Annotated in this window: 51 protein-coding genes and 1 tRNA gene (1 of these 52 cut by a window edge); 10 read left to right on the top strand and 42 right to left on the bottom strand. The window is 72.4% G+C overall.

Going from position 1 to position 57,472, the window contains the following annotated elements; all coding sequences use genetic code 11:
- The 6 genes from ACZ6W9_RS32770 to ACZ6W9_RS32745 form a co-directional block, all read right to left on the bottom strand.
- Positions 1–1,392 carry the 5' portion of an MFS transporter gene (locus ACZ6W9_RS32770; RefSeq protein WP_470121231.1) on the bottom strand. It extends 39 nt beyond the left edge of the window, so 1,392 of the gene's 1,431 nt are visible here — the first part of the coding sequence; its start codon is at positions 1,390–1,392; its stop codon lies beyond the left edge, outside the window.
- Between the two features lie 103 nt (positions 1,393–1,495).
- Positions 1,496–2,356 carry an alanyl-tRNA editing protein gene (locus ACZ6W9_RS32765; RefSeq protein ID WP_470121229.1) on the bottom strand — a complete coding sequence of 287 codons (861 nt, stop codon included), beginning with the start codon at positions 2,354–2,356 and terminating at the stop codon, positions 1,496–1,498.
- 62 nt (positions 2,357–2,418) lie between these two features.
- A complete protein-coding gene (locus ACZ6W9_RS32760) occupies positions 2,419–3,648 on the bottom strand; it encodes a CynX/NimT family MFS transporter (protein WP_389968994.1) in 1,230 nt (409 codons plus the stop codon).
- Positions 3,649–3,890: 242 nt separating this feature from the next.
- Entirely contained in the window at positions 3,891–4,568 is a 678-nt protein-coding gene (locus ACZ6W9_RS32755) for an SRPBCC family protein (RefSeq protein ID WP_362937540.1), read from the bottom strand.
- A gap of 60 nt (positions 4,569–4,628) precedes the next feature.
- Entirely contained in the window at positions 4,629–4,994 is a 366-nt protein-coding gene (locus tag ACZ6W9_RS32750) for a hypothetical protein (protein WP_389969115.1), read from the bottom strand.
- 122 nt (positions 4,995–5,116) lie between these two features.
- Positions 5,117–5,479 carry a hypothetical protein gene (locus ACZ6W9_RS32745; RefSeq protein WP_470121226.1) on the bottom strand — a complete coding sequence of 121 codons (363 nt, stop codon included), beginning with the start codon at positions 5,477–5,479 and terminating at the stop codon, positions 5,117–5,119.
- 86 nt (positions 5,480–5,565) lie between these two features.
- On the opposite strand from ACZ6W9_RS32745, the gene ACZ6W9_RS32740 reads away from it, so the two are divergent.
- Positions 5,566–6,069 carry a 2-thiouracil desulfurase family protein gene (locus tag ACZ6W9_RS32740; RefSeq protein WP_389968990.1) on the top strand — a complete coding sequence of 168 codons (504 nt, stop codon included), beginning with the start codon at positions 5,566–5,568 and terminating at the stop codon, positions 6,067–6,069.
- Positions 6,070–6,145: 76 nt separating this feature from the next.
- Positions 6,146–6,943 (top strand): TVP38/TMEM64 family protein, encoded by a 798-nt coding sequence (locus ACZ6W9_RS32735; protein ID WP_389968988.1) that lies wholly within the window; start codon positions 6,146–6,148, stop codon positions 6,941–6,943.
- Positions 6,944–7,038: 95 nt separating this feature from the next.
- On the opposite strand, the gene tnpA is transcribed toward ACZ6W9_RS32735, so the two are convergent.
- The gene (gene tnpA / locus ACZ6W9_RS32730; protein WP_389968986.1) at positions 7,039–7,467 is read right to left on the bottom strand and encodes an IS200/IS605 family transposase; all 429 of its coding nucleotides are present in this window, start codon (positions 7,465–7,467) and stop codon (positions 7,039–7,041) included.
- 7 nt (positions 7,468–7,474) lie between these two features.
- Between tnpA and ACZ6W9_RS32725 the strand changes: the two genes are divergently transcribed.
- Both ACZ6W9_RS32725 and ACZ6W9_RS32720 read left to right on the top strand, forming a co-directional pair.
- A complete protein-coding gene (locus tag ACZ6W9_RS32725; protein WP_470121223.1) occupies positions 7,475–8,635 on the top strand; it encodes an RNA-guided endonuclease InsQ/TnpB family protein in 1,161 nt (386 codons plus the stop codon).
- Between the two features lie 108 nt (positions 8,636–8,743).
- Positions 8,744–9,382, top strand: coding sequence for a maleylpyruvate isomerase N-terminal domain-containing protein (locus ACZ6W9_RS32720; RefSeq protein WP_389968982.1), 639 nt, complete (start codon positions 8,744–8,746; stop codon positions 9,380–9,382).
- 71 nt (positions 9,383–9,453) lie between these two features.
- Here ACZ6W9_RS32720 and ACZ6W9_RS32715 read toward each other — a convergent pair whose 3' ends face one another.
- From ACZ6W9_RS32715 to ACZ6W9_RS32685, 7 genes are all read right to left on the bottom strand, one after another.
- Positions 9,454–10,929, bottom strand: a complete 1,476-nt coding sequence (locus ACZ6W9_RS32715; protein WP_470121221.1) for a hypothetical protein — start codon at positions 10,927–10,929, stop codon at positions 9,454–9,456.
- The gene (locus tag ACZ6W9_RS32710; RefSeq protein ID WP_389968979.1) at positions 10,926–11,597 is read right to left on the bottom strand and encodes an ABC transporter ATP-binding protein; all 672 of its coding nucleotides are present in this window, start codon (positions 11,595–11,597) and stop codon (positions 10,926–10,928) included. The genes ACZ6W9_RS32715 and ACZ6W9_RS32710 overlap by 4 nt, the downstream gene beginning before the upstream one ends.
- Before the next feature lie 53 nt (positions 11,598–11,650).
- On the bottom strand, positions 11,651–12,223 hold the full coding sequence (locus ACZ6W9_RS32705) for a peroxiredoxin family protein (protein ID WP_389968977.1): 573 nt from the start codon (positions 12,221–12,223) through the stop codon (positions 11,651–11,653).
- Positions 12,220–12,789: a MauE/DoxX family redox-associated membrane protein gene (locus ACZ6W9_RS32700; RefSeq protein WP_389968976.1), complete on the bottom strand. Its 570-nt coding sequence runs from the start codon at positions 12,787–12,789 to the stop codon at positions 12,220–12,222. The genes ACZ6W9_RS32705 and ACZ6W9_RS32700 overlap by 4 nt, the downstream gene beginning before the upstream one ends.
- Positions 12,783–13,667, bottom strand: coding sequence for an SDH family Clp fold serine proteinase (locus ACZ6W9_RS32695; RefSeq protein WP_389968974.1), 885 nt, complete (start codon positions 13,665–13,667; stop codon positions 12,783–12,785). Before ACZ6W9_RS32695 ends, ACZ6W9_RS32700 begins: the two co-directional genes overlap by 7 nt.
- An 11-nt stretch (positions 13,668–13,678) precedes the next feature.
- Positions 13,679–14,695 (bottom strand): MvdC/MvdD family ATP grasp protein, encoded by a 1,017-nt coding sequence (locus ACZ6W9_RS32690; protein WP_389968972.1) that lies wholly within the window; start codon positions 14,693–14,695, stop codon positions 13,679–13,681.
- Between the two features lie 92 nt (positions 14,696–14,787).
- Positions 14,788–14,997, bottom strand: a complete 210-nt coding sequence (locus ACZ6W9_RS32685) for a hypothetical protein (protein WP_389968970.1) — start codon at positions 14,995–14,997, stop codon at positions 14,788–14,790.
- Between the two features lie 149 nt (positions 14,998–15,146).
- On the opposite strand from ACZ6W9_RS32685, the gene ACZ6W9_RS32680 reads away from it, so the two are divergent.
- A complete protein-coding gene (locus ACZ6W9_RS32680) occupies positions 15,147–17,999 on the top strand; it encodes a helix-turn-helix transcriptional regulator (protein WP_389968968.1) in 2,853 nt (950 codons plus the stop codon).
- 114 nt (positions 18,000–18,113) lie between these two features.
- On the top strand, positions 18,114–18,533 hold the full coding sequence (locus ACZ6W9_RS32675; protein ID WP_389968966.1) for a response regulator transcription factor: 420 nt from the start codon (positions 18,114–18,116) through the stop codon (positions 18,531–18,533).
- A gap of 127 nt (positions 18,534–18,660) precedes the next feature.
- Here the strand turns inward: ACZ6W9_RS32675 and ACZ6W9_RS32670 are convergent.
- The 5 genes from ACZ6W9_RS32670 to ACZ6W9_RS32650 all read right to left on the bottom strand — a co-directional run bounded on the left by ACZ6W9_RS32670 (position 18,661) and on the right by ACZ6W9_RS32650 (position 24,862).
- Positions 18,661–18,733 (bottom strand) — tRNA-Ala (locus ACZ6W9_RS32670).
- 218 nt (positions 18,734–18,951) lie between these two features.
- On the bottom strand, positions 18,952–19,584 hold the full coding sequence (locus tag ACZ6W9_RS32665) for a histidine phosphatase family protein (RefSeq protein WP_389968964.1): 633 nt from the start codon (positions 19,582–19,584) through the stop codon (positions 18,952–18,954).
- Positions 19,581–19,988, bottom strand: a complete 408-nt coding sequence (gene rsfS, locus ACZ6W9_RS32660; protein WP_362937521.1) for a ribosome silencing factor — start codon at positions 19,986–19,988, stop codon at positions 19,581–19,583. The genes ACZ6W9_RS32665 and rsfS overlap by 4 nt, the downstream gene beginning before the upstream one ends.
- A 288-nt stretch (positions 19,989–20,276) precedes the next feature.
- Positions 20,277–24,536, bottom strand: coding sequence for a trypsin-like peptidase domain-containing protein (locus tag ACZ6W9_RS32655; RefSeq protein ID WP_470121281.1), 4,260 nt, complete (start codon positions 24,534–24,536; stop codon positions 20,277–20,279).
- Positions 24,537–24,568: 32 nt separating this feature from the next.
- Positions 24,569–24,862 (bottom strand): trypco2 family protein, encoded by a 294-nt coding sequence (locus ACZ6W9_RS32650; protein ID WP_362937518.1) that lies wholly within the window; start codon positions 24,860–24,862, stop codon positions 24,569–24,571.
- Between the two features lie 77 nt (positions 24,863–24,939).
- Here ACZ6W9_RS32650 and ACZ6W9_RS32645 point away from each other — a divergent pair, with 77 nt between their 5' ends.
- Positions 24,940–26,712, top strand: a complete 1,773-nt coding sequence (locus ACZ6W9_RS32645) for a hypothetical protein (RefSeq protein ID WP_470121217.1) — start codon at positions 24,940–24,942, stop codon at positions 26,710–26,712.
- A 10-nt stretch (positions 26,713–26,722) separates the two neighbouring features.
- Here the strand turns inward: ACZ6W9_RS32645 and nadD are convergent, their stop codons facing one another.
- The gene (nadD, locus tag ACZ6W9_RS32640) at positions 26,723–27,343 is read right to left on the bottom strand and encodes a nicotinate-nucleotide adenylyltransferase (protein WP_362937512.1); all 621 of its coding nucleotides are present in this window, start codon (positions 27,341–27,343) and stop codon (positions 26,723–26,725) included.
- A 73-nt stretch (positions 27,344–27,416) separates the two neighbouring features.
- Between nadD and ACZ6W9_RS32635 the strand changes: the two genes are divergently transcribed.
- Complete coding sequence (locus ACZ6W9_RS32635; RefSeq protein WP_389968960.1) at positions 27,417–28,442, top strand: M48 family metallopeptidase; 1,026 nt, start codon at positions 27,417–27,419, stop codon at positions 28,440–28,442.
- A gap of 182 nt (positions 28,443–28,624) precedes the next feature.
- Here the strand turns inward: ACZ6W9_RS32635 and ACZ6W9_RS32630 are convergent, their stop codons facing one another.
- Together ACZ6W9_RS32630 and ACZ6W9_RS32625 are read right to left on the bottom strand one after the other, a co-directional pair.
- Positions 28,625–29,065 carry a YybH family protein gene (locus ACZ6W9_RS32630; RefSeq protein ID WP_389968958.1) on the bottom strand — a complete coding sequence of 147 codons (441 nt, stop codon included), beginning with the start codon at positions 29,063–29,065 and terminating at the stop codon, positions 28,625–28,627.
- A 145-nt stretch (positions 29,066–29,210) separates the two neighbouring features.
- Complete coding sequence (locus ACZ6W9_RS32625) at positions 29,211–30,113, bottom strand: LysR family transcriptional regulator (protein WP_389968956.1); 903 nt, start codon at positions 30,111–30,113, stop codon at positions 29,211–29,213.
- A gap of 108 nt (positions 30,114–30,221) precedes the next feature.
- Here ACZ6W9_RS32625 and ACZ6W9_RS32620 point away from each other — a divergent pair, with 108 nt between their 5' ends.
- On the top strand, positions 30,222–30,629 hold the full coding sequence (locus tag ACZ6W9_RS32620; RefSeq protein WP_470121214.1) for a hypothetical protein: 408 nt from the start codon (positions 30,222–30,224) through the stop codon (positions 30,627–30,629).
- Positions 30,622–32,226, top strand: a complete 1,605-nt coding sequence (locus ACZ6W9_RS32615) for a multicopper oxidase family protein (protein WP_389968952.1) — start codon at positions 30,622–30,624, stop codon at positions 32,224–32,226. The genes ACZ6W9_RS32620 and ACZ6W9_RS32615 overlap by 8 nt, the downstream gene beginning before the upstream one ends.
- A 29-nt stretch (positions 32,227–32,255) precedes the next feature.
- Here the strand turns inward: ACZ6W9_RS32615 and ACZ6W9_RS32610 are convergent, their stop codons facing one another.
- From ACZ6W9_RS32610 to ACZ6W9_RS32515, 20 genes are all read right to left on the bottom strand, one after another.
- Entirely contained in the window at positions 32,256–34,001 is a 1,746-nt protein-coding gene (locus ACZ6W9_RS32610) for a serine/threonine-protein kinase (RefSeq protein WP_389968950.1), read from the bottom strand.
- Between the two features lie 154 nt (positions 34,002–34,155).
- Positions 34,156–34,812 carry a DoxX family protein gene (locus tag ACZ6W9_RS32605; RefSeq protein ID WP_389968949.1) on the bottom strand — a complete coding sequence of 219 codons (657 nt, stop codon included), beginning with the start codon at positions 34,810–34,812 and terminating at the stop codon, positions 34,156–34,158.
- A 260-nt stretch (positions 34,813–35,072) separates the two neighbouring features.
- A complete protein-coding gene (locus tag ACZ6W9_RS32600) occupies positions 35,073–36,362 on the bottom strand; it encodes a glutamate-5-semialdehyde dehydrogenase (RefSeq protein WP_389968947.1) in 1,290 nt (429 codons plus the stop codon).
- 24 nt (positions 36,363–36,386) lie between these two features.
- On the bottom strand, positions 36,387–37,511 hold the full coding sequence (gene proB, locus ACZ6W9_RS32595; RefSeq protein ID WP_362937485.1) for a glutamate 5-kinase: 1,125 nt from the start codon (positions 37,509–37,511) through the stop codon (positions 36,387–36,389).
- 87 nt (positions 37,512–37,598) lie between these two features.
- A complete protein-coding gene (obgE, locus tag ACZ6W9_RS32590) occupies positions 37,599–38,951 on the bottom strand; it encodes a GTPase ObgE (protein ID WP_470121210.1) in 1,353 nt (450 codons plus the stop codon).
- Between the two features lie 103 nt (positions 38,952–39,054).
- Positions 39,055–39,312: a 50S ribosomal protein L27 gene (rpmA, locus tag ACZ6W9_RS32585; RefSeq protein ID WP_012893687.1), complete on the bottom strand. Its 258-nt coding sequence runs from the start codon at positions 39,310–39,312 to the stop codon at positions 39,055–39,057.
- Between the two features lie 19 nt (positions 39,313–39,331).
- Positions 39,332–39,634: a 50S ribosomal protein L21 gene (gene rplU / locus ACZ6W9_RS32580; RefSeq protein WP_470121208.1), complete on the bottom strand. Its 303-nt coding sequence runs from the start codon at positions 39,632–39,634 to the stop codon at positions 39,332–39,334.
- A 268-nt stretch (positions 39,635–39,902) separates the two neighbouring features.
- Positions 39,903–42,896: an Rne/Rng family ribonuclease gene (locus tag ACZ6W9_RS32575; RefSeq protein ID WP_470121206.1), complete on the bottom strand. Its 2,994-nt coding sequence runs from the start codon at positions 42,894–42,896 to the stop codon at positions 39,903–39,905.
- Positions 42,897–42,993: 97 nt separating this feature from the next.
- The gene (locus ACZ6W9_RS32570) at positions 42,994–43,782 is read right to left on the bottom strand and encodes a TIGR03936 family radical SAM-associated protein (RefSeq protein WP_389969111.1); all 789 of its coding nucleotides are present in this window, start codon (positions 43,780–43,782) and stop codon (positions 42,994–42,996) included.
- Positions 43,783–43,881: 99 nt separating this feature from the next.
- Positions 43,882–45,792, bottom strand: coding sequence for a TIGR03960 family B12-binding radical SAM protein (locus ACZ6W9_RS32565; RefSeq protein ID WP_389968940.1), 1,911 nt, complete (start codon positions 45,790–45,792; stop codon positions 43,882–43,884).
- Positions 45,793–45,809: 17 nt separating this feature from the next.
- Positions 45,810–46,703, bottom strand: a complete 894-nt coding sequence (locus ACZ6W9_RS32560) for a phosphotransferase family protein (RefSeq protein ID WP_470121204.1) — start codon at positions 46,701–46,703, stop codon at positions 45,810–45,812.
- Between the two features lie 111 nt (positions 46,704–46,814).
- Positions 46,815–47,978, bottom strand: a complete 1,164-nt coding sequence (rodA, locus tag ACZ6W9_RS32555; protein ID WP_389968936.1) for a rod shape-determining protein RodA — start codon at positions 47,976–47,978, stop codon at positions 46,815–46,817.
- A 106-nt stretch (positions 47,979–48,084) separates the two neighbouring features.
- Positions 48,085–50,148 (bottom strand): penicillin-binding protein 2, encoded by a 2,064-nt coding sequence (gene mrdA / locus ACZ6W9_RS32550; RefSeq protein WP_389968934.1) that lies wholly within the window; start codon positions 50,146–50,148, stop codon positions 48,085–48,087.
- A 175-nt stretch (positions 50,149–50,323) separates the two neighbouring features.
- Positions 50,324–50,851 carry a rod shape-determining protein MreD gene (gene mreD, locus ACZ6W9_RS32545; protein WP_362937457.1) on the bottom strand — a complete coding sequence of 176 codons (528 nt, stop codon included), beginning with the start codon at positions 50,849–50,851 and terminating at the stop codon, positions 50,324–50,326.
- Between the two features lie 3 nt (positions 50,852–50,854).
- Positions 50,855–51,904 (bottom strand): rod shape-determining protein MreC, encoded by a 1,050-nt coding sequence (gene mreC / locus ACZ6W9_RS32540; RefSeq protein ID WP_389968932.1) that lies wholly within the window; start codon positions 51,902–51,904, stop codon positions 50,855–50,857.
- Positions 51,904–52,935 carry a rod shape-determining protein gene (locus ACZ6W9_RS32535; protein WP_362937451.1) on the bottom strand — a complete coding sequence of 344 codons (1,032 nt, stop codon included), beginning with the start codon at positions 52,933–52,935 and terminating at the stop codon, positions 51,904–51,906. Before ACZ6W9_RS32535 ends, mreC begins: the two co-directional genes overlap by 1 nt.
- Before the next feature lie 197 nt (positions 52,936–53,132).
- Entirely contained in the window at positions 53,133–53,543 is a 411-nt protein-coding gene (gene ndk / locus ACZ6W9_RS32530) for a nucleoside-diphosphate kinase (protein ID WP_189245669.1), read from the bottom strand.
- Positions 53,544–53,768: 225 nt separating this feature from the next.
- Positions 53,769–55,592, bottom strand: coding sequence for a hypothetical protein (locus ACZ6W9_RS32525; protein WP_470121200.1), 1,824 nt, complete (start codon positions 55,590–55,592; stop codon positions 53,769–53,771).
- A gap of 11 nt (positions 55,593–55,603) precedes the next feature.
- A complete protein-coding gene (locus ACZ6W9_RS32520; protein ID WP_470121198.1) occupies positions 55,604–55,972 on the bottom strand; it encodes a DUF4233 domain-containing protein in 369 nt (122 codons plus the stop codon).
- Positions 55,969–57,261, bottom strand: a complete 1,293-nt coding sequence (locus ACZ6W9_RS32515; protein ID WP_470121279.1) for a bifunctional folylpolyglutamate synthase/dihydrofolate synthase — start codon at positions 57,259–57,261, stop codon at positions 55,969–55,971. The genes ACZ6W9_RS32520 and ACZ6W9_RS32515 overlap by 4 nt, the downstream gene beginning before the upstream one ends.
- Positions 57,262–57,472 lie beyond the last annotated feature (211 nt).

Raw genomic sequence — 57,472 nt, 5'->3', positions numbered from 1 at the left:
GACGAGGGCGACCGCCGCGGAGATCACGGTGCCCACCGTGATGACGGCGAAGCACAGGACGTAGGCGTCCCGGGACGGCACTGCGGTCCCGGCGATGGTGACCGAGGTCAGGATCGCCGCCGTGACCGCCCCGGAGACGCTGCCGCCGATCGCGCGGACCAGGGAGTTGATGCCGCTGGCGATGCCGCTCTCGCTCATCGGGACGTGCTGTACGGCCAGCGTCCCCAGCGCCGCGTAGGCGATCCCGAAACCCAGGCCCTGTAGCGCGTTGGAGCAGACCAGGTCGAGCACGGAGGAGTTGGAGAGGGTGAACCAGCCGAATCCGGCCGCGGTGAAGGCCGCGCCGAGGGCCAGGCAGTGGGCCGCCCCGAGCCGCGCGGACAGGCGGCCGGCCATGAAGGAGGCGCCGAGCATGGTCACCGTACTGGGCAGGGCGTAGACGCCGACGTCGAGGACCGACCCGCCGAAGCCGTACCCGGCCGCGGGCGGCGTCTGGACGAAGCTGGAGACCAGCGTGAAGAAACCGAACATCGCGAAGCCCAGCAGCAGCGAGGCGAGGTTGGCCTGCAGGGAGTGGCGCCCGGCGAGCAGGTGGAGCCGTACCATCGGCGCCCGTACCCGGAGCTGGCTGAAGACCCACACCGCGCACAGCGCCGCGGCGCCCGCGAACAGGCCGAGGACCGGCCCCGAGGCCCACCCCCAGTCGTTGCCCTTGGAGATGCCCAGGAGCAGGCAGACGAGCCAGCAGGACAGCAGGACCGCGCCGATGACGTCGGGGCGGCCTCCGGCCCTGGCCCCGCCGTCGCGGGCGGTCAGCGCGATGAGCGCGATCGCGGCCGCCGCCAGGGCCGCGGTGATCCAGAAGACCGGGTGATGGCTGGTGGTGCGGTCGGCGATGACCCCGGTGACGATCATCCCCATGTTGCCGCCGACACCCATGGTGGCGCTGACCACGCCGATGGCCGTCATCACCCGGGTCCGCGGGAAGCTGTCCCTGATCATGCCGATGGCCAGCGGGATCACCGCCGCCGACGCGCCCTGCAGGGCGCGGCCGGCGATCAGCGCCGCGAGGGTTCCGGACAGGGCGCAGACGACCGACCCCAGGACGAGCAGGCCGACGGCGAAGAGGATCATCCGCTTCTTGCCGTACATGTCCCCCATACGGGACAGCAAGGGCGTGGCGACCGCGCCGGCCAGCAGCGAGGCGGTGAAGACCCAGGTGACCTCGGCGACCGGCACCCCGAAGGAGACCATCAGGCGGGGCAGCAGCGGGATCACCACGGTCTGCTGGACGGAGACCACCATTCCGGCGATCGACAGGGCGAGCAGGGTCGGCCACAGCCGTCCGCTCCGCCGTTCGGCGCCCGGCTCGACGACGACTGTTCCCGCCACGGTCCCCCCGTTTCCCGGCCCTTCGCAAAGGAATGGTAGATCGTAGCCGGGAGGCGCCCAACGGGTTTTCGTGCGATACCGGAAAACCGTGACAGAAGCCGTGTCAGCCCGTGACGGTGTGCATGGTCAGCTCGGCGCCGTCCTCCGACAGCTCCAGGGTGACGCCGGCCGAGCCGAGCTCGGAGGTGCGCGACAGGTGCGTGCCCCCGCAGGGGATGGAGACCTCCGCGCCGGGCAGGCCGCAGTGCCAGGTCCGGCGGGCGGTCAGCTCGGGGCCGGGGCTGTCGATCCGGACCGGGGCGTCCGCCGCGACCCACTCCTTGAGCAGGGCGTCCACCCGCTGGGCGATCTCCGGCAGCTCCGCGGCCAGCCCCTCGGCCGAGAACCCCCTGCGGCGCAGCGACTTGCCCAGGCGGTAGACGTCCACGCTGCCGCCCGGCACGATCCGCGAGGACGTGATGGCCGCCTGGTCGAAGTCGGGGTGGCCCAGCCCGTCGGCGGGGACCTCCTTGCGCCACCGTCCGGCCAGCGCCGCGTTGAGCGCGAGCGCGGCGAGATGGCAGGCGGTGTGCCCGGCCGACAGGGCCCGGCGGATCTCGGCGTCCACCGCCAGCTCGACCTCGGCGTCCGTCACCGGGTCGTCGGTCACGTGGACGACCAGCCAGCTCCAGCCGGGCGTGCCGCGGCGCACCGGGATGTCCGGGCCGAGGTGGACGGTCTCCTCGCCGTCCATCACGGCCCCGGTCACGCAGTCGGCGACGGGCAGACCGCCGATCGTGCCGGTGTCCGCGGGCTGGTCGGGCCAGGTGTGGTCGAGGGGGTGGAACGGGGTCTCGGCCACGACCGTGCCGTGGCGCCCGTCCACCGGGAAGGTCGCCACGACCGTCGAGCGCCCCCTGACCTCGCCCCGCGGGAAGCTGACCGATGTCGATCCGCCGATGTCCATCCCCACATCATGCAGCATGCCGGTACGGCCCGCGCCGCCCCCGTCGGGGCGCGGGCCGTACCGGCGCGCACGGAGGAAGGTCAGCGGGACAGGACCCGCTCGTCCTCCAGGTAGCGGTCGCGGCCCGCGTACCAGCCGGCCGCCAGCTGCACCAGGACCACCGCGACCAGCAGCAGGTAGCTGGTCGTCCAGCCGCCGGTGGCCTCGTGCATCACACCGACCAGCAGCGGCCCGGCGCCCGCGATGAGATATCCGGCGCTCTGCCCGAAGCCGGACAGCGCGGCGGTGGCCTCGGGGGTGCGGGTGCGCAGCGCGAGCATGGTCAGCGCCAGCGGGAAGGACCCCATGCCGATGGCGATGAGCACGGTGGACAGCCAGGCCAGGGCGGGCGGGGCGAGCCAGAGGGTGAGGAAGCCGGCCAGGTAGAAGACCACGAAGGCCGCCACCACGGGCCGCTGGTCGGCGAACCTGGTGGCCACCGCGGGCACGGCCATCGAGACCGGGATGCTGATCGCGGTGAAGACGCCCAGCAGCAGCCCGGCCTGCCCGGTGGTGTAGCCGCCGTCGATGAGGATCTTCGCCAGGAACCCGAACATGATGTAGGCCACCATGCTCTGGGTGCCGAAGTACGCGGCGACGGCCCAGGCGAGCCTGCTGCGCACCAGGGCCCGGGCGCCGAACGTCGTGCTGCCCGCGTGCCGCTCCGGCTCACTGCGCAACAGCGCAAGCCACGGAATGACGGCGACGGCGGCCAGCGCCGCCCACACTCCCAGCGCCACGTGCCAGTTGCCGTCGGCGGCCCGCTCGATCGGCACCGTCGCGGCGGCGGCGAGCATCGTGCCGACCGCGAGCGCTGTGGTGTAGACGGTTGTCATGGTCCCGGCCCTGCCGGGGAAGTGACGCTTGATCAGGGTGGGGATGAGCACGTTGCCCACCGCGCCGCCCGACAGCGCCAGGGCGCTGCTGACCAGGAAGATCCCCGCCGAGCCCACCACCGCGCGGACCAGCAGGCCCGTGCCGAGCACGACCAGGGCGGCCAGCAGCAGCCGGTGCTCGCCGACCCTCCTCGCCAGCGCCGGCGTCACCGCGCCGACCGTGGCGAAGATCAGTACGGGGAGGGTGGTGAGGAGGCCGATCCCGGCCCCGGACATGCCGAGTCCGGAGGAGATCTGGTCGAGAACCGGCCCCACGCTGGTGACGGCGGTGCGCAGGTTCAGGGCGGCGAGGACGATCCCCGCCACGAGCAACCAGGCCAAAGATCCTGACGATCCACCGGTGCGGCTGCGCGTCTCCTGGGTGAGCACGCTCATACGGTTCCAGACCTCCGTCAGTTGAGTCGTCGAATCGTAGGATGATTGGCAGACTCAACTGTAACAGGGGCCAAACGGCGATTTGTTCCTGACCCGGGAAACCCGTGACAATGTGAGAACCGGGCCACCGCGTCCCTTACAGGGCGTGGCCCGGTTCTCCCCTCCTCCGGCGTCTCCGGCGTGGGACGGCGGAGGCCCGCCGTCCCACGCTCCGGGAGATCGGCCTTTCCGCTCCGGCCGCGTCAGATGACCGGACCGGGGGCGGGCGGCGGCTCCTCACCGAGCCGGCGGCCGGCCGGCGGCACCGGGCCGCCACCGGGCGGGGGAAGCGAAGGGCTCGGCGGGAAGTTCTGGCCGCCGACGGTGCCCGGCGGAACCGGCTCACCGAAGCCGCCGCCGACGTCGGTCACCCCGCCGGTGCCGGTCACGCCGCCGGGAACGCCGCCGACGCCCGCCTCCCTGTCCTGCGGGCCCGGCACGTCACCGCGCCAGGAACCGGTCTCGCCGCCGCGCGCCTCGATGAACGTCTTGAAGCGCTCCAGGTCGCCGCGGACGCGCGTGCGGACGATCTGCAGCCAGTCGCCCACCTTCTCGACGAGGCCCTCCGGGTCGTACTCCATCTGGAGCGTGACCTTGGTGGTCTCGGGACCCAGGTGGTGGAAGGTCACCACACCGGCCTGGTGGGGGCGGTCCAGCGACTTCCAGGCCACCCGCTCGTCGGGGTGCTGCTCGGTGATGTCCGCTTCGAACTCGCGGCGGACCCCGGCGATCTCGACGACCCACGCCGTACGGGTGTCCGTCAGCTGCTTGACCGACTCGACGCCTTCCATGAACTCGGGAAAGCTCTCGAACTGGGTCCACTGGTTGTAGGCCGTACGGATCGGCACGTTCACGTCGATCGACTGTTCGATCGTGCTCACAGTCCTGCCTCCCTTTTTCGTGTACGGGGTGCAGACCTGCCCGATGCGGTACCGGTCTAACTAGCGGCGTCTCAAAAGCCAGTAAAGCCCCACGAACGGCAGGACCAGCGGGATGAACACGTAGCCGCTGCCGTAGCCGGACCAGACCGTGGCGCTCGGGAACGCCGCCGGGTCCGCCATGCTGAGCGTCCCCACCACGAGCACCCCGGCCAGCTCCACGCAGCACGCGGCCAGCGCCAGCCTGCGGTCCCCCCTGGCCAGCGCGATCGTGAGCACCAGGTAGACGGCGGCGGCGAAGGCCGACAGCGTGTAGGCCACCGGCGCCTCGGAGAACCGCGTCGCGATCTGCACGGCGGCGCGCGCGCCCGCGGCCAGTGTGAACAGCCCGTACACCGCGACCAGGGCGCGCCCCGGCCCGCTGCCGATCGCCGGCTCGCCCCCGCCGGTTCCGGCGCGGCGGCCGCCGCGCCGTTCCTCGCCTCGGTCGTGCCCGTCTCCCCCGGCCACCGGCTCCTCCCCCTCCGCCGCGCCGCCGGCCGCCGTGCCGCTCACGCCGCGCCCTGCCAGAGCTGCAACAGCCGGCTGACCATGACGCAGACGGCGAAGCCGCCCACCGCGACCACGACCGCCCCCCAGCGCGAGCGTTCGGCGAGCCCGAGGAACGCCGCCGCGGGCGGGATGACCAGGACCCCGATGAGATAGCCGACGAAGGTGGCCGTCTCCCCGATCTCCTGACCGCCCGCCAGCGCGGCGATCGCGAGCCCCGCCTGGACGAGCAGGGCGGTCTCCAGCACCGCCAGCGCGCCGAGCAGCACGGTCCCCATCGCGCGGCCCCGGGCGGCGGTGACGGCGCCCGCCACGACGATCAGCAGCGACAGCGCGATCAGCGCCGCCGCGAACGGGCCGATCACCGGATCATCACAGGGCCTGCGGACATGGTCATCAGCGTACTGCCCGCCCACCCCGCCCCCCGCGTCGGCGGCCTAGGCTTGGGCGGGTGGAGAGAATCCTGGTCAGCGCCTGCCTGATGGGGCGCCGGGTCCGCTACGACGGCGCCGCCAAGACGAGCGGTGACGCGCTGCTGGCCGCCTGGCGGAAGGAGGGGCGGCTCATCGCCTTCTGTCCCGAGGTGTCGGGCGGCCTGCCCGTTCCGCGGCCCGCCGCCGAGATCGAGGGCGGCGCCGGGGGCGAGGCCGTGCTGGACGGCCGCGCCCGGGTGCTGACCGCCGCCGGAGCCGACGTCACCGGGGCGTTCCTGGCGGGCGCGCACGCGGCGCTGGAGGCCGCCCGCACGTCCGGCGTCAGGCTGGCGATCCTGAAGGAGGCGAGCCCCTCCTGCGGCAGCCTCGTCGTCCACGACGGCGCCTTCGGCGGCGGGCGCGTGCCCGGCGACGGCGTCACCACCGCGCTGCTGCTGCGGCACGGCATCGCGGTCTACGGCGAGGACCGCATCGCCGAGGCGGGACTGCGGCTGCGCGAGCTGGAGCGGCCGCGCCCCTGACCTCACCCCGGAGGGCACGCCTCGCCGGACGGCATACGGTGGGGGCCGTTCCCGAAACCATCCGCAGGAAGCCGCCGTGACCGCCTCCCGTGCCACCTCCGACGCCGCCGACGCCACTGACGCCACTGCGGCCCGGCCGCCGGCCGCCGCCTCGCAGGCGTCCTCCGGCCCGGAGGCCCCTCCCGCCCCCGCCCGGGGTGCCGCCCGCCTCGTGCTGTCGCCGTGGGCGCGTCTGGCGCTGCTCGTCCTGCTCCTCGGAGCGGCCGCCGGGGCGGTGCTGCTCTGGGAGCCCCAGTGGTCGCTCGCCTCCGGCGCGGGCGGCCTCGCGTCCGGGATCTGGGCGGGGCCGGCCTTCGTGGCGGTCTACGCGCTGGGCACGTTCGCCTTCGTTCCCAAACCGGCGCTGAGCGCCGCCGCCGGCGCCCTGTTCGGCATCGCCTACGGCCTGCCCCTCGCCGTGGCGGGCACCACCGCGGGCGCGGTGACCGCCTTCGCCGCCGCCCGGCTGCTCGGCCGGGACGCCCTGCGGCCGCTGCTGCGGGGCCGGGTCCTGACCGCGCTCGACCGGCGGCTCACCCGTCACGGATTCGGCGGCGTGCTGGCGCTGCGCCTGCTGCCGGGGGTGCCGTTCGCCGCGGTCAACCTCGGCGCCGCCCTCTCCGGGGTGCGGCCGTGGCCGTTCGCCGCCGCGACGCTGCTGGGCACGGTGCCGGGCAACGCCGTCTACGTGATCGCCGGGGCGTCGGCCACCGCGCCCGCCTCCCCCGTGATGTGGATCGCCGGCGCCGGGTGCGCCGTCCTGCTGGGCGGCGTCCCCCTGTGGCGGGCCGTACGGCGCCGCGCCGCGCGTTCCGCTCCGCCCGAGCCCTCGTGATCCGGGCCGGACGGCTTCAGCCTCATCTAGCGAGGAACCCCGGGCGTTTACCCCCGGGAGGAATCGCTTCCCTGACCCGGGCTTGCGTCCGGACGTCAGTCCGGACGCTTCTGGTTCTCTATGTACTCTTTGATGATCGACAGGGGAGCTCCCCCGCAGGAGGCGGCGAAGTAGGACGGCGACCAGAAATGGCCGCCCCACAGATACTCGCGGATGTGGGCCGGGTACTCCTTGCGCAGCAACCGGGCCGAGACGCCCTTGAGACTGTTGACCAGGGTGGACAGCGCGACCTTGGGCGGGTAGTGGACCAGGAGATGGACATGGTCATGCTCACCGTTGAACTCCACCAGCGACGCGCCGAAGCCGTCGCACACCTCGATCATGATGTCCCGGCAGCGGAGCAGGATCTCGTCGGTGAACACCTTCCCCCGGTACCTGGGCGTGAAGACCAAATGGGCATGCAGGCTATAGACCACACTACGGCCTCGCCGGATATCCGGGTTCGGTTCCCATCGCGGTGACATAGACCAAATGATAGTGTGTTCGACCATGAGACTGGTGGTGCAGGTGAAGCTCCTGCCGACGCCCGAGCAGGCGGCGGCACTGGAGGCCACGCTGCGCGCCGCCAACCAGGCCGCCGATCTCGTTTCGCGCATCGCCTTCCAGCAACGCTGTTTCCGTAATTTCGACCTGCGCAAGCACACCTACGAGCAGGTAAAGGCCACCTTCGGGCTGGCCGCGCAGGCCGCCCAGCATGTGATCAAGAAGGTCTGCGACGCCTACCGCACCCTGCATGCCAACCTGGCCGCCGGAAACCTGGGCAAACGAGGATCGGCGCGGCGAATCAAAGCTGAAAGCACACCGATCTCCTTCCGGCCCGGCGCGGCACATCCCTACGACGACCGGTGCCTGTCCTGGCAGCACGGGGACCGGACAGTGTCGATCTGGACGACCGCCGGACGGCTGCGCAACATCACCTTCACCGGCTCAGCCCCGCAGCTGGCGCTGCTGGCCGAACACCGCAAAGGCGAATCCGACCTGGTGCGGCGGGACGGCATGTGGTTCCTGCACGCCACCGTCGAGGTATCGGACGCCCCGATCAACGCGCCGGACGGGTTCTGCGGGGTGGACCTGGGCATCGCCAACATCGCCACCACCAGCGACGGCATCCGGCACAGCGGCAAGCACCTGAACGCGGTCCGCCACCGCAACCGTGAGCTGCGCCGCCGTCTGCAGGCCAAGGCCACCAAGTCGGCCAAGCGGCTGCTGAAACGACGCCGCCGCAAGGAGGCCCGCTTCGCCGTAGACGTCAACCACCGCATCGCCAAGCAGATCGTGACCGAGGCAGAACGCACCGGGCAAGGGATCGCCCTGGAAGACCTCCAAGGCATCCGCGACCGGGTACGGCTTCGCAAGCCCCAGCGGGTCACGCTGCACTCATGGAGCTTCCACCAGCTGGGAGCCTTCATCGCCTACAAGGCGGCCCGGGCCGGGATGGCCGTCATCCATGTGGACCCGTGCTACACCTCCCAGCAATGCTCGCACTGCGGACACGTGGACTCCCGCAACCGGCCCGACCAGGAAACCTTCATCTGTACGTCGTGCGGCTTCGCTGAGCACGCCGACGTCAACGCGGCCCGCAACATCGCCTCACGCGGTGAGGCGGGCTGGGCAGTCCGTCACGCTGCCTGACGCGGACCGGACCGTCGACGCCATCGACGGCGAGGAGCTGCAAGCTCGGTCGTTTACAGCCGAGAAGCTGACAATGACGGGTGGAGTTTCACTGGAAGGAGTAGGTGAATGACCGGCACCAGAGCCGATTTCCTGTCCACCGCCCGCTCGGCCGCCGATCTGCTGCGCGGCCCGGAGGTCGCCGCCGCCTGGAGCCGGCCGAGTGCGTTGCCGGAGTTCGGTGTGGCCGGTCTCGCGGGACACCTGGCCTACCAGATCCTGGCCATCCCGCCGCTTCTGACCGGGCCGGTGCCGCAGGAGGAGACCATCGCCCTGCTGGAGCACTACACCCGGGTGGACTGGATCGGCGCGAGCCTCGACGACGACATCAACGTCCGCATCCGGCGAGGCGGCCGGGAGGTCTCGGCCGAAGGACACGCGGCGCTGGTGGCGCGCGTGGACGCGGCCCTCGCAGAACTGGACGGCGCCCTCGCCTCGGCGGAGAACCGGCCGGTGCGCATCTCGTTGTGGGGACCGTGGTCACTGACGCTCGACGACATGCTCATCACCCGGATGATGGAGCTCGCCGTCCACTCCGACGACCTGGCGGTCAGCGTGGGCGTCGCGACACCCGCGCTTCCGCCCGGCGCCGCCGACACGGTGATCGGCCTGCTGGCCCGCCTGGCCGTGCGCCGTCACGGCCCGACCGGCGTCCTGCGGGCGCTCAGCCGTGCCGAACGCGCCCCGGCCACCATCACCGCCTTCTGAGAGACCGGGACCTCCGTACCGGCGGCCCACGTCACATGGAGACGGCTCCTCGTCGCCGCCCTCCACGCCGATCAGCGCGAGCCTCGCCATCCGGCGGGCGAGGTGACGAGCCGGGCCGCACCCGAGCAGGTCACCACGGCCGCCAGTGACAGGCTCGCCACCGCGGCGATCGGCGCGTGCGAGGCCAGCAGGGTCGCACACGGCACCCAGCCGAGCGCGCACGATCCCAGCGCGAGCACGAACCTGGCGGCCATCGGTTCGGCGAGCGCCCCGGCCAGCTCGCCCGCGCCCGCGATGAGCACGGCCGTGACCGGAGCCAGCAGCACACCGGCCCACCACAGGTCCACCGCGAGCACGGGCGAGAGGATCTGCGGCAGCCACAGCACCTCCAGCGTCGCCGCCGTGCGCGCTGTGGGAAGGACGTTGGCCCAGATCAGGACTCGCTTCATCCGCATCCCCGTCACGGGCACGAAGTCGTGGTCGCGCTCCACGGCCAGGCCTCCGACGAGGTGCTCGCCCAGCAGGTGCGGTACGGCGAGGAGCAACGGCACCCAGGCGTACGCGGGGACCGTCACCAGCAGCCCCACCGTCGCCACGAGCAGCACCGCGGGCATCACGAGATGATCGGCCAGCACCCGCCGCTCCTGCGCCAGCGCCCGGTAGAGAACCGCCCGCTCTGCGGCGAACACCGGCCGGTGCCCCAGCGAGGCCACCCCGGGACGGAACCGCTCGGCTCCCAGTTCCTGGCCGCTGCCGGAACGGCTCAGGACCTCCCGCGCTCCCGCGGCCTCCCAAGCCGCCGCGGCGGCGGGCTCCTGGTACCCGTCGGCGACGGCCACCAGCAGAGCCGCGACGCACACCAGCGCCACCAGGGCGGCCGTCAGCGGCGGGGCCGACCCCGGCGCCGGTTCGAACATCGAACCCATCAGCCCCTGCACGAGCGGCGCGAGCCGCACCCACGCCGCCGCGGGCAGATCGGAGGCGTAGGACGAGAGCATCGCCACCCCCCAGACCGCTCCGGTGACACGCGTGGCCCTGAGGGCCGCGGCAGGCCCCAGCGCGAGCAGATGGCGCCCACACGTGACCAGCCTGAGCAGCAGGAGCAGCACGGCGCAGGCCGCGGCCGGCCGCCAGGCCGGTGCCGGGTCGAGCCCCGCGGCCCAGCGCGACAGCGCCCCGGTCGTCAGGACCATCAGCGAGAAGCGCGCCGGCCCGGCCAGCAGGTGCCGGGCCAGCACGGCACGACCGCCTCCGGGAGCGGTCAGCAGCCACGAGACGTCGCCGACCGACAGCCGTAGCGGAGAGCGGCGCGTGGCGGTCAGCAACAGCAGAGGCAGGATCAGCGGCGCGGCGGAGACCATCCGGACGGCCATGCCGTCCTGGCCTCGCGGCGCGAACGCGGGCAGCCTGAGCTGGAGCAGGGCGACCGCGGCCGCTGCCGCCGTCAGCAGCAGCATCCGCCACGGGCGTAGTCCGCGTACCCGCCGGGACCAACCGGCGAAGGAGACGTAACCGGTGGCGCGGCCCGCGGCCGCGAACGCCTTCATCGGGTCTCCGACGTCAGCGCCAGATAGACCTCTTCGAGCCCGGTCCGGCTGGGCAGCCCGGCCTGGCGCGCGAGGCTGGAGAGGTCCCCGCCGGCTTTGACCCGTCCGCGCTCGAGCACGATCACCTGATCGGCGATGCGCTGCGCGTCATGCAGGATGTGGGTGGTCACAACGACGGCCGCCCCTTCCGCCGCGAGATCACCGAGGATGGTGCGCAACCGCGCGGCGCTGTGAGGGTCCAGGCCGTTGAACGGCTCGTCGAGCAGCAGCACCTCGGCCCCGTGCAGCAGCGCCATGACGAGGGCGAGCCGGCGCCGCAGGCCTTGCGAGAGCTCGTGCGGCAGTGCGTCGAGGCGGTCGGTGAGCTCGAAGCGCTCCAGCAGCCGGCGGGCGCGCGGCTCCCACGCGGGCAGCCGGTAGGCCAACGCGATGAAGGTGACGTGTTCCCAGACGGAAACACCCGGGTACAGATCGGGTTGTTCCGGCATGTAGGAGAGAGCCTGCTGGGCTCGGGCGCCGCCGGGTGGATGGCCGGCGACCAGCATGGCACCCTCGTCGAGCCGTACGAGGCCGGCAGCCGCCCGGAACAGCGTGGACTTTCCCGCGCCGTTGTGCCCCAGCAGCGCGGTGATCTGCCCGTGTCCGCACCGGAAGGTCGCGCCGTCCACGGCGGTCCGCTCCGCGAACCGTTTGACGGCTCCTTCGCATTCCCACGCCGCTCTCATCGCGCGCCCACCGTGTTCGACTGCCAGCCACGCACGAGTTTCTGCCAGCCTTCCGAGCCGAGCGGCCCGCTGCTGCGGACCACGCCTGACTCCACATGGCAGTACAGAGGAGTGGCCTGACGCGGGTTGTACCGTTCACGCAGCGGGTGATCCGCAGCGGCCAGTACGGTTCTGGCGGGTATGGCATGTTCGGCGACCAGCCGCTCCGCCTCGGCGCGGCTGCCGGACTCCTCGTCGAGAACGACCATCACCAGCTCGCTGCCCGCGGATTCGGCCAGCCGCCACAGCACCCTCATGTGCGGCAGATGCTCACGGCAGCTCGGGCAATGAGTGGAGACGAAGACGAGGGTGAGGGCGCGCTCGGCGTAGTCCTGGGTGTCCACCACCGCGCCGTCGAGCGTGAGTGCGGAGAAGGGTGGCGCGGACGCCCCTTCCGGCAGCGTGAGGTCGGCCGGCTGATGGCGGAAGGGATCGAGCGCGTACCGGAGCTTGGCCGCCATGCGCAGGGTCAGCGTCACCGAGCCCAGCAGGGCGGCCCAGGTGAGGGCGAACATCGCCGTCGTGGTCATGACATGCTCTCCTTCGCGGTGGCCGGCCGCCGCCCCGGACGCAGGATCAGGCTCACATCCGGCAGGCGCAGCCAGACGGTGACGGACAGCGCGGCCATGACTGTGACGAGCGCGAGCGCGTCGGCCTGGAGTACGCCCTGGCGCGGCGCCGACGCCTGCAGGAGCAGCGCGGCGCACGCGCAGGTGATCAGTCCGGCGTTGCGGATGAGGTCGAGCGCCGAGATGGGCTGCGTACCACGGCCGAAACAGTTGCAGGAGATCCGCCGCCCCCTCAGCAGCGCCCGTGTGAGCTGGGCGGAGAACACCAGGAGGAGCACTGCGGCGAGCAGCAGGCCCCAGCGCAGCGCGGCGCCGCCGGCCCCCGTCATGAAGGCGGCGGCGCCCTCGGCCGCCACCACCGCGACCGCCGCCGGACGGGCCGCGCGAGCGGGCAAGCCGGACAGGTCGCCGGTCGCCTTCACGAAGGCGGGCAGGTCACGCAGTTTAGCCACGACCGCCAGCACGAAGACCGACGTCAGACTCAGGCGCAAGAACATCAGCGCGTGCTCGGACAGGGGCGTCAGCATGTGCGTTCACCTCCGGTGGGGTCGAACTCCCAGTACGGGCGGGGCGGCTGGTCGGGTGTGGGCGTGGTGAGGAGCCGGCTGGCGCGAAAACCCCTGGCGTCGGCCACCAGGCTGAGCAGGCCGCCGTTCTCGTCGCTGCGCCCGTACCACTCGCGCAGCGGCTCGGTGCAGCGCCACATCAGCTCCTCCTCGTTCCGGCTCGGCGCCGTCACCTTCAACCCCAGCCGTATGGCCTCGGCGCGGGTGATGGCGTGGCCGTGACTGTCGTAGCCCGAGACCAGCTCCTCCACGATGCGGGCGCGTTCCTCCGCGTCCAGGCCGGGCCTCTGGCAGGCGATGAGCTCGCGTGCGGCCCTGCGGATGTTGCGGTCCGCGCGGTAGAAGGTGGACAGCGTCGTGGGGAACAGGCGCTGGCTGACGGCCGAGAACACCTGGAGCCGGTCGGCCCGCTCGTCCAGGCCGAACCACTCTCCGGCCATCCGGGGCAGGAGCCTGATGTCCTCCGCGGAGATGCGGCCGGGTCCCGAGACCTGCTCTCCCAGGGCGGAGATGTGCGGGTCGATCGGTCCCAGCTGCGCCATCGGGCCCAGCACGAGCTCGTCGGCGGCCAGGCACAGCAGGGTGCCGGCGGATTCGGCGTGGTCGGGAACGAGCACGGCCAGCCGGTCGGCGTGCTCGCGCAGCAGCAGGGCGATGCGCCGGGTGGCGTCCACGTCGCCGCCGCTGGTGAGCAGGACGAGATCCAGGCGCTCGGCGCGGTCGCGGCTTCGCAGGCACTCGTACAGGATGTAGGCGTGCGTGGCGTCCAGCCGGTCGGCCAGCAGGGCGACGGCCCGGCCTCCGCGCAGGCTCTCCAGCTCGGCCAGCGCGGCGGTCACCGCCTCCCCTCTCACGACGGGCCGCCCGCGTTGATCAGGCAGCCGGCCAGCGCGTCTGTCATGCGCAGCTCGGGCACGCGTTCCTCGACGTAGAAGAACTGGCCCACAGGGTTGTTCTCCAGGAAGACGTAGCGTCCGTCCGGAGTCAGGATGAGGTCCAGCGCACCGAATGTCAGGCCGTAGCTGTGCACGAACTCCAGGCAGAGCGCGGCCGTCTCGTCGGGCAGCCGGGCCGCGCGGTAGGGGACGTCCACGTCGAAACGCCGCACGTCCACCGCCGTCTCCGGCCGCTCCTGCGAATGGATCTCGGCGGCGAAGACCTCGTCTCCGATGACGGTCACCCGCAGCTCCCTGTCCTTGTCGACGTACTCCTGAAACAGGCAGGGGGCCAGGCGGACGGCCTCCAACGCCGCCAGCTCGGCCTCTCCGAGCAGGGTCGTCGGCATCTCCAGGGACGGTGGCGGACCGGTCACCGCTTCCGCGTCCGTCTCGACGGAGACGAGCGCGGAGGGCCCGGCCATGCTCTTGAAGATCGTTCTCCCGCCGCACTCGGCGTGGAAGGCGCGCACCGCCTCCGGATCGGTGGTGATGAGCGTGCGCGGCACCTCGAAGCCCATGGCGGCGGCCCGTCTCAGCTGCTCGGGTTTCCAGCTCGCCGCCCTGACATCGCCTGGGCGGCTCATCCAGTAGCAGTCGAGCGAGGCCAGCAGTCCGCCCATGGTCTGTTCCAGCTCCGCGACGGCGAAGGCGCGCTCCAGCGGGCTCAGCTCGGCCGACACGCCGTAGGGGTGCGGTCGGCGCAGCCATACCGACCGCACGCGCTCCAGGTCGACGGCCCGGCCGGCGCTCAACCGGAAACCGCCCGTCCAGTTCCGGTCGCCCAGTTCGGTGCTGATCGCTGCCGCGTCGGGCAGGTGGTCGGAATTCAGCCGCACGGGCTCATGCCCCCGGCCGATCAACTTCTTGATGACGACGTCGGCGTGCGAATCCATGGTGTTGGTGAAGATCAGTATTTGCGTGCTCTGCATCTGTGGCCCCGCTCGGTGGGGATGGACGGGAACGGAGATCTCCGGAGCGCCGGGAGGGCTGCTCCGGAGATCTCCGAGGGGGTCGGCGGGGGTCAGCAGCCGATGGGGCCGGTGTCCCAGAGCTGCCGGTTGTAGGTGACGCAGGCGCCCAGCGCGCAGACCTTGAACTTGGTGCAGTAGCCCGCGGAGGCGGCGTCGCCGCCGACCCACACCTGCTGGTCGGTGTCGTACGCGCCGACCAGCTCGGTGGTCGTCTCTGCGGGGGCCGTGCGGGCGATTCCCAGACCGAACGGAGCCTTCATGGCTTTTTCCTTTCGTTGGTGATGTCTCTAGGGTCTCGGCGGGGCCACTTTCCCGACAGTCACGAAAAGACAGGACAACTCGGATGGTCAGGCCTCTTCGCTCGGCACTATCGTGAAGATCCTTGATCTCGCGCTGGTGGAGGTCGGACGTGGAGAGTCGTGCCAGGCGTCTCGTAGGCAGGCAAGGCGAACTCTCGGTGCTCGATGACGTACTGGCGGCAGCGCTCGCCGGGCGATTCCAGGTCCTGACGCTGACCGGCGAGCCGGGGATCGGCAAGTCACGGCTGCTGGACACGGTGGCGTCCGGCGCCGAGCAGCGGGGCATGTGCGTGGCAAGGGGATTGGCCTCGGAGTTCGAGTGCGACCTGCCACTGGCCCTGATCGTCGATGCCCTCGACGAACGGCTGGAGAGCCTGCGCGAAGAGCTGGGCGACCGCGTCGGCCAGGCGGCGATCCCCGTTCTGGCCTCCGTCTTCCCCGTTCTGGCCGGGGAGCCGGCCGTCGACGTACCAGGCGGCTTGAATGCGTTCACCCGCAACCGCCTCTACCGAGCGGTCCGGGGCGTGCTGGAGGAACTGGCGTCCCCCGGTGGCCTGGCCCTGGTGCTGGACGATGTGCACTGGGCCGACGACGCCTCGGCGGAACTGCTCGGTTACCTGGTGCGCCACCCGCCCGGCGGCGGCGTGCTGATGGCGATGGCCTACCGCCCCACGCAAACCTCTCCTTCCCTTGCCAAACTGGTACAGACCAGTGCCGAGCATCACCATCGGCTTGCCGTGGGCCCACTGAGCAGCGCCGAGGTGGCGGAGTTCCTCGGCGAGACGATCAGCCGCGCCCGGCTGCGGGCTCTGCACGAGGCCAGCAGTGGAAACCCGTTCTACTTGGAGGTCCTGGCCCGTCTGGGGCGGCAGGCCATGGCCGAGACCATCCCGGCCGAGCTGCCCGCCGACCTGCGCGCCGCGCTCAGGCTCGAACTCGACGCGCTGCCGTCCGACGCGCTGCTGGTGGCCTACGGCGCGGCGGTGGCGGGCGAGGAGTTCGAGCCCGCGCTGCTGGAAGCGGCCACGGCGCTGCCAGAGGAAACGGTCACCGAGGGCATAGACCTGCTGGCCGCCCGTGACGTCATCCGCCCGGCCAAGTCGGCCGGCCGCTTCCGCTTCCGCCATCCGCTGATCAGGAACGCCGTCTACGGCTCCGCCGGAGCGGGCTGGCGGGTCCGCGCGCACGCTCGCATCGCCGCCTACCTGGTCACGGTGGGCGCGCCCGCGTCGCTGCGCGCCCACCATCTGGTGCAGTCGGCCCGGCCGGGCGACCGCGGTGCGATCGAAACGCTGAAACAGGCCGCTCGGTCGGTCGAGGAGCACGCCCCGACCACGGCGGCGCGCTGGCTTCAGGCGGTGCTGCGCCTCGTTCCGGAGGACGAACCGGATCGGATCGAGATCCTCACGGAGCTGGCCAGGCTGCAGGCGGTCAGCGGTCAGCTCCACGAGGGCTGGAGCACGGCCCAGGAGGCGCTGCACCTGCTGCCCCGCACCGACCACGCGCGGCGGGCGGCGGTGGTCCGGCACTCGGCCATGCTCGACCGGATGCTGGGCCGGCCGACGAAGGGACGGGACCTGCTGACGGCGGAGCTCAACCGTATGCCCCACCCCCTGCTGCGTGCCGCGGTGCCGTTGCGGCTACGGCTGGTCGGGGACAACCTCATGCGAGGCGACGTGCGAACGGCCCAGCACTACCTCGACCTCATACCGGAGATCTCCACTCAGGAAGCGCCGGGCATGGCCATGGCCGTGGCCGCGCTGCGGCCCATGACGGCCTACGCGGCCGGGCGGCTGAACGAAGCGCTCCTGCATGCCGAGGCGGCCGAGCGCCTGGCGGACAAGACCTCGGACGAGCACCTGGCCGAATGGATCGACGCCTTCGCCTGGTTCTGCTGGTCGCAGACGCTGCTGGGCCGCCAGAAGGAGGCGCGGGCCCGGTTCTCGCACGCCGTCGCCGTGGCCAGGACGATGGGCCAGCACTACATCCTGCCGAACCTTCTGGCAGGACAGGCTCGGGCGCTCTGGCAGCTCGGTGAGCTGTCGGCGGCGGAGATGGCGGCCGACGAGGCGACCGAGATCGGAAGATCGCTGTCTTCGGTGCAGTTGCTGGCCTTCGGGCTGACCGAACTCTGTCTGGTGGCCTCATGGTCGGGGCGGCACGAGGAGGCTCTGCGACACGGCGAGGAGGTCATGCGGCTGTGCGAGAGCGAGACGGAGTCGTGGGCGGCCACCGCCCGCTACGCCGGTGCGCGGGCGCTGATCAACGCCGGGGAGGTGGATCGGGGTGCGCAGGTGCTGGCACAGGTGTGTGCGCCCCCGGCCAGGAGCGTGCTCGCCAGGAGCACCCTTCTGACCGGTTACGAGGCCATGGCCTTCGCTGAGATGACCCGGCGCCGGGGAGAGCAGGCCACGCTGTGGGCCGAGCGCGCCACCCGGCTTTCCCGGGGCGGCCCACCTCCCGCCCTGGCCACCGCCCAGCTGTGCCGCGCTCACGCGCTGCGGCTCGGCGAGCCCGCCGCCTCGGCCGAGCAGGCGGCGCGCGCGGCCGAGGGGTTCGCCCGTGCCGAGCATTGGATCGAGGCCGGACGCGCATGGCTGTGCGCGGGCACCGCCTTCACCGCCGCCGGTAGGCACGGCCCCGCCCATGCGGCGCTGCACCGGGCAGCCGAGATCTTCGTCCGCTGTGGATCCAGGCATCTGCTGGCCGAGTCCGTCCGGGAACAGCGTGGAAGCGGCGCGCACGCGTCATCGCCCTCGGGCGGCGGGACACGGCCCTTCGGGCTTTCACGCCGTGAGATGGAGGTCGCCGAGCTGGCGGGAGAGGGATGCAGCAACAAGCAGATCGCCCAGCGGCTCTCGATCAGCATCCACACCGTGGAGTCCCATCTGTCACACATCTTCACCAAACTCGGAGTCGCCTCCCGCATCGGGATGAAGAACGCCCTCGACGGCTGGATGTGACCACCACGACGATCCCTGATGCGGCCGGTCGCGGAAATCATGGTTTTCTGCGATGTTCCGCACCGTCCCCGTGCCACATGCTGGTCAGGTCCCTCACCGAGCTGGAGCGCCGACATGACCATGATCTCTGTCGTCCCGAAATCGCCGATCCTCCACCACGGGCTCCTGAGCGTCCTCCACGAGGAGGGCATCGACATCGCCACGGTCACGCCCGTCCTGGTCCTGGTGACCCACGGGGAGCATGGCGGCCTCGCCGAAAGGGTCGCGGAGGCGATCCTCCGTCATGAGCCGGAAGACGATCCCCGGCCCGCCCTCCATCCTGACCTGTCGGCCAGGGAGAACGAGGTGCTCCAGCGGATCGCCGATGGTCTGACCCAGCAGCAGATCGCTCAGAGCATGGGCATCAGCAGGCACACCGTCGACACCTATCTACGCAGGGTGCGAGCCAAGCTGGGACTGGGCAACAAGGCCGAGCTCACCCGAACGGCCCTGCTCGGCTCTCCACTCCCGAAGGCGTCCCCGACCCTCGGGTAGGGGCTTGGGGCGATGGAACGGCCGACGGCGACCTGATCAGCCGGGAAACGGCGAGATCCCGCCCGATCGAACCGATCGGACGGGATCTCGTCAGCACTTCCGGGCCGTTTCGGGAACCGCCCTTCGGTGGAGCTATGGGGATTCGAACCCCAGACCTCCTCCATGCCATGGAGGCGCGCTACCAGCTGCGCCATAGCCCCTGGTCACCGCTCCGAGTGCTCTCGTCGCGGCGCTTGGGAAGCATATAGGGATCCGGCACGATCGCCTAATCGCCGCGGTACGGCCCGCACCCGGCGCGGCCGGGCGCGGATCCGGGCGGCGAGACGATCACGCCGATGACGGCGGGGCCGCGGGTCCGTACGGCACCGGCACCGGCCGACGCCGGCGGGGCCGCGGGTGGCCGCGGGCCCGCGCGACGTCAGGACTGCGTCGCCTCGGGACTGTCGTCGCTCTGCACCGGCTCGGGGAGGGTGCCGGCGTTGTGCTCCGTCAGGCGCCAGCCCTTGCGGCCCTCCTCCAGGACCGACCACGAACAGTTGCCCAGACCGCCCAGGGCCGGCCACAACTCCTCCGGCAGGCCCATGAGCCGGGCGATGCCCAGGCGGATCGCCGCCCCGTGGGAGGCGACCACCAGCAGCCCGTCCGGCGCCAGGCGATCCGCCCAGCGGCGGATCGCCGCCGACACCCGCTCGGCGACGTGGGTGACGGGCTCGCCGCCGGGCGCCTCCCAGTCGGCGAACTCCCGGGGCCAGCCGGCGGCGATCTCCGCGCGGGTCAGCCCCTCCCACTCGCCGCCGCCCCTCTCGCGGAGGTCCTTGTCCACCGCCACCTCGAGACGGGTGAGGCGGCCGAGCGCCGAGGCGGTGTCGTACGCCCGCCGCAGGTCGGACGAGACGATCAGGGTGGGCCTGAGGGCGGCGAGCAGTGACGCGGCGCGGGCCGCCTGCGCCAGGCCCGTCTCGTCCAGCGGGATGTCCGTGTGCCCCTGGAAGCGCTTCTCGACGTTCCAGAGGGTCTGGCCGTGCCTCAGGCAGACGACACGGCGGCTCACTCAGATACCGCCCGGCGGGCGCGCTGGGCCGCGACCTGGGCCACGCTGTCCGGCAGGGAGATGGAGGGACAGTCCTTCCACAGGCGCTCGAGCGCGTAGAAGGTGCGGTCCTCCTCGTGCTGGACGTGCACGACGATGTCGATGTAGTCGAGGAGGACCCAGCGGCCCTCACGCTCGCCCTCCCTGCGGACGGGCTTGGCGTCGGCCTGGAGCCGCAGCCTCTCCTCGATCTCGTCGACGATGGCGCGGACCTGGCGGTCGTTGGAGGCGGAGCACAGCAGGAACGCGTCGGTGATGACGAGCTGGTCGCTCACGTCGTAGGCGAGGATGTCGTCGGCCAGCTTGTCCGCGGCGGCCTCTGCGGCGATCCTGATGAGCTGGACGGATCTGTCGGTTGCGGTCACGTGTCGGTCAGTCCTCCTGTAGTCGGCACCGTCGGCTTCCAAGGGTGCCCCATCAGAGTGGTTCCCGGAAACCACCGGAGCGCGGCGCCTAACGGTGTTACCACCCCATTACAACGCCTGTCGTGTGCCACCCGATTCCACACCGTGGACTCCCGCCGCCCGCCGGGCGGGCGTCCGCGGGAGAGCCGCGGTGGGTGACCCGCGGGCCGTGGGGAGACCGTGGAACCCTCCGGCGTCGCGGGACACCCGCCGGGGGCGTGCCGGCGGGTGGCCGTACCTGCGAAAACGTCAGCCGGGGCGGGGGTGGAGGAACTCCCCGGCGATGGCCGGGAGCGCCCGCGGCTCCGCCTCGTGCAGCGCGCTCAGGGCGGCCGTCCAGGCCGGTCCGCTCAGCACGCGCGCCAGCAGCCGCCGGGCCCTGGGCGGCTCGACGGTCCTCGCCAGGGCCATCAGGATCTGCGCCCGCCGATCCTCGTCCTCGATCCTGGCGGCCAGCTCCTCGATCCTGTCCGCCAGGCCACGCGCGGCTGACGGCCCCGCGCCGTCCGTGATGGCCCGCAGCGCCTCCACGAAGGCCATGAGCTGCCGGTCCGGATGGGTGATGCGGGCGGGGAACTGGAACTCCAGCCGCCTGACGATCTCCGCGATCATCGCCCCGCCGTCCCCGCCGGCCCTGCGCTTCCCGCCGGCCCCGCGCTTCCCGCCGTCCCCGCGCTTCCCGCCGGCCCTGCGCTTGCCGCCCTCTCCGCTCTTCCCGCCGGCCCCGCCGCCCGGATCCGCCCTGATCAGGACCGTGAACGCGTGAGCCAGGTGGTCGGCCGTGGGGATCTCCTTCGCGGCGACCTCGAAGGCGGCGGCCACGTCACCGCGCTCGGAGAGCGCCCGCACCACGGCGACGTACGCGTGTGCCCTGGAGGACGGCGCCACGATCTTCCGGACCATGGACAGGGCCTTTCGCACCTCCCCCCGGGAGACGAGCGCGGCCGCCACGTCGGCCAGCGCGGCCTCCCGCTTCTCGGGAGACGGGATGGCGCGGGCCAGACGCTCGGCGTCTCCCGGCCGGCCGGCGCCGGCGAGCGCCCTCACCAGGGAGATCAGCAGCCTGGTCCTCCTGCCCTCGTCCGGGACCCGCCGGACCAGCCTCTCGACCTCCTTCAGCAGGTCGTGGCCGATGCCTCCCCCGCTCGCCGTGGCCACGGCGAGCAGCGCGTTCGCGCGGTGGTCCGCCGCTCTCAGCTCACGCGCCAGAGCCATGGCCCGGCGGAGCTCCCCGCGGGCGGCCATGGTCTGGACCAGCCCGACCCTGGCCTGGTCGCGCCGGTCGGCGTGGGAGATCCTCCGCGCCACGGCGACGGCCCGTCTCATGTCGGGGCTCTCCCTCACCACCAGCGCCAGCGCGTGTGCCCGGAGGTCCGCGCTCGACAGCGACAGCGCCAGCTCCTCGGCCCGGTCGTGCTCTCCACGGGTGGCGAGCGCCCCGGCGACCCACGCCAGCGCCCTGTCCCGGTCCTCGGCGGCGGAGACCCGCTCGCGGGCCACGGCCTCGGCCCGTGCCACGTCCCGGCCGGCGAGCAGTCTCACCAGGCCGGTCAGCACCCTCGTCCTGACGGCCGGCTCGGGGATCGCGAGGGCCAGCTCCTCGGCCCGGTCGAGGTCCCCGACGGCCGCGAACGCCTCCGCGACGGCGGCCGGCGCCTGTGCCCAGGGGGTGGACGGCGCCCGCGTACGAGCCAGTGCCTCCGCCTGCTCGGCCAGATCGCGCGCCCGGCCGGGATCCGGCGTCGCCCCGGCCGCCGCGGCGAGCGCCCTGACGCGGTGGTGGGGGCTGTCTATCGCCGAGGCCACGGTCTCGGCCCGGGGATCCGCGCAAGCGCCGAACGCCTCGGCCACGGCGACCATCGCCCGGACGCGCCGTACCGGGGAGGCGACGCCGCGGGTCAGCGCCTCGGCCTCCTCCGCCAGGTCCGCCGCCCACCGCCTGTCACCCTGCCTGGCGACCTCCTTCGCCAGGGCGCAGAGCGCGTGCACGCGCCGGGAGTCGAGGGGAATGGCCTCAACCAGCCCCTCGGCGCGTTTCGGATCACCGTCGGCGCCGACGGCGCCGGCCAGCGCGGCCAGCGCGGACGACCGCAGGTAGGGGGGCAGGCGGCCCGCCAGGGCCACGGCCCGTGCGACGTCGCCGCAGCGGGCGATGGCCGTCACCAGCGCGCCCAGGGCCCTGTCCTGGCCGTGTTCGCGCAGGATCGTCTCGGCCGCCTCCTCTGCCTCCTTCATGACGGCCGGGATACGGTCGCGGTCGCCTTCGGCGAGCGCCCTCAGGACGGCGCTCAGCGCCGGCACCCGCCGGCCCATGTTCGGGATCCGGTGGACGAGGACCTCGGCCCGCGCCACGTCGCCGCATTCGGCGGCGGCCCTCGCCAGGGTGACCACCGCCTGTGCCTGCTCGTCCGGGTCCACGACGGACGGGATCAGCCGCTCCGCCTCGTCGAGGAGTTCGGCCGACCGGCTCGCCCGCGCCACCGCGGCCAGCGCCCAGATCCGCCGGTCCGTCTCCTCGATGGACCGGGCCAGGGTCTCCGCGGCGCTCGTCTCGCCCGCGTCCGCCATCGCCTTCACGACGGCCGCCAGGGCCCATGACCGCTGTTCCACGCGGTCGATGGAGCACGCCACGGCCTTCGCGGCGCCCGGCTCACCGGCTTCGGCCATCGCCTTCACGACGGCCGCCAGGGTCTTGGCGCGCGCGTCCGCGTCCACGACGGAGCGGGCCAGCCTGACCGCCCGGCCGGACTCGCCGAGCCTGACCCATACGACGGGCAGTTCCAACGGCGGCGGCGAGGTGGCCACGCTGAGCCGGTCGCGGGCGACGGCCAGGCGCGCCAGGGTCGGCAGGTCGGGCTCGGCCTCGCCGAGAACGGCCTGCTGGGCGGCGGTGATCTCACGGACGGCGGCCGACCCGCCGCCCACGATGCCGCGCATCCGCTCGTGGCGGGCGTGGTCGAGCGCGTGGTCCACCAGGCGCGGGCCGGTCAGGAGCCGGCCGTAGGAGAGCAGGAGGTAGGCGGGCGTGTCCTCGGGCCAGCCCCGCGCGCGGTGGGAGTCGGCCCATTCATGGATCCGCTTCCGGTGCTCGCCGAGGCCGGGGGCGAGATACTCCTCGGCCATCCGGTACAGCGTCTCGTGGGCGTACAGGTAGCCGTCGTCGGTCCGGGTGAAGACCCGGTTGCCGAGCCGGCGCTCGACCTCGTAGCGCGGCAGACCCGTCAGCGCGGCGAGATCGTCCCGCGTGAGCGCGCCCTGGGCCGCGGCGACGAAACCCAGCAGCTCGCCGTTCCGCGGAACCCCGATCAACCGTTGGAGATCGTTCTTGGCCTCGATCTCCATGTGTGTGGCGTGCGCGTTCGGCGCCAGCTCCCGCACACGGCAGGTGCGGAGCGGGTGACCGGACGGCACGTCGCCGGGTACGCCGGGGTGTGGCCGGCCGGTGACGAGCACCCGGACCCCCTCGGGCGGGTGGTGGGGCAGCAGGGCGGCGATGCTGTGGTCCGGCCCCTCGTCCTCGTCCAGCCCGTCCACCAGCAGGAGCAGGCGCTCCCCGTCCTCCCGGCAGCGGCCTGCCGCCTCCTCCAGCAGATCGTCCAGCCGGGCCGTCTCGCCCGGTGTTCCCGCGACGGCCTCCAGCTGCCTGCTCACAGCCTGGAGGAAGGCGTCGGCGTCGGCGTCGGTGGGGCCGGAGACGAAGAAGGCGACGACCCGCACCTCCGGCGGAGGGGCGAGGGCGAAGGAGGCGGCCAGCGCGGACTTGCCCGACCACGGGCGTCCCCGCACCCACAGGTACGGTTCCTCGCCCCGGCAGAAGGCGGCCAGCTCCGCCAGCTCCCCGTCGCGGTCCCGGAGCCCTCCGGCGGGGACCACGTGACGCATCCGGGTCAGGTAGTCGTCGGTCCTCCGCCGGGGCGGCGGGTTGACGACGACGGCCCCGGAGCAGCCGATCTCCGCCCGCTGCTCCGGCGTCAGCGCCGACGCCCAGTCGACCCGCAGGGCGGTCAGGTGCCCGGCTCCCTCGCGGGGGTGGTGTTCGGACAGGACACCGACGAGCCTGTCTCCGACGAAGAGGGCGGCGCCCGACATGCCCTTCCAGGGGGACTCGGTCCGGTCCTCGGCCGGCGGGCGGTCGACGGCGACGCCCAGGGTGCCTCCGTACCGGTTCTCCAGCGGCAGGATGACCCCGGTCATCTGGGCGCTGTCCCGCACCCGCGCCTTCTCACGATATTTCCACAGGGGGAAGCCGACCGCCTGGCACCGCAGCTCGGTGGCGACGCCGGGGTCCACCAGCCCGTAGCGCACCGGCGGGAGAGCGCCCTCCGAGGGGACGCGCAGGGCCGCGAGGTCACCTTCCGTCCACAGTGGCGTCGCGGGCAGTTTGTGCGTCCGGTCCGCGGTGAAACGCACGTTGATGTCCAGCGCGTCCTTGATCACGTGGGCCGCGGTCAGGACCACCTCGGAGGTCACACGGTAGCCCGAGCCGTACCGTTTCTCCTTGTTCGGCAGGTCGACGATGACCTGCCCGGCGCGTTCGCCGTTCAGTCCTCGCCCTCCTGTCCGTAGCCGCCGATGTACGGTGACCCGCCCTCCGACTCGGGGGTGAGGGTGAGCTTCACCCGGTGGGTCTGCACGTCGACCGCCTTGGCGTCCGCGCCGGTCTCCACGACCCAGAACCTGACCTTGCCGTTCAGCGCGGCCTCATGGGTGACCGCCATCGTCATCTCCAGCTCGATGGGCCCCACCCCGAACCTCAGCCGCTCGCCCCCGGCCGATTCCATCGACTTCGTCAGCTCGGCACGCAGTTCCTTGATGACGGCCGACAATTCGAGCACGGACCCTCCAAGAGCAGACTAATTTCGTGTGATTATGTCAGCGAATCTACGGCGTAATCTATATAGAGGTAAGTATCGTGGCGAAGCGGAATAGCCAGATAGCCGTCGTCTGGCCGGAGCCGATGTCCCCGACGCGGACGAACACCCTCACGGTCGACCTCCCCCCCGATCCCGGCGACCACGTCGCCGCCGTCATCGAAGCGTGGACCGGCCGGGGCCTGACGATCGCCGACCGGCGCTCCAGGATGTCGTTCGTCGCCGGAGACGACCCGGATGTCATCCCCTACTACGCGGCCGTCTGCGGGCTGGTGGGCCGATGGGTCGAGGCACAGGTCAGGGGGGTTCCGCTCGACCTCGGACGGACCTACGACGAGGGCCGCGGGCTGACCGACGCGGGCCGGCCGGCGGTGATACCGACCTGGGCCCAGGTCGGCGGGGATGATCCCGGTCACCTGCCGCACGTGCCCTTCGATCCGGAAACACGACTCAGCCCGGAGGACGTGTCGCTCATCCGCCACGCGTACCGGTTGCGCATGGTCCCACCCGGCCGGGTCAAGCCCGCTCTCCTGTGTTTCGCGCTCGTGTCCGGAATCCGGCACCTCGGACGGGAACGCCTCCCCTTTCTTTCGACCGGCCGTGAACCGGAGCCACTGCGCAAGGATTCCCCCGGCCAGGGAGTCGACCTCCACCGGATCCGGAGTGGCGCCGGCACGCACCGAAGGCTCCGTCAGCGGCACGCGTACGAGGTCGTCGAGCCCGTCGCCGACCTGACGACCTACGAGAAGCTGGCGCGGGCGAACGCCACGCCGATCGAGACGGTCCTGTCCCGGCTGGGGTGCTCCGCCGCCGACGACGATCCCACCCGATGGAGCTGTCCCCGGCCCGGCAGGCACTCGTTCAAGGACGCCAGGCCGTCGTTGGAGATCCGGCGGAACCAGGCTCGATGCGGGTTCTGCGGCGACAGGGTACGGCTGACCCCGACGCAGTTGGTGGCGGACACGCTGCGGATCACCCCCGACGAGGCCGCCTCGTTCATCGTCGACCTGAAGTGCGTCACGGGCCGTCCCGCCCTCGGTTATCGCCAGCCGAACCTGGCCGCTCCACCGCGCCGCGGCACCCTCGTCACCGCGTACGTCTCCGCCAGCAAACCGGACCGGTTCGACTGCGTGTTCCACGACGCGGGGGTCGGGTACTCGCGCAAGGCGGTGATCTGGCGCCCTGACACGGCCAACCTCCCGGAGGGGGTCGTTCCGGTGCGACTGCGGCCGGGAGACGTCGTCACCGCCCTCACCGTGGAGTTCCAACCGGCCACGGCCGGTGGACCGGGCCGGTGGCTGCTCTCCATCACCGCCTCCGAGCTGGCGGAACGGGCGATGGCGTCCCAGGTACAGGAGATCATCGACGGCAGGGCCGTCGTGACGGCCGTCGAGCGGGTCATGGGAGCCCGCGCCAAGGTGGTGGTGGCCCCGACGAAGCCGCACCTGGACGCGGTGGGCGCGTGCGTGGGTGTCGAGAACACCCACATCGACGCCGCGCAACGCCTCCTGAACAGACCCGCCCGCACCGAGCGGATGGAGATCATCGCCTACTCCAGCGACCTGCGCACCTACCTCGCCAACGCCCTGCACCCCGCCGAGATCGTCGGCATGCGCGTCAATGACGACAACGCGGTCGTGGCCGTGACGCCGCAGCAGTTCCGCAACGCCGTCGGGGAGGGAGGCCTCAACGCGCAGCTGGCCGGATGGCTGACCAACAGGTACGTCGAGGTCGTCGTGGCGGGCACCGACCTGGACGCCGCCCTCGCCGCCCTGGAGGAACGCAGGAGGCCGAAGGATCTCCCGGAGACGTGAGCGGCCCCTCTCAGTCGTCCTCCGGCCGGTACAGGCCGCGCTTGTTGATGTACTGCACGATGCCGTCGGGCACGAGATACCAGATGGGCTCGCCCGCGGCCACCCGGTCGCGGCACTCCGACGACGAGATGGCCAGCGCCGGGATCTCCACCAGGCTGACCCGGCCCTCGGGGAGCCCGGGGTCGTGCAGCACGTGGCCGGGCCGGGTGGCGCCCACGAAATGGGCGATGGTGAACAGCTCGTCGATGTCACGCCAGCTCAGGATCTGCGCCAGCGCGTCGGCCCCGGTGATGAAGAACAGCTCGGTGTCCGGGCCGCGCTCGGCGGAGATCTCCCGCAGCGTGTCGATGGTGAAGGTCGGCCCCGGCCGGTCGATGTCCACCCGGCTCACCGAGAAACGCGGGTTGGAGGCCGTCGCGATGACCGTCATCAGGTAGCGGTCCTCCGGCGCGGAGACCGTCTTGTCGGCCTTCTGCCAGGGACGCCCGGTGGGGACGAAGACCACCTCGTCGAGGTCGAAGTGGTGGGCGACCTCACTGGCGGCCACCAGGTGGCCGTGGTGGATGGGATCGAAGGTGCCGCCCATGACGCCCAGGCGCCGCTTCCCCCCGCGACCGGATGCGTTCCTCATGGCAAGGACCCTAGCGCGCGGCCTGTGACCGGCTTTCCCCGGTCCCGCGCACACCAGGCGGGTCCGACGTAGCATGCCGGGCATGACCACCACCCCGGATCGCAACCGCGTGCAGCTGCCAGGCATAAGCTCCCGCGCCTACGAACATCCCGCTGATCGGTCCGCGCTGGTCGCCCTGCGCTCGCTCAGCGGCTTCGACACGGTGCTCAAGCAGATGTCCGGCCTGGTCAGCGAGCGCCGTCTGCGCCTGATCCATCTCGCCTCGGCCGTGCGCACCGGCGACACGCAGTTCCGCGCCCTGCACGACATGGGCCGCGACGCGGCCTACGTCCTCGACCTCCACCGCATCCCGGAGATCTACGTCCAGCAGAGCCCGGCGGTGCAGGCCAAGGCGATCGGCTTCGACGACCCGTTCATCGTCGTCACCACCGGTCTGCTCGACCTGATGGACGCCGAGGAGCTGCGCTTCGTCATCGGCCACGAGACCGCGCACATCCTGTCGGGTCACGCCGTCTACCGCACCATGCTCGACATCCTGACCCGCCTGGCCAGCCGTGTGGCGTGGATCCCGCTGGGTTACATCGGCCTGCGCGCCATCGTCGCGGGGCTGGAGGAGTGGCACCGCAAGTCGGAGCTGTCGGCCGACCGCGGCGGTCTGCTCTGCGGTCAGGACCCGGAGGCCGCGCTGCGCGCGCTGATGAAGCTGGCCGGCGGCTCGCGCCTGCACGAGATGAACATCGAGGCGTTCCTCGACCAGGCCCGCGAGTACGACACGGCCGGCGACGTCCGCGACGGCCTGCTGAAGGTCCTCAACCTGCTGGGCACCACCCACCCGTTCGCGGTCTCGCGGGTCGCCGAGCTCGACAGGTGGCGCCGCAGCGGCGACTACGAGCGCATGATCGGCGGTGACTACCCCCGCCGGGCCGACGACGCCGACGCGAAGATCACCGAGGAGATCAAGGCCGCCGCCCGCTCCTATCGTGAGTCCTGGTCGCAGTCGCAGGACCCCTTCATCGGCGTGCTGCGCGACGTGGCCGAGGGCGCGGTCAACGCCGGGGAGCGCATCTTCAACCGCTTCGCCCGCCGCGACGGCAACTGATGCGGCCCGGAGGCCCGGGAGAGACGTTCCCGGGCCTTTCAGGGGCGTCATCGTGAACACCGCGGAGACGGGCCGCCGTACCGGCCGTGACCCCGGGTCCCGCGGGCGGCGTCCGTCCCGTCCGTGAGAGACGGCCGTCGGTTACGGCGAGCCGTGACCGCCGTCACGCCTGCCACGACCCGTCAGGGTTCGAGGTCGGTCACCCCTCTGCCGCTCGCCGTGTCGAACGGCACGGAGACCTGGTCGTGGGCGATCAGCCAGCGGCCGTCGACCTTCCGGAAGCAGAAGGTGGCCCGGACCCACATGCCGTTCGTCGCCGTCCCGTCCTTCAGCGTGCCGCTGAGCCGGCCGAAGCCGTGCCCGAACGCCACGTCGTCGCCCATGGTGAACGTCAGGTCGCGGACCTCGTAATCCACATCCTGGAAGAACGCGAACACCTTCGCCCAGTTCTTCAGTTTCGCGTCCACCCCGACGTGCTGCAGCGGCGGCTCGACGTCGAAGGACACGACGTCCGTCGTGTAAAGCCGCCGCAGGGCTTCCAGATCCTTGGCCCGCAACCCCTCGATGATCTCGTCGATCCGCCGCCTGATCCCGGCTTCGTCCGCCTCGCGTAGCGTGGTCATCGCTGTCCGTACCTTCCCTTCGGTCTGGCGCTCCGGTCTCTCACCGGTACGACGACACGGCGCCCCGGAATGTCAGGGGCGCCGCGACCCGCACCGCACGCCGTGACGGCCGGCGTCCGGAACCGCGAGCCGCCCCGTGAGCCCGTCATCCGTGTTCGTCCCGCGATCGGCCGGCGGTCCAGTCCCAGCCGGTGATCGTGGCGCGCATCAGGCGGGCGGCGGTGGACAGGTGGCTGCCTGCGCCCCAGTGCAGGGTGACCGTGCGGCGGCAGTCGGGACTGTCGACGGCGATCCAGACGCCGGGGACACGCGCGGCGTTGCGGCGGGCGAAGGCGGGGACGAGACCGATGCCGAGTCCCGCGCCGATCAGCTCCGCGATGGCGCCGAGCTCGTCGACCTCACAGACGATCTTCGGCGTGCGGTCCAGCGCGGCGAAGATCCGGTCGAGCAGCCGCCGCTGCCAGTGCCCCTCGCGGGCGGCGACGAAGTGCTGGCCGACGAGTTCGTCGACGCGCACGGACGTACGGCCCGCCAGCGGGTGATCGAGCGGCACGCCCACCCCCACCGCCTCGTCGAACAGCCGCACCGACTCCAGCCCTTCGGCGTGGATCGACTGTGAGGCGACGCACAGGTCGACGTCCTGGGCCCGCAGGCGGCGGGCCATGTCCTCGGCCGGTGACCAGTGGAGCTCGACCTCGACGGAGGGGTGGGCCCGCCTGTAGGCCGCCAGCGGGCCGGTGAGGGTGAGGAAGGTCTCCGACGCCAGCCGTACGGTGCCGCGTCCCCCGCCGGCGGCCTCGGCGACGGCTCGCCGTCCCGCGTCGAGCTCGCCCAGGGAACGTTCGACATGGTCGCGGAAGAGCCTGCCCGCGTCGTTCAGCCGGAGGCGGCCGCTCCGGTCGAACAGCGGGGTGCCGAGCTCACTCTCCAGCCGGGCGATGGTCCGGCTCAGCGACGGCTGGGCGATGCGCAGTTCCTCGGCCGCCCGGCTGAGGTGTTCCAGCCGCGCCACCACCAGGAACTGCCTGAGCGGGCCCAGCTCCATCATGCCTCCCAGAACATAACATCATAGCAATATTGATCTTAGACGAAATAACCAACAGGACATAATGTCGGGTCGTTCCCCAACCAAGGTCAGAACGAGGAGAAATGCGACATGCTCCCCGGGGCCGCGCATCGGCCGAAACCCGCAGAGTGGACGTTGCGAGCCGTCGTCAGCGCGCACATGGTGGCGATCGCCGGCCAGCCGGTGTTCGCCGGGGCGTATCTGACCGGTGACTTCGACGGCCTGCACCGGCACGCGATCGGCGCCGACGTGGTCACCTCCATCGGGTACCTGCAGGTGATCGTGACGATCGTGGTGTGGGTACGGCTGCGCCAGGCATGGCCGTTCCTGTCCACGGCGGCGGTGGTGACGGCCGAGACGGTGCAGTACTTCGCCGGCGTGAACGGTGCCCTCTGGCTGCACGTCCCGCTGGGCGTGATGACCATCGCCGCGCTCACCGTGCAGTTCATCGCTGTCTGGCGCCGGCCCTTCCCACGGCGGGAGGCCCGTGATGCGTGAGGACCACGACGAGAGCCGCGGTCTGACCAGGCGGCGGATGCTGGGCATCGGCGGGGCGCTCGGGCTGACGGCGGCCGCCGGGCTGACGGCCGCGGCCGCACTGGCCCGCCGGCCGTCGGTCACCGGCGCCGAGCTGCGCAGCGCCGTACCGTTGCCGCCGCCGTTCCGGGTGCCGCTGCCGATCCCACCCGTGCTGAAGCCGGTCGGCGCCGGCCGTTACGAGATCACCCAGCGCGAGGCGAGCGCGGAGATCCTGCCCGGGATCAGGACACCGCTGTGGACGTACGAGGGCACCTTCCCCGGACCGACGATCGAGTCGCGCCGCGGCCGGCCGGTCACCGTGACGCACCGCAACGAACTGCCCGTGCCGACCGTCGTGCACCTGCACGGCGGACGGACCCCGGCGGCCTCCGACGGGTACCCGACCGACCTCGTCCTGCCCCGAGTCCGGCAGGAGCGCTCCACACACACGGGGCACGGCTCCGGGCACGGCACACGGGACATGCACGATCCGCGGGCCGTGGTGACCGAGCTGACGCGGGACTACACCTTCCCGCTGGACCAGCGGGCGGCATTGCTGTGGTACCACGACCACCGGATGGACTTCACCGCCCCCGCGATCTGGCGCGGCCTGGCCGGGCTGCACATCGTCCGCGACGACGTCGAAGACGCCCTCGGCCTGCCCGCGGGGCCGCGCGAACTGCCCCTCGTGATCACCGACCGCGCGTTCGCCGCCGACGGCACCCTCGCCTATCCCGCCCTCGACCCCGCCCTGCGGGAACGGCCGGGCGTACGCGAGCCCTATCTCGCCGGCGTCCTCGGTGACGTGATCCTGGTCAACGGCGTCCCCTGGCCCGTGCACGAAGTCGACGCGGCCCGCCACCGGCTGCGTGTCCTGAACGCCTCCAACGCCCGGCACTACGAGCTCGAAGCGGTCACCGATGACGGACGCCGCCTCGACCTCGTCCAGATCGGCGCCGACCAGGGGCTGCTCGCCGCACCGGTCACCCACCGGCTCCTGCCCATCGCGCCGGCCGAACGCCACGACCTGGTCATCGACTTCTCCGGCGTCCCGATCGGCGGCCGCGTCAGGCTCCTCAACCGGCTCGGTTCGGGCCGTACCCGTGACGTGATGGCCTTCCGCGTCGCGCGCCGCGCCGCCGACGACAGCCGCGTCCCCCGCACCCTCTCCACCGACCTGCCGGCCTGGCGCCGGTCGGACGCCGTCAGGGTGCGCGACCTCTCCTTCCGCGCCGGCCGTATGGACGGCGGCCACGGTTGGCTGATCGGCGGGCTGCCGTTCGACCCCGCCCGCTCCGACGTCGTCACCCGTCTCGGCGATGTCGAGGTGTGGCGGCTGGTCGCCGACGTCCACCACCCCGTCCACCTGCACCTGGCCGGTTTCCGGGTGCTCTCGCGCGGCGGCCGTCCGCCGCTGCCGCACGACGCGGGCCTCAAGGACACGGTCTCCCTGCGGCCGGGTGAGTCAGCCGAGATCATCACCCGTTTCGACGGCTATCGCGGCCGCTACCTCTTCCACTGCCACAACGCCGAACACGAGGACATGGGCATGATGGCCAACCTTGAGATCGTCTAGGAGCACGCGCCGTGCCCGCCGGCCGCCGGTCAGAGGCCGAACGCGAGGGCGACAGCCCGCACGGCCGTCGCGCAGAGCGCGACGAACCCGCCCAGCACGGTCAGCGCGCGCAGCCCCTGCCTGCGCAGGTCACGAAGCTCGGGGATCCGCGAGCTGACCCTCTCGATCTCACGACCGGCGCCCCAGCCGCAGACGACGCCGAACACGACGCCGGCGACGGCGACGGGCCCGGGCCGCAGCCACCATTCGGGCGGCAGCTCCCCGCCCAGGATCGCCCACAGCGTGAACCCGGCGAGCCCCGCGGCCGGCAACCCGGGCCAGGCCAGCACGGTCACCAGCGACACCGCGAAGGTCGGCGGAAAGGTCACCGCGCGCAGCACGCCGCGCGTCCCGGCCGAGCCGCACCGCCGTACCAGCCAGTGCCCCATCCAGATCGCGCGGGCCAGCCCGGCGAAGACCGCGGTGACGGCGAAGGTCGCCAGCGGCCAGATCACCGTGGCCACCACGCACGGTACGGCCAGCACGGCCAGCAGGAGCAGCGCCGCGCTCCCCGCGGGCAGCGGGCCCGTCCTGACCGGGGCGCCCTCCGCGGCAGGGGCGGTCCGTCTCCTCACCGCCCGGCGGGCGGGCACGGACCCGTCCGCCACGGCGGGGTGCCCGCCCCGCGGCGGCTGCGGCTCACCGGGGACCGGGGTCCGCTCGTCGTCTCCGGGGCGGCTCCCCCGGACCGTCCGGTCCGGCGCGGGACCCGGCCGGGGCCCGCGGGCCGCCTCCGCCGTCTTCGCCGCCGCCCTGGCGGTCTTCGGGGGATCCACCGTCTTCGCCGCCGCCCTCGCGGCCTTCGGGGGCTCCTCCGCGGTGGCGGTGGCGGCCCGGGCCTCCGGTTTCCCTGACACGACGCGCTCCCCGGCGCGCGCGCTCCGCTCCCCCTCACGCCCCGCGCTCTTCGCGGGCGCGGCCCCGGCCGAGGCGATGGCGGTGGCGCGGGCCAGGCGGCCGAGGCGGGTGGCGAGGACGGCCGCGGTGGGGCGTTTGCCGGCCTCGCGGTGCAGGGCCGCCCGGACCAGGGGCAGCAGCGCGGCGGGCACCCCCGCGAGGTCCGCCTGGCCGTTCAGGATCGCGTACATCTGCGCCTCGACCGTGCCGCGGCCGAAGGTGGGGCGCCCGGTGGCGGCGAACGCGACCGTGGCGGCCCAGGCGTGCACGTCGACGGGTTCCCGCACCGGCTCGTCGGCGAACAGCTCCGGAGCGGCGTAGCCGGGGGTGCCCAGGAAGGTGCCGGTGAGGGTGAGCCGGGTGGCGTCGAGGACCTGGGCGATGCCGAAGTCGATCAGGACGGGCTCGCCGCCGGGACCGAGCAGCACGTTCGAGGGCTTGAGGTCACGGTGCACGACCCCGGCCGCGTGGATGGCCGACAGCGCGGTCGCCAGCCCCTGCGCCAGGGTGACGAGCCCGGCTCCCCGGAGCGGACCGTCACGCCGCACCCGCTCCAGGAGGGTGTCGCCCTCGATGTACTGCATGACCAGGTAGGGCCGCTCGCAGGCGAGGTCGGCGTCGAGGACCCGGGCGACGTAGGGGCTTTCGATCCGGCGCAGGGCGCGGACCTCGCGTTCGAGCCGCGCGCGGGCCTCGGAGTCGGCGTCGACGACGTCATGGAGCATCTTGAGCGCCACGATCTCGCCGCGGCGGTTGGCGGCGAGGTAGACCTCGCCCATTCCACCCCGGCCGAGGCGCTCCATCAACGTGTAGGGGCCGATCCGCCCGAGTCGCCCCACGTGCCCTCCCGTGTCGGCCACATGGGTCCGAGACCGCCTGTGCCTGTCGGGTCGCTCGCTCGCGCTCGCTTCCCTGCCTCCAGCCCAAAGGAGACAACACCATAGCGGGCGGGGACGACGAATTTACGGCGGCGCGCCGTACTTGGGGGAAACATCAGTGGCCCGTGGCGTCTCCCCGAGGAGGGCCGGACCCGCCCGCCGACGTGGGCGGCTGCCCCGGCGACGACTCCGGCCGGGCAGGAGACCCCTCCGGCGAGCGATCCGCCGGGACGGACGGCTGCTCCCCCGGCCGGCCCGCCGGGGCGGCCGGCTGATCCGGCGACCGGTCCGCCGGAGCGGTCTGCCGGGGCCCGGCCGTGAGCGGCGGAACGTACGGCAGGCCCGCCTCGTCCCGCCGCCGCCGCTCCCTCCGGCGGCCGAAGAACAGGTGATCCAGGCTGATCCGGCCCGCGCCACCGGCGGCCAGCAGCAGCGCGGCCGAGCCGAGTGCCCCGGCCAGCTCGAAACCGCCCTCGCCGACGAACAGAGCGCGCCGGTGCACGAACAGGACGGCGCCGAGCATGTCGATCGCGAGCAGGAGCCCGGCGAGCGGGGTCAGCAGGCCCAGGATGAGCAGGATCCCGCCGATCAGCTCGACGACGATGGCGTACCACGCCGACGCCTCCGGCAGGGGCACGCCCATCCCGGCGAACTGCGCCGCGGTAGCGCCGGCCCCGCCGCCCGTGAGCTTCTGCCATCCGTGCGCGACGAAGACCACGCCCACCACGATCCGGGCGATCAGCGCCGCCACGTCGTAGAGGGAGCGCCTCATGGCCGGACCCGCCCGCCGCGCGGGCCACCGGACGGCCTTCCCGGAGCCGCGGCTTCCCACGGAGGACGGCCGGCGGCCGGAATCGTGATCACTGCGTCCATGTGACCAAGTCAAACGGCACCCGGCCGCGATCACACGGAGCGACACGCCATCACGGAAGGCAACGAAGGGTCACGGACACCGGAGGTGTGCGGGACCGCCCGGCCGCCCGGCTGTCCTGTCGCCCGGCCGCCCGGCTGTCCTGTCGCCCGGCCGCCCGGCTATCCGGCGCGGGACTCCGGCCGGGCGAGGACCGTGCCGGTCGCGGTGCGCAGGTGGCCCTCCCCGGTGTAGATCCACTTGGTGGAGGTCAGCTCGGGCAGGCCCATCGGGCCGCGCGCGTGCAGCTTCTGGGTGGAGATGCCGATCTCCGCGCCGAACCCGAACTCGCCGCCGTCGGTGAACCGGGTGGAGGCGTTGACCGCCACCGCCGCGGAGTCGACCGTCGCGACGAACCTGCGCGAGGCGGTGACCGAGCGGGTCACGATCGCGTCGGTGTGGCCCGAGCCGTACTCCCTGATGTGCGCGACCGCGTCCTCCAGCGAGTCGACCACGGCCGCGGCGATGTCGAGGGAGAGGTACTCCTCGCGGAAGTCGGCCTCACCGGCCGGGACCACGTCGCCGTAGGCGGCGATCCGCTCGTCACCGTGCACCGTCACCCCCTCGGCGGCCAGCGCGGCCAGCGCGCGCGGCACGAACGCGTCGGCGACGGCCGCGTGCACCAGGAGCGTCTCGGCGGCGTTGCACACCGAGGGCCGCTGGACCTTGGCGTTGAGGAGGATCTCGACGGCGAGGTCGAGGTCGGCGTCGGCGTCGACGTAGACGTGGCAGTTGCCGACACCGGTCTCGATCACCGGGACCGTCGACTCCTCGACCACCGAGTTGATCAGCGAGGCCCCGCCGCGCGGGATCAGCACGTCGACCAGGCCCCGGGCCCGCATGAGCTCCTTGACCGAGTCGCGGGTCTGACCGGGCACCAACTGCACCGCCCCGGCCGGCACCTCGGTGCCGGCCAGCGCCTCCTGCATGACCTTCACCAGCGCGGTGTTGGAGGAGTACGCGCTGGACGACCCGCGCAGCAGTACGGCGTTGCCGCTCTTCAGGCAGAGCGCCGCGGCGTCCACCGTCACGTTGGGGCGGCCCTCGTAGATGATGCCGACCACCCCGAGGGGCACCCGGACCTGGCGCAGCTCCAGCCCGTTGGGCAGCGTGCTCCCCCGGATCACCTCGCCCACCGGGTCGGGCAGGTCGGCGACCTGGCGGACCGCCTCGGCGACGGCCCGGACACGGGCCTCGTCGAGCCGGAGCCGGTCGATCATGTACTCGGAGGTGCCGCCCTCCCGCGCCCGCTCCACGTCGAGCGCGTTGGCCTCGACGATCTCGGCGGCCCTGGCCACCAGGGCGTCGGCCACCGCCCGGAGCGCGGCGTCCTTGGGCGACCGCGGCAGCGGGGCCAGCTCGGCGGCGGCCTCTTTGGCCGCCCGGGCCACCTTCAGGAATTCCTCGGACATCTCGCGCTCCATGCGAACCGGAAACTAGTGCTGGGTCTCCAGTATGACGATGTCGTCGCGATGAATCAGCTCACGCTCATATTCCGGACCGAGGTCGGCGCCCAGCTCCCTGGTGGAGCGGCCCAGCAGGCCGGGGATCTCCCCGGCGTCGAAGTTCACCAGACCGCGGGCGACGACCCGGCCGCGCGGCCCGCACAGGTCCACCGGGTCGCCCGCGGCGAACTCGCCCTCGACGGCGGTGACCCCGGCGGGCAGCAGCGACTTTCGGCGGCCCACCACCGCCTCGACCGCGCCGGAGTCCAGGTGGAGGCGGCCTCTGCCGGTGGTGGCGTGCGCCAGCCACAGCAGGCGGGTACCGGGGTGGCGGCCCTCGGGGTGGAAGTAGGTGCCGATGTCGGCGCCGGCCAGGGCCTGCGCGGCGTGCGCGGCGGCGGTCAGCACGACGGGCACGCCCGCGCCGGTGGCGATCCGGGCCGCCTGCACCTTGGTGACCATGCCGCCGGTGCCGACCGCGCCGCCCCTGCCCAGCTCGACGCCCACGAGATCGGCGGGCCCGCGCACCTCGGTGAGCCTGCGGGCGCCCGGACGGCGCGGGTCGCCGTCGTAGAGGGCGTCCACGTCCGACAGCAGCACCAGCGCGTCGGCGCGGGTCAGGTGGGCGACCAGCGCGGCGAGCCGGTCGTTGTCGCCGAAACGGATCTCGTCGGTGGCCACGGTGTCGTTCTCGTTGACCACCGGGACGATGCCCAGCTCCAGCAGGCGGCCCAGCGTGCGCTGGGCGTTGGCGTGGTGGGAGCGGCGCATCATGTCGTCGGCGGTCAGCAGCACCTGGCCGACGCGCAGGCCGTAGCGGGCGAAGGAGGAGGTGTAGCGGGCGACCAGCACCCCCTGCCCGACGGAGGCCGCCGCCTGCTGGGTGGCGAGGTCGCGCGGCCGCGCGGGCAGGCCCAGCGGCCCCAGACCCGCCGCGATCGCCCCGGAGGACACCAGCACGAGCTGGGTGCCGGCCGCGCGGCGGGCGGCGAGCACGTCGACCAGGGCGTCCACCCGGTCGACGTCGATCGTCCCCTGCGGGGTGGTGAGCGAGGACGAGCCCACTTTCACGACCAGGCGTGCGGCCGTACGGATCCGATCGCGCCCATCGTCCACGACACGTACCTTCCTCGAAAAAGGGGTCCCCGCGGCCCGTCACGACGGCCCGTACGCCGGGGGACGCCGGGGGCCGTGGAAAGCAGGTTATCTGAGCCGGTTGTCCGTGCCCCGCGGCCCCTGGTGCACGGCCTCGGCGTTGAGCGTCGGCTGCCAGTCGAAGATGTAGCCGTTCTCCATGGACCCGATGATCACCTCGGCGTCGGCCTTGGCGCCCGCCTTGGTGAGCTCCTCCTCCACACCGAGCCGCTCCAGCCGGTCGGCGAGGTAGCCGACGGCCTCGTCGTTGGTGAAGTCGGTCTGGCGGATCCACCGCTCCGGCTTGGCCCCGGTGACCTGGAAGGTGTTGTCGTCCACCCGGCGCACCGCGAAGCCGGTGTCGCCGAGCTGGCGGGGCCGGATGACCAGGCGGGTCGGCTCGGGCACGGGCGCGGCGGCCCGGGCGGCGGCGACCATCTCGGCCACAGCGTAGGTCAGCTCCGGCAGGCCCTCGTGCGTGGCCGCCGAGATCTGGAAGACCCGCAGCCCCCGCTCCTCCAGCATCGGCCGGACGATGTCGGCCAGTTCCCGGGCGTCGGGAACGTCGGCCTTGTTGAGCACGGCCAGGCGCGGCCGGTCCTCCAGCTTGCCGTACGCCGCGAGCTCGGCCTCGATCGCCTCGTAGTCGCTGACCGGGTCGCGGCCCGGCTCCATGGTGGCGCAGTCGATCACGTGCACGAGCGTGTTGCACCGCTCGACGTGCCGCAGGAACTCGTGTCCCAGGCCCTTGCCCTGCGACGCGCCGGGGATGAGACCGGGCACGTCGGCGACGGTGAAGACCGTGTCGCCGGCGCTGACGACGCCGAGGTTGGGCACCAGCGTGGTGAACGGATAGTCGGCGATCTTCGGGCGGGCCGCCGACAGCGCGGCGATCAGGGAGGACTTGCCCGCGCTGGGGAAACCGACCAGCGCCACGTCGGCGACGCTCTTCAGCTCCAGCATCACGTCGAGGGCGTCGCCGGGCTCGCCGAGCAGCGCGAAGCCGGGAGCCTTGCGCTTGGTGGAGGCCAGGGCGGCGTTGCCCAGCCCGCCGTGGCCGCCCTCGGCGATCACGTAGCGGGTGCCGGCGCCGACCAGGTCGACCAGGACCTCCCCGGTGGAGGCGTCCTTGACCACGGTGCCGTCGGGCACCGGCAGGATGACGTCCCCACCGTTGGCTCCGTCGCGGTTGCCGCCCGAGCCCTGCTTGCCGTTGGCGGCCTTGCGGTGCGGACGGTGGTGGTACTCCAGCAGCGTGGCGGTGCTGGGGTCGACCTCCAGGATCACGTCGCCGCCGCGGCCGCCGTTGCCGCCGTCGGGACCGCCGAGTGGCTTGAACTTCTCCCGATGGACAGAGGCGCAGCCATGTCCCCCGTCACCGGCCTTGATGTGCAGGACCACCTGGTCCACAAAGTCCGGCATGTCTGCCTTCTTACCCCTATCTTAGGAAAAACCGCTCATAAAGCGAACAGGGGTGGATCGCCTATGCGACCCACCCCTGCCGTTGACGTCTGGCGGTGCGAACCTACTCCGCGACCGGGACGATGCTCACCGCGCGGCGACCGCGCTTGACACCGAACTGCACGTGACCCGCGGCCAACGCGAACAGGGTGTCGTCACCACCGCGGCCGACGTTGTCGCCCGGGTGGAAGTGGGTGCCGCGCTGGCGGACGATGATCTCGCCGGCGTTGACCAGCTGGCCGCCGAAGCGCTTCACGCCAAGCCGCTGCGCGTTGGAGTCACGGCCGTTCCGAGTGGACGACGCGCCCTTCTTGTGTGCCATCTCGCAAAACTCCCGAAACTCAGGCCTGGTCGATGCCGGTGATCTTCACCTGCGTGTAACGCTGGCGGTGACCCTGGCGCTTCTTGTAGCCGGACTTGTTCTTGTACTTGAGGATCCGGATCTTCGGACCCTTGGTCTCACCGAGAATCTCGGCGGCGACGGTGAACTTGCCCGCCTCGGTGGTCACGTCGCCATCGTTGACGACGAGCACCGTCGGCAGCGAAACCTTGGAACCGACCTCGCCGGCGACCCTGTCCACCTCAAGGACGTCACCGACGGAGACCTTCTGCTGCCTGCCGCCGCAACGAACGATCGCGTACACCGCGGAACCCTTCTTCTGACTACTTGCTCGCTGGATGCTGCGCCCCGCATCCGGCTATGGTCACTGATGTCGACCGACGAACCGGGTAGACGCGCGAACAGGGCGCGCCACGAGCGCACCGGTTCATCAGCTTACCGGATTACCGGTGTCCTGGTCGAACCGGGCGGAACGCCGGAGCTGTCGGCCGCCGACCGTGCCCCGCGGGCGCCCCGCCGCCCAGGACGCCCGTACGGCGCCGCCGGACGGCGGGATTCGCGAGGCGGCCCGGTCAGTCGGCCGACCTGGCCTTCCGGGAGCGTCGCCGCCCCCGGCCGGAAGTCTGCATGGCCTGAGCGTCTCCGTCAGGAGCGTCATCAAGCGCATCGGTCACCGTATCACGGCCGGACTGGTCGTTGGCCGCGACCGCCTGACCGCCGTCCTTGGTGAGCTTCTCCGCGACGGCCTTCTCGATGGCCATCTTGCCCTGGGTGCCACGCGGCTCCGGCTTGCCCTCGACCGGTTCGGCCGAGACGTGCAGACCCCGGCCGTTGCAGCACTCGCAGACGGTGGAGAACGCCTCCAGCAGGCCCTGCCCGACCCGCTTACGGGTCATCTGGACCAGCCCCAGCGAGGTCACCTCGGCGACCTGGTGCTTGGTGCGGTCGCGGGCCAGGCATTCCAGCAGCCGCCGCAGCACCAGGTCACGGTTGCTCTCCAGCACCATGTCGATGAAGTCGATGACGATGATGCCGCCGATGTCCCGCAGCCTGAGCTGGCGGACGATCTCCTCGGCCGCCTCCAGGTTGTTGCGGGTCACCGTCTCCTCGAGGTTGCCGCCCTGACCGGTGAACTTGCCGGTGTTGACGTCGACCACCGTCATGGCCTCGGTCCGGTCGATCACCAGCGAACCGCCGCTGGGCAGCCAGACCTTGCGCTCCATCGCCTTGGCGATCTGCTCGTCGATGCGGTAGGCGGCGAAGACGTCGCCGTCGCCGTCCCACTTCTTGAGCCGGTCGGCCAGGTGCGGGGCGACATAGCGGACGTACTCGTCGACCGTCCCCCACACCTCGTCGCCCGCCACGACCAGCGAGGCGAAGTCCTCGTTGAAGACGTCGCGGACCACCCTGACGGTCAGGTCGGGCTCGGAGGACAGCAGCTCCGGCGCGCTGGCCGACTTGGCCTTGCGCTGGATGTTCTCCCACTGGGCCGACAGCCTGGCCACGTCGCGGCCGAGCTCCTCCTCGGAGGCGCCCTCGGCGGCCGTGCGGACGATGACGCCGGCGTTCTCCGGCATCACCTTCTTCAGGATGCTCTTGAGGCGGGTGCGCTCCTTGTCGGGGAGCTTGCGGCTGATCCCGGTCATCGAGCCGTCGGGCACGTAGACCAGGTAGCGGCCCGGCAGGCTGACCTGCGAGGTGAGCCGCGCCCCCTTGTGACCCATGGGGTCCTTGGTGACCTGCACCAGCACCGACTGGCCGGACTTCAGCGCCACCTCGATCCGCTTGGGCTGGCCCTCCAGCCCCACGGTGTCGAAATTGACCTCACCGGCGTACAGGACCGCGTTGCGGCCCTTGCCGATGTCGACGAACGCCGCCTCCATGCTCGGCAGGACGTTCTGCACCTTGCCGAGGTAGACGTTGCCGACGTAGGACTGCCCGGCCTCGCGGTTGACGTAGTGCTCGACGAGGACGCCGTCCTCCAGCACCGCGATCTGGGTCCGGCCGCCGGTGCGGCGGACCACCATCATGCGCTCGACGGACTCGCGGCGGGCCAGGAACTCCGACTCGGTGATGACCGGCGGACGCCTGCGGCCGAGCTCGCGCCCCTCGCGGCGGCGCTGCTTCTTGGCCTCCAGGCGGGTCGAGCCGCGCACGCTCTGCACCTCGTCCAGCAGGCTGCGGCCGGCACGGGGCGCGCGGATCCGCACCACGGTGTTCGGCGGATCGTCCGGCCCCTCGTCCGCCTCCTCGGTGCCCCTGCGGCGGCGGCGACGGCGGCGGCGCGAGCCGCCCGTCTCCTCCTCGGCCTGCTCGGCGGCCTGGGGCTGGGCCGGGGACTCCTCCTCGGCCTGCTCCGGCTCCTCCTCCTCGCCCTCCTCCAGGTCACGGGTGCGGCCCCGGCCGCGCCCGCCCCTGCGGCGGCGACGGCGACGGCCACCGGCCTCGTCGTCACCCTCGGCCTCGTCGTCGACGCCCTCCGGGGACGTCTCCTCCTCGGCCTGCTCGGCGGGCTCGGGCTGGGCCTCCGGCTGCGCCGGCGCGGGACGCGCGGCGGGCGCCTCGGCCCGGTGCGGATCAGGGGCCTGGAAGAGCGGCTGGAAGATCGCCGCCGGCGGCTGGAAGTTCAGCGCCGGGACCTCCGGGCGCTCACGCTCGGCCATCCCGAAGGGGTCGGAGAACAGGCCGGGACGCTCCTCGACGATGTCCTCACCGGCGGGCTCGTCGTCCAGTGCCTCATCGACGGGCGGCTCCGGAAGGAGGTCCGCGGCGTCCTCCCCGGGCAACGCGGCCTCCGGGGCTCCCGGGGCCTCGGCGCCGCCCGTGATCCACGCGGTGCCGGCGGCCTCCGCCGGCGCCGCGGCCGGGGACTCGCCCGCCTCGGCGACCGGCTCGGCCTCCGGGGCCTCCTGCCGAGCCGCCTTCCTGCGGGTACGGGTGCGCTTGGCCGGCGCGGGCCTCTCCTCCGCCTGCCGGGCCTCGTGTGTCTCCGGCGCCTGCGGGGCCTCCGGTGTCTCCGGCGCGGACGCCGCCTCCGCGGACTCCTGGGCCGACGGCGTGGACGCCTGGGCCTGCGGCACGGAGGCCGTCTCGGCGGGCGCACCGGCATCCGGCTCGGCCACCGGTTCGGCGGTCGCCTTCTTCGCACGGCTGCGCCGGGGCTTCGCGGGCACCGCCTCGGCCGCCTCGACCTCAGCCTCGGCGGTGGTGGCCGCCTTGCGCCGGGTCGCGCGCTTGGGCTTCACCGGCTCCGGCACGGCCTCGGGCTCGGCTCCGGGCTCCTGGGCGGCGGGCCGTACGTCCTCGGTCCCGGCGGGTCCGGCCGTCGGCGTCACCACCGGCTCGGGCGGCAGGCCCGCCGCGGACGCCGCGGGCTCCCCCGGCTCGGCGGCAGGCGGGGCCGTCACCGACGCGGGCGCGTTCAGCACCGCGGGCGGGGACTCCGGCTCCTCCGGCGGAGGGCCGGCCGGCCTGCTGGCGGACCGCCTGCGGCGGGCCGGCTGGATCTGTTCTGTTCTGTCCTCGCCGGGGCCGTTCGCCCCGGCGCCGGGCTCGTTGTCGAGCATGCGGGCGCTCTCCCGTCAGCTCCCGGGCGCGTCTCCGCGCCGCGCGGGAGCTCTCGTCTCTCGCTGTACGCCGGGCCGCGCGGCCCGGCGCCAAGTCCTATAGATCGCCGCCGACGTGCCGGCCCACCGGTTCCGTTTCGCCGCCGCGCGTCATGTCGCGGTCCAGGCCGAACGGGTCGGCGGGCCCACCGGTACTCGCGTCCAGCGGTCCCTGCGCCAGCCTGGTCACCTCGGGGGGCACCGGCGGCGCGAAGCCTGCCAGAAGACGCAGTCCGGTGAGAACGTCGTCGGGTCGAACGGCAGGAGTTGCGTGCCGTACAACCATGCGAAGTATGACACATGGCCGACCGGACCCCTGACCTGCTGTTGTCTCGGTTCTCTCTGTTCCCTCGGTCACCTCGAGGCCCAGCACCGCCTCCCGAGCGTCGAAGCGGCGCAGACCCTTCTTGGTCATGCGCTCCACCTCGATCCGCTCGGCGGCGACGAACCGCTCGACCGCCTCCCTCGCAAGGACGGGGTCGGCCTGCGGAAGGCGTATCTCCCACGCCGAGCACTCCAGCCGGTCGGCCAGGCTCTCGGCGCCCGCCACGACGACGTCGAGCACGTCGACGCCCGGCGGCAGGGAGTCGTCGAGCGCGGTGCGCAACCACTCGGGGTCGCACTCCCGCGTCACGCTGATCTCAAGGTATTCGGCCTCGCTCGCCACCCCGGTGGCCGCGACCGCGCCCACGTAGGAGATCCTGGGGTGCGGCGAGAAGCCTGCGCTGAACGCGACCGGGACGCCGGCGCGCCGGACGGCGCGCTCCACGGCCCGGGAGACGTCACGGTGACTCGTGAAACGCAGGCGGCCACGCTTGGCGTAGCGGACACGCAGCCGCTGCGCCACGGGTGCGGGCGGAGGCCCGTCGGGAACGGGTTTCAGGGTGGTGTCGTCCTTCCAGATCGTGGTTCGTCGAAGGGCGGCCGCGCTCACGCACGGCCTACCTCAGACAACCGTCAGTGGCAGCAGCTTCTTCCCCGTGGGCCCGATCTGGATCTCGGTGCCCATGGTGGGGCACACGCCGCAGTCGTAGCAGGGGGTCCAGCGGCAGTCCTCGACCTCGACGTCGTTGACGGCGTCCTGCCAGTCCTGCCAGAGCCATTCGCGGTCGAGGCCGGCGTCGAGGTGGTCCCAGGGCAGGACCTCGTTCTCCTCGCGCTCGCGCGTGGTGTACCAGTCGATGTCGATGCCGGCCTCGGCCGCGCAGTCCATCCAGCGCCGGTAGGAGAAGTGCTCGCTCCAGCCGTCGAACCGGCCGCCGTTCTCCCACACCGCGCGGATGACCGCGCCCACCCGGCGGTCGCCGCGGGAGAGCAGGCCCTCCACGATCGACGGCTTGCCGTCGTGGTAGCGCATGCCGATGGCCCGGCCGTACTCCTTGTCGCCGCGCAGGGCGTCCTTGAGGGCCTTGAGCCGGCGGTCGACCGTCTCGTGATCGGCCTGGGCGGCCCACTGGAACGGCGTGTGCGGTTTGGGAACGAAGCCGCCGATGGAGACCGTGCAGCGCACGTCACGCGACCCGGTGGCCTCCCGGCCGGCCTTGATGACCTTCCTGGCCAGGTCGGCGATGCCGAGGACGTCGGCGTCCTCCTCCGTGGGCAGGCCGCACATGAAGTAGAGCTTCACCTGCCGCCAGCCCTGGCTGTAGGCGGCGGTCACCGTCCGGATCAGGTCGTCCTCGGTGACCATCTTGTTGATCACCTTGCGCATCCGCTCCGAGCCGCCCTCCGGGGCGAACGTCAGACCGGAACGACGGCCGTTGCGGGAGAACTCGTTGGCCAGGTCGATGTTGAAGGCGTCGACCCGGGTCGAGGGCAGCGACAGCGAGGTGTTGGTGCCCTCGTAACGGTCGGCCAGGCCCTTGGCCACCTCACCGATCTCGGAGTGGTCCGCCGACGACAGCGACAGCAGCCCGACCTCGTTGAACCCGGACGCGCTGACGCCCGCCTCGACCATGTCGCCGATCGTGGTGATCGAACGCTCACGCACCGGACGGGTGATCATGCCCGCCTGGCAGAACCGGCAGCCGCGAGTGCAGCCGCGGAAGATCTCCACGCTGAACCGCTCGTGCACGGTCTCGGCCAGCGGGACCAGCGGCTTCTTCGGATAGGGCCACTCGTCGAGGTCCATCACCGTGTGCTTCTGCACCCGCCACGGCACCCCGGACCGGTTCGGCGCGACCCGCTGGATGCGGCCGTCCGGGTGGTAGGTGACGTCGTAGAACCTGGGCACGTAGACCCCGCCGGACTCGGCCAGCCGCAGCAGCAGCTCGTCACGCCCGCCGGGCGAGCCCTCCTCCTTCCACTCGCGGATCACCTCGCTGATCGCGATGGCGACCTGCTCGCCGTCGCCCAGCACCGCGGCGTCGAGGAAGTCGGCGACCGGCTCGGGATTGAAGGCCGCGTGGCCCCCAGCCAGGACGATCGGGTCGTCGTCGGTCCGGTCGGCGGCCATCAGCGGGATGCCGGCCAGGTCCAGCGCGGTCAGCATGTTGGTGTAGCCCAGCTCGGTGGCGAAGGAGATGCCGAGCACGTCGAACGCCCGCACCGGCCGGTGCCCGTCGACCGTGAACTGCGGGACGCCCTCGGACCGCATGAGCGCCTCAAGGTCGGGCCAGACGGCGTAGGTGCGCTCGGCCAGCGTCCCGGGCAGCTCGTTGAGGATCTCGTAGAGGATCTGGACGCCCTGGTTGGGCAGGCCCACCTCGTAGGCGTCCGGATACATCAGAGCCCAACGGACCGTGGACCCGTCCCAGTCCTTGACGGTCGAGTTGAGCTCACCCCCGACGTACTGGATCGGCTTCTGCACCCTGGGCAGGAGCGCTTCCAGGCGGGGAAACAGCGACTCGACAGACATGCCCCAAGCCTATCCGGCTACGGGAGGTGCCACAGGCGGTCGTCCCCCGCGCGCAGCGATCCCAGCCGGTGCCCCAGCTCGTCACGCGCCCAGGCGTCCAGGTGCGCCCGGCGCAGCAGGGCCGTCAGGGTCTGGAGATCCCGGATGTCCCGCAGCACCGGATACCCCGCCTGGGACCTGGCGTCGTGGCCGTACGCCTCGCTGAAGTTCGCCAGCTGCCGCTCGGTCAGCCCGAACCGCGCGCCGTGCAGGGTCGGGACCAGATCGGCCTCCCGCGGCCCCGAACACGCCCACTGCCAGGACCGCAGCAGGAACCCCCGCGGCGTGCGGATCATGTTCTCCCGGCGGGCGTCGCCGTGCACCAGCCCGTACGGCAGCGCGAACTCCACCTTCCCGTACCCCTCGGCCAGCGCGTCGCAGCGCCCCAGCAGCCATCCCCGGTCCTCGCGGTCCAGCACCGGGCACTCCCCGGCCGCCCGGCGCACCGCCCCGAGCGGGTCGCAGGCCGGCAGGTCGAACGGCACCGGCGGCAGGGCGTGCAGCCGCCGCAGCAGCGGCCCCAGCAGCGCCGGGTCTGGCGGCGGCCCGATGTGCTCCTGCCGCCGCCAGAAGGTCGCCAGGAACCCCTCGGCGGCGATCGGCTGCTCCACGTCCAGGGGGCGGTCCGCCGGGAACCCCCGGTCCGCCAGCCATCGCGCCACCCGCACCGAGACGGCCGGCCGTTCGGCCTCGTCCGGCGCGTCCTCGCGGGCCAGCCGTATCGTCACCCCCTCGGCGGCCAGGTGGCAGACCAGCCCGGCGGCGTCGTGCCCCACCCTGAATCCGCTCGCGTTCAGCCCGGCCTGCCGGCACGAGCGGGTGAGCGCCCCGGTCACCCGGGGAAGAAGCGAACCCTCCACGGCGATCGTCATCGTCCACTCCTGTCTGAAATCCGCGCCGGCCCGCCCACGGGCCGGCGACGCCGGTGAGCGGGGGAGGGTTCGAGACCGGGGACGGGCGGGTGGCTTCCATCGCGGCCGGTCTCAGAACGGCCGCTGACGGATGTGGATCGCCTGGAGCAACCCGACGGCGATCATGTTCGCGAAGGTCGCGGTGCCGCCGTAGGAGACGAACGGCAGGGGCAGCCCGGTGATCGGCATGATCCCGATCGTCATCCCGACGTTGACGAAGGACTGGAAGCCCAGCCAGCACACGATCACCCCGGCCGTCAGCGCGCCGAACCGGTCGTCGCACCGGCGGGCGATCCGCATCCCCCGCAGCAGGATCACCGCGAGCAGCGCCACCACCATGACCGAGCCGAGGAAGCCGAACTCCTCCCCCGCGACGGTGAAGACGAAGTCGGTGTGCTGCTCGGGCACGAACCGGCCGGTGGTCTGGCCGCCGCGGAACAGTCCCTTGCCGAACAGCCCTCCCGAGCCGATCGCGATCAGCGACTGGGTGCTGTTGTAGCCGACGCCCCGCGGGTCGCTGGCGGGGTTGAGGAAGGCGGTGAACCGCGCGATCTGGTACGGCTCCAGCACGCCGAGGAACCACACGCCCACGGCCCCGGCGACCACGAGCAGGCCCAGCCCGAGGACCCACCGCTTGCGCACCCCCGCGATGACCATCGCGGCGGCGGTGATCACTCCCAGGACCATGGTGGTCCCCAGGTCCGGCTGGAGCATCACCATCCCCATGGTCAGGGCGGCCACCGCCAGCGACACCACGACGTCCAGGCCGCGCGGGCGCTCGCCGCCCTTGGCCGGCTGGGCCATCAGCATGGCGAGCATCAGCGCCAGCCCGAGCTTGGCCATCTCCGACGGCTGGAAGGCGAACCCGCCGCCCAGCAGGATCCACGAGTGCGCGCCGTTCACCGTGGAACCCAGCGGCGTGATCACCAGGATCAGCCCCACGAACGTCACGGCGTACACCAGCGGCGCGTACGCCCGCAGCCTGCGGTGGTTGACCATCGTCGCCAGACCGGTCAGCACCGCGCCGATGGCGAGGTTGAGGACGTGCTTCTTGACCAGCCCCGTGGAGCCGGGCGCCCAGGTCCGGGTCGACGACCACACCAGCAGCGTGCCGATCACCGAGAGCGCGGCGACCGCGACGAGCAGCACCCCGTCCATCCGGCCCACCACCGAGGAGGCGGCCATCGCCCGGCGGGCCAGCGACCTGCGCGGCGGGTTGATCACCCGGGCGGTCACCGCGCCACCGTCCTGTCCCGCACGGTCGCGGGCACCGCGGGCACCGCGATCATCGCGGTCCCCGTCCCGTCCCGCACGGTCGCGGTCTCGGTTTCGGTCGCCGCGGTCACCGCGCCACCGTCCCGTCCCGCTTGATCACCGGCGGCTCGGACGCCGGACGCCCGGCCGGCAGCGCCGCCGGAACCTGCCCGCCCTTGGACGAGATGCCGTAGATGCCCTCATAGATCTTCCGTACGGCCGGGGCGGCGGTCTCGGCGCCCATCCCGCCCTGGGAGACCATGACGACCACCACGAACCTCGGGTCGCCGGCCGGCGCGAACGACGCGAACCACGAGGTGTCGGCCTTGCCGTACACCTCGGCCGTGCCGGTCTTGCCGCCGATCCGCACCCGGTTCATCGGGAAACCGGCGAAGGCGCCCGCGGCCGTGCCGTCGGAGGGCACGTCGCTCAGCGCCGCCCTGATGTAGTTGCGCTCCCGCGCCGAGATCGGCAGCCGGCCCACCACCGGCGCCTTGATCTCCTTGACCATGGTGCCGTCGGGCCGTACCAGCGCCCAGCCGAGCCGGGGACTGCGCAGCCTGCCGTCCCCCGCCAGCGCGGCGTAGGCCGCGGCGAGCTGCAGCGGGGTCACCAGCACGTCACCCTGGCCGATGGAGAAGTTCGCCGCGTCACCCGGCCGCAGCAGGTAGCCCTCCAGACAGTTCTCGTACGCCAGCTGCTTGAGGAAGGCGGCCCGGCTCTGGTCGGTCCTGGCGACCTCCGGGTAGCCGGTCTTCGCGCGGCGGCAGTTGACCTCCTTGGTGGCCTCCCAGATCTGCTTCTTCCAGTCGCGGTCCGGGATCCGCCCGGCCGACTCGCCGGGCAGGTCCACGCCCGTCGGCCGGCCGAACCCGAAGGCCCGCGCCATGGTCGCCATCGGCTGCTTGGCGGTCCCCTTCGGCCGCAACCCGCCGTCACGCAGCCACTCCTCGTAGGCCGCCCGGTAGAAGATCGTGTCGCAGGACTTCACCAGCGCGGTGTGCAGGTTCATCGTGCCCATGCCGATGCCGTGGAAGTTGCTGAACGCCCGGCTGCCGACCATGAAGGAACCCGGGCAGTCGTACTGGCCGTGCAGCGGGTAGCCGTCCCGGAGCATCGCCGACACCGAGGAGATCTTGAAGGTCGAGCCCGGCGCGAACTGTCCCTTGATCGCCCGCGACACCAGCGGCTTGCGCGACTTCTCGGACAGCAGACGCTGGTACTCCGCCTCGGAGATGCCGCCCGTCCAGACCTTCGGGTCGTAGGTCGGCGCACTGGCCAGCGCGATGACCCTGCCGGTCCGCACGTCGAGCACCACGCCCGCCGCGCCGTCCGCCCTGGGCGCGGACTTCATGGCCTCGGCCAGGGCCTTCTCGGTCACCGCCTGCACCCTGGCGTCGATGCTGGTGATGAGCGTGTCACCGGGAATCGGCGCGACCTGCCGCTCCACCCCGATGACCTTGCCGAGCCGGTCGACCTGCACCCGCCGGATCCCCGGCACCCCTCGCAGCTCCGCGTCGTAGACCGCCTCCAGCCCGTCGCGTCCCACCAGGTCGACGCCGGAGAACGACGCCTTGAACCCCTCGCGCTTCTCCAGCTCCTCCTGCGTGATCGGCTGAAGGTAGCCCAGTGCCTGGGCCGCCGCGCTGCCGTGCGGGTACTGCCGCACCGCCTGCACCTCGGCGGTCACCCCGGGGAACTCCTCCTGCCGCTCCAGGATCTGCAGGGCCTCGCGCGTGGTGACCTCGTCGTCGATCGGGATCGGCTGGTACGGCGAGCCCGGCCAGCACGGCCGGGTGACCCCGGGACCGCAGGACCTGATGCGCTCGCGCAACCGCTCGGGACTGCGGTTCAGGACCGCCGCCAGCTTCTGCAGGACGGTCCTGCCGTTGCCCGCCATCCGGTTCAGGCTCGTCCTGTCCACCGAGACCACCAGCCGGGTCCGGTTGCGCACCAGCGGCCGCCCCGCCGCGTCGAGGATCTGCCCCCGTACGGCCGGCACGACCACGTCACGCGTCCGCGTCTCGGTCGCCGCCTCCGTGAACTCCGCGTAGCGCACCACCTGCACCTGCCAGAGCCGTACGGCGAGCAGCGCCATCAGCGACATCACCAGCGCCTGGATCACGACCAGCCGCCCCCGCATCCGGATCATGCCCGCCCCCCGTCACACCCGGCCCACGGCCTCCCCCGCCCGTCCCACCGGATCCCGCACGTCCCCAACCCGTCCCGCCGGATCCCGCACGCTTCCCGCTCGTCCCGCCGGATCCCGCACACCCGCCGGCCCGCCCCCTGCGGCCCGCACCGACCACACGCGGTGACCCGCGCGCTCACAGACGGCTCCGCGCCGGATACCGCACCGGCCGCGGAGCCCGCATCCGGGGACCCCCGGCGACCCTCCTCGCCAGCCCCGCCACAGGCAGGGCCGCGACCACGTCGTAGACGGCCTCCCCGGGCAGCGTGGCCGTCAGCACGTCCTCACCGAGCCGGGCGTCACCGAACAGGGCTCCTGCCGCCGCGGCGAGCACCGGCCCGGCGACGGCGCAGGTGAGCGTCGTGATGATCCTGGCCTCGGGATGGACCTCGGCCATCCGCCCGGCCGCGAACCCGACCAGGCACAGCACCAGGGCGTACTGCCCCATCACGTGCGCGGCGGGCGGCAGCACGTCGTTGAGCAGCCCGGCGAAGAAGCCCATGACCGTCCCGGCTGCGGCCCCACGGGCCTGCGCGTAACCGATCACGGTGAGCAGCACCAGGTCGGGGGCGACGTCCCCCGGCAGCGGCAGGCGGTTCACCACCGCCACCTGAACCACCATGACCAGCAGGAGGAACCCGGCGGCGAGCGCGTCCCGGCCCATCGGTCAGATCCCCCCGCGCTGCGGGCCCGGAGCCACCGCCTCGGGCGGCACGTCGCCCCGCCCACCCGGCGCCGCCTCTTCCTCCGGCGTGTCCTCCGTCTCCGGCGCGTCACCTTCGCGGCCCGGCGCCTCCCCACGGTCCGGCCCGCCCCGCGCCTTGCCCTTCTTCTCCTTCGCCGCCTGCCGCGGCGCGCCCGGCAGGACCACGTCACGCGGTTCACGCGTCGGCGCCTGCACCACCACGCCCACCACGTCGAGCGCGGTCAGATCCGCGTACGGCCGGGCGTAGGCCACCCGGGTCAGCTCCCCCGGCGTCGCCTCCACCCGTTCCACCACCCCGATCGGCACCCCGGCCACGTACGGCACGCCGTGCTGGGAGCCGAAACTGACGATCCGCCGGCCAGGAACGATCTGCGCCGTGGAGTCGAGCAACCGGAAACGCAGCAGGCGGCCACCGGACCCCACGCCGTGCACCACCCCGATCTCGTTGTTCCCCTCCAGGCGGGCTCCGGCCGCCGACGCCGGATCGCTGAGCAGCACGACGGTCGAGGTGGACCGCCCCGCCTGGACCACCCTGCCGACCAGGCCCTCGCCGTTCAGCACCGTCATCTCCGTCCGCACCCCGTCCGCCGTGCCGACATCGAGCTCGACGGCCTCCTCGAACCCCGGCGTGCCCCGCCGGGCGATCACCTGCGCCGGGACGATCCGGTATCCGGCGACGCCCGCCGCTCCGAGCAGGCGGTGCAGCTGCGCCGAACGCTGCCGGTCCAGGCCCTGCGCCACCAGGTCACGCCGGAGCCGGCCGTTCTCGGCGCGCAACTCCTCGATGCGGCGCCGCGCCTCCGGCGCACCGGTGATCATCGCGACGAACCTGCCGACCGGCCGGACGATGTCGGCCCCCGCCCTCTCCGCGGCGCCGAACACCGTCGTTCCCGCCTCCTTGAGGGGGGTGAGCGGGGAGGCTCCGCCGGTCCGGTGGTCGACGGTCATCAACACGAGAGCCGCGGCCAGCAGCATCCCCAGGCTGATCCGTGCGCGGCGCGTGTCCTTCATCAGTGCCGCGGCTCCGGGACGAGGACCTGCTGCAGCGCCTCGAAGTCCTCGACGCACTTGCCGGAGCCGAGCGCGACCGAGTCGAGGGCGTTGTCCACCAGGTGGATCGGCATGCCGGTCTCGTCCTTCAGCCGCTCGTCCAGGCCCTTCAGCAGGGCGCCCCCGCCGGTGAGCGCGATCCCCCGGTCCATCAGGTCGCCGGACAGCTCCGGCGGGCACTTGTCCAGCGTGGTCTTGACCGCGTCCACGATCGCGTTCACCGGCTCGTCGGTGGCCCGGCGGATCTCGGCGGCCGACACGACGATCGTCTTCGGCAGGCCGCTGACCAGGTCCCGGCCGCGGATCTCCGCGTGGCCCTCCTCGGGAAGCGCGCAGGCCGAGCCGATCGCCATCTTGATCTCCTCGGCGGTGCGCTCGCCGAGCATGAGCGAGTACTCCTTCTTGGCGTAGCTGATGATCGCCTGATCCAGCTCGTCGCCGCCCACCCTGATCGACTGGCTGGTCACCACGCCGCCCATCGAGATGATGGCGACCTCGGTGGTGCCGCCGCCGACGTCGACCACCATGTTGCCGGTCGGCTCGTGCACGGGCAGGCCCGCCCCGATCGCCGCGGCCATCGGCTCCTCGATGATGTAGACCTGCCGTGCCCCCGCCTGGTAGCCGGCCTCCTTGACCGCCCGCTGCTCGACGCCGGTGATCCCGCTCGGCACCGCGATGATGATGCGCGGCTTGGCGAACTGGCTGCGCCGGTGGACCCGCTGGATGAAGTAGCGGAGCATGCGCTCGGTGACGTCGAAGTCGGCGATGACGCCGTCCTTCAGCGGCCGGATGGCGACGATGTTGCCCGGAGTCCGGCCGATCATGCGCTTGGCCTCGATGCCGATGGCGACGATCTTTCCCGTGACCATGTTCATCGCGACGACGGACGGCTCGTTGAGCACGATGCCCTTGCCCCGGACGTACACCAGCGTGTTCGCGGTGCCGAGGTCGACCGCCATGTCGCGTCCGAGGAAAGCAAGCTTGCTGCTCATGGGGAAGGCGGCCCTCCTTCCGTCAGGTCGTCGGCGAAAACTACAGAACGCACTCGAATCGTAACGTGATGTACCCACCCCTGAGCGCAATGAGCCTGCCAGCTCCAGGAAAATCTTAAGTCGCGGCAAACACGCCGGGCCCCGCCGTCCTCTCCGAAGATCGTCGAGGAGGACGGCGGGGCCCGGCGGGGCGGCCCTTAGAAGCGGTCCGGGAAGAAGATCTTGATCTCGCGGGCGGCGGACTCCGGCGAGTCGGAGCCGTGGACCACGTTCTCACCGATCTCCAGGGCGTGGTCGCCGCGGATGGTGCCGGGGGCGGACTTGACCGGGTCGGTCAGGCCGGCCAGGGCGCGGAAGGCCTCGACGGCACGCGGGCCCTCGACCACCATGGCGACGAGCGGGCCGGAGGTGATGAACTCCACGAGCTCGCCGAAGAACGGCCGCTCGGAGTGCTCGGCGTAGTGCAGCTTGGCGGTCTCGGCGTCGAGAGTGCGCAGCTCCAGCGCGACGACCTTCAGGCCCTTGCGCTCGATCCGGGCGATCACGTCACCGATGAGGCCGCGCGCGACACCGTCGGGCTTGATCAGGACAAGGGTGCGCTCGGACACTGAAGTTCTCCTTCGAACAGGGGTGGCTCGCAGACTGCGTGAACGGGCGAAGTTTACCGTCCCGGAGCCGGCCGCCGTTGCCCGGCGGCCGGACGGCGGCCGATCCGGAGAGCGGCGGAGACGCCGGCCCGGAAAGCGACGGAGACGCCGGTCCGGGAGGCGGCGGGAGCGGAAGCCGGAAGCGTCCGGCCTCAGGGAGTCGTCATCGGAGAGTCGTCATCGTCATCAGGGGCGGCCCGGACCGTCCGTGTCCTCCGGCGACGGCGTGGGCGGCGGCACGACCGGCATCGTGCCAGTGCGTTCCGGTCTCGGCCACGGCTTCGGGCCGGGCTCGGGAACGGGCTCGAACCGGGGTTTCGGCCCGGGCCGGGGCCCTCCCGGCTCACCGCCCTCCTTCCGGCCGGGCTCCGCCCCCATCTCGAGGTCCGCCTCCCGTTCACCACTCCCTGACAAGGCACCCGGGGCCATCACGGCGGACGGCTCTCCACCGTGGAAGACGCCACCGGAGGCCACCGGAGTCTCCGTGATGCCCGCCGTACCGGGTCGGGGGAAATCGGACGCCTCGGATGCGGGACCCGGGAACGGATCCGGGGCCGACGGCCGGGACGCACCGCTCACGGACGCCTGGGAGCGGCGCACCAGGAACGCGGCGAGGACGATGACCACGATCACCAGACCACCGCCCACCAGAGCCCACCGGTGCAGCGCTTCGACGAAGGCGTCGACCAGAGCCTCCGGAGTACCGGCGCCTCTCAGAATGACGAACTGCACCCCGCTGCCCAGCAGGAAGCCCGAGAGGACCCCGGGGAAGAACAGCGACAGCGCGAAGAGCGCGGCCTCGGTGCCGGACGGGCGCAGCGCGGAGGTCAGGGCCACCGCGGCGCCGGCCGCGAGCAGCGCCAGCGGGAAGACCAGGGCCGGGCCGTCGGAGGAGGGCAGCAGCACCTCCACCGCGCACAGCCCCGCCACCACGACCGCCATGCCGCTCGCTGCGGCCGTGGACATGACGGCGTCCCCCAGACGGCTCACGGCCACGGCGGCGATGACGGCCGCCACCCCCGCGACCACGAAGGCGGGCCACAGCCCGGACAGGCCCGGACCGCCCAGACCCCCCAGCTCGACGTTGGTCACCTGTGCGGCCGTGGGCAGGACGACGACGCCGATCACGAGCACCGTGTAGGCGGATGCCCTGCCGTCGGCGCCCCGGGAGACGGCCGCCGAGGCCAGCCCGAACAGGGCGGCGATGGACAGCGTGGCGGCGACCAGCAGCAGTCCTGGCGACCAGTCGTAGGTGCTGCCCAGTGCCAGGGCCGCGATGCCCGCGGCGGGCACGACGGCCATCAGCAGCCGCCCGCGCCCCCTGGTGTCACCGGGCTCCCGGGTGTCGTGGGATCTCCATGCTCCGCCGGGTCTCCGGGTCCCCTCATCTCTCAACCGGAGCACGGAGTAGGCGGCGGCCAGCACGAGCGCGACCCCCGTCAGCATGGGATACGGCTGAAGCGCGACCCTCCAGGACCTGGCCTCGTCCAGCGGCCACAGCGCCAGTGCCTGCGCCGCCAGGAGGCTCACCGCGAGGACGGCGCACCACAGCGCCCGCAGGAGCGGAGAACGCTCCCAGACCGCGGCCAGGGTCGCGGGCACCACCAGTCCCGCACCGATCCCGTGCAGCACCCGCAGCACTCCCACCAGCGACGCGGAGCCGGCGTATCCTCCGGCCGCGTCGGCCATGGCGAGGAGAGCCAACCCGGCCACCAGTATCGGCGCCACCCTCCGGCGGCGCACGGCGAGCGCCGCCAGCGGCACGGTCAGCACCGTTGCGGGCAACGCCAGCCCGTGCGCCCGCATCATCCCGATCGGCGAGATGTCACGCGGCAGCAGAGCCGACACCACCGAGATGGTGTTGGGCAGGGCGACGATCGCCAGCGGAAGTGTCACCGCGACGAGCATCCCGAGGACGACGTCGAGCGCCGAAGGGGCACGGAGTGCGCGCGCCAGGCCGGTGGGCTCGGCGGCCACCGCCCGAGTCGGCTGAGTGGGAGGGACGGCCATGTAGGCCGACTTTAGCGGGAAGTCACGCCCTCGACACGGCGAGCGACGAATATCGCCGTGATCCAGAGAACGGCGAAGATCCCACCGAGGAAGAACATGGTCGAAACCATGAACCCCGAAACGATCGCCAGCACCTGGATCACGCTTCCGGCGATGTAGGCGAAGGGCCGCTTCAGCATGCCCGCGACCAGCACGCACAGCACCGCCAGACCCAGCCCCACCGTCAGCGCGACGGCCGGTTCGATCTTCTGGACGTTGATGGCGACCGGGGCGAACAACCCGACGACGATCGCCTCCATCCCCAGCACACTGGCGCAGAGCCGCCGCATGCCCGGGGTGACCGTGATCGCCTTTCGCCTTCCCTCCGGCGCCTCGCTCATCCGGCCTCGCCCGCCTTGAGCAGCAACCTCGCCTCGCCGGCGGTGACCACGGAACCGGTGATCAGCACTCCCGCACCGCCGAACTCCCCCGCCTCGTCGGCGATCGCGATCGCCTTGTCGATCGCCTCGTCCAGGCGATCGGCCCGGTGGACCCGGTCGGGATCGAAGATCTCCTCGGCCAGCGTGGCGAGCTCGTCGACGTCCATCGACCTGGGCGAGGAGTTACGGGTCACCACGATCTCATCCATCATGGGTTCGAGCAGCTCCAGGATTCCTTCGACATCCTTGTCGGCGAACATCGCCACGACCCCGACGAGCTTGTCGAAGCCGAAGGACTCCTGGACCCCGTCCAGGGTCGCCTCGATGCCGCCAGGGTTGTGCGCGGCGTCCAGGAGCACCGTGGGCCCCCGTCGCACGACCTCCAGTCTGCCCGGCGAGGTCACCTGCAGGAACGCCTGCCGGACCAGCTCGGGGTCCAAAGGCTCGCTCCCGACCGTCAGCGCCTCCACCGCGGCCAGCGCGCAGGCGGCATTGCTCGCCTGATGTGCTCCGTACAGGGGAAGCAGGACCTCGTCGTAGGTCTCCTTGAGACTCTTCAGCTGGAGAAGCTGGCCGCCCACCGCCAGTTCCCTGCCGAGCACACCGAACTCCAGCCCTTCCCTGGCGACGGTGGCGCCGACCTCCGCGGCCCTGCGCATCAGCACCTCCGCCGCGGGAAGCTGCTGCTGAGCGAGTACGACCGTCGCCCCGGGCTTGATGATGCCGGCCTTCTCGCCCGCGATGGTCTCGACGTCAGGACCGAGATACTCCATGTGGTCCAGCGAGATGGGCGTGATGACCGCCACCGCTCCGTCGGCGACGTTGGTCGCGTCGAAGCTGCCGCCCATCCCGGTCTCGATGACCGCGATGTCGACGGGGGCGTCGGCGAACGCCACGAAGGCCATGGCGGTGAGGGTCTCGAAGAACGAGAGTCTGCGTCCCTTGGCATCGATCATCTCGAGGTAGGGAAGGACGTCCTCGTAGACCTCGGCGAATCGCTCCTCGCTGAGCGGAGTGCCGTCCACGGAGATGCGCTCCCGCATGGAGACGAGATGAGGGCTGGTGAACCGGCCGACCCGGAGGTTGCGCTCACGGAGAATCGTCTCGATCATCCGGGTCGTGGTCGACTTCCCGTTGGTGCCGGCCACGTGTATCACCTGGTAGGAGCGCTGCGGGGAGCCGAGCACATCCATGAGCGCGGAGATCCTGTCGAGCGTGGGCTCGAAGTTCCACTCGACGCCGCGTTCCATGATTGCTCGTTCGACTGCCTGATAGTCCACGTCTCAAGCCTACTGACCGCGTGGTCGGGCTCCCGACGCCCCCGAACCCGGGAGCGATGCGAGGGCCGGCAGGCGCTTCCGAGCTCCCCGCCGTACGGCACGACAGCGCCGTAGAAACACCCGTGCGGAAACCCGGGAAACGCGAAAAAGCGGGGCCCCGGACGACGAACGTCCAGAGCCC

Source organism: Streptosporangium sp. NPDC053982 (genome assembly GCF_055585205.1).
This window is presented reverse-complemented; position numbering and strand designations above follow the sequence as displayed.

Excerpts from the sequence above, each read along its gene's own strand:
- mreC (WP_389968932.1), bottom strand. The coding sequence starts at position 51,904 with ATGAAGGACACGCGCCGCGCACGGATCAGCCTGGGGATGCTGCTGGCC.
- mreD (WP_362937457.1), bottom strand. The coding sequence starts at position 50,851 with ATGGGCCGGGACGCGCTCGCCGCCGGGTTCCTCCTGCTGGTCATGGTG.
- ACZ6W9_RS32520 (WP_470121198.1), bottom strand. The coding sequence starts at position 55,972 with ATGAGCGAGGCGCCGGAGGGAAGGCGAAAGGCGATCACGGTCACCCCG.
- ACZ6W9_RS32605 (WP_389968949.1), bottom strand. The coding sequence starts at position 34,812 with ATGAGGCGCTCCCTCTACGACGTGGCGGCGCTGATCGCCCGGATCGTG.
- ACZ6W9_RS32705 (WP_389968977.1), bottom strand. The coding sequence starts at position 12,223 with ATGACCACGACGGCGATGTTCGCCCTCACCTGGGCCGCCCTGCTGGGC.
- nadD (WP_362937512.1), bottom strand. The coding sequence starts at position 27,343 with ATGAGGAACGCATCCGGTCGCGGGGGGAAGCGGCGCCTGGGCGTCATG.
- rpmA (WP_012893687.1), bottom strand. The coding sequence starts at position 39,312 with ATGGCACACAAGAAGGGCGCGTCGTCCACTCGGAACGGCCGTGACTCC.
- ACZ6W9_RS32525 (WP_470121200.1), bottom strand. The coding sequence starts at position 55,592 with ATGGCCGTCCCTCCCACTCAGCCGACTCGGGCGGTGGCCGCCGAGCCC.
- ACZ6W9_RS32715 (WP_470121221.1), bottom strand. The coding sequence starts at position 10,929 with ATGAAGGCGTTCGCGGCCGCGGGCCGCGCCACCGGTTACGTCTCCTTC.
- obgE (WP_470121210.1), bottom strand. The coding sequence starts at position 38,951 with ATGCCGGACTTTGTGGACCAGGTGGTCCTGCACATCAAGGCCGGTGAC.
- ACZ6W9_RS32600 (WP_389968947.1), bottom strand. The coding sequence starts at position 36,362 with ATGTCCGAGGAATTCCTGAAGGTGGCCCGGGCGGCCAAAGAGGCCGCC.
- ACZ6W9_RS32685 (WP_389968970.1), bottom strand. The coding sequence starts at position 14,997 with ATGAAGGCTCCGTTCGGTCTGGGAATCGCCCGCACGGCCCCCGCAGAG.
- ACZ6W9_RS32615 (WP_389968952.1), top strand. The coding sequence starts at position 30,622 with ATGCGTGAGGACCACGACGAGAGCCGCGGTCTGACCAGGCGGCGGATG.
- ACZ6W9_RS32690 (WP_389968972.1), bottom strand. The coding sequence starts at position 14,695 with ATGCAGAGCACGCAAATACTGATCTTCACCAACACCATGGATTCGCAC.
- tnpA (WP_389968986.1), bottom strand. The coding sequence starts at position 7,467 with ATGTCACCGCGATGGGAACCGAACCCGGATATCCGGCGAGGCCGTAGT.
- ACZ6W9_RS32575 (WP_470121206.1), bottom strand. The coding sequence starts at position 42,896 with ATGCTCGACAACGAGCCCGGCGCCGGGGCGAACGGCCCCGGCGAGGAC.
- ACZ6W9_RS32700 (WP_389968976.1), bottom strand. The coding sequence starts at position 12,789 with ATGCTGACGCCCCTGTCCGAGCACGCGCTGATGTTCTTGCGCCTGAGT.
- ACZ6W9_RS32565 (WP_389968940.1), bottom strand. The coding sequence starts at position 45,792 with ATGTCTGTCGAGTCGCTGTTTCCCCGCCTGGAAGCGCTCCTGCCCAGG.
- ACZ6W9_RS32620 (WP_470121214.1), top strand. The coding sequence starts at position 30,222 with ATGCTCCCCGGGGCCGCGCATCGGCCGAAACCCGCAGAGTGGACGTTG.
- ACZ6W9_RS32625 (WP_389968956.1), bottom strand. The coding sequence starts at position 30,113 with ATGATGGAGCTGGGCCCGCTCAGGCAGTTCCTGGTGGTGGCGCGGCTG.
- ACZ6W9_RS32515 (WP_470121279.1), bottom strand. The coding sequence starts at position 57,261 with ATGGAACGCGGCGTCGAGTGGAACTTCGAGCCCACGCTCGACAGGATC.
- ACZ6W9_RS32535 (WP_362937451.1), bottom strand. The coding sequence starts at position 52,935 with ATGAGCAGCAAGCTTGCTTTCCTCGGACGCGACATGGCGGTCGACCTC.
- ACZ6W9_RS32765 (WP_470121229.1), bottom strand. The coding sequence starts at position 2,356 with ATGCTGCATGATGTGGGGATGGACATCGGCGGATCGACATCGGTCAGC.
- ACZ6W9_RS32720 (WP_389968982.1), top strand. The coding sequence starts at position 8,744 with ATGACCGGCACCAGAGCCGATTTCCTGTCCACCGCCCGCTCGGCCGCC.
- ACZ6W9_RS32560 (WP_470121204.1), bottom strand. The coding sequence starts at position 46,703 with ATGACGATCGCCGTGGAGGGTTCGCTTCTTCCCCGGGTGACCGGGGCG.
- ACZ6W9_RS32630 (WP_389968958.1), bottom strand. The coding sequence starts at position 29,065 with ATGACCACGCTACGCGAGGCGGACGAAGCCGGGATCAGGCGGCGGATC.
- ACZ6W9_RS32635 (WP_389968960.1), top strand. The coding sequence starts at position 27,417 with ATGCCGGGCATGACCACCACCCCGGATCGCAACCGCGTGCAGCTGCCA.
- ACZ6W9_RS32725 (WP_470121223.1), top strand. The coding sequence starts at position 7,475 with ATGATAGTGTGTTCGACCATGAGACTGGTGGTGCAGGTGAAGCTCCTG.
- mrdA (WP_389968934.1), bottom strand. The coding sequence starts at position 50,148 with ATGATCCGGATGCGGGGGCGGCTGGTCGTGATCCAGGCGCTGGTGATG.
- ACZ6W9_RS32675 (WP_389968966.1), top strand. The coding sequence starts at position 18,114 with ATGACCATGATCTCTGTCGTCCCGAAATCGCCGATCCTCCACCACGGG.
- ACZ6W9_RS32760 (WP_389968994.1), bottom strand. The coding sequence starts at position 3,648 with ATGAGCGTGCTCACCCAGGAGACGCGCAGCCGCACCGGTGGATCGTCA.